The sequence below is a fragment of the Kitasatospora sp. NPDC092039 genome (assembly GCF_044756065.1).
GTDB lineage: Bacteria > Actinomycetota > Actinomycetes > Streptomycetales > Streptomycetaceae > Kitasatospora.
The window spans coordinates 1-53,867 of the sequence record NZ_JBIVSD010000019.1 but is presented as its reverse complement, the minus strand read 5'-3'; the positions used below and the strand labels follow the sequence as shown (position 1 = coordinate 53,867).

Sequence of the window (53,867 nt, the reverse complement as noted above, 5' to 3'; positions counted from 1 at the left end):
TTCCGATGACCATCACTACCTCCAGATCCCGTGCCCGACGTCTGTCGGAACGTTTATAAGAGGCACGGGCCGCCCCAAAGGATTCGGCCCCAGCGCGGAAAAAATCGTCCGCGTTCCCGGCGGGGCCCCGGAGGGTCGCCGACGGGGCGTCAGCGGTCAGTCGGCAGTCAGTCGGCGGTCCTCGGGCGGACCGGGATCCCCGTGCGCGGCCTGATCGCCGGCGGCACGGGACCGCGGTGGACGTGCTCGGCACCACCCGGGCGTACCCGCTGGACTCTCGATGGTGCCCGCGCCGTACCTCTCCTCGATCTTCGGCGAGGCGGTGCAACGGAGAGTGACGGGTGGGTTGACCAGGTCGGACTTGAATCTTTGCGAACGAATGTTCGATCCTGGGGGTGTGCCCGTTTTCGAATCTGTTTTCGAATCCACCGCCGAGCAGCCCGCCCGCCCCCTGCTCCGCCCGGTGGCGTCCCCGGCTGCCACGGCCGGGCAGCCGGGGGAGCGGGAGGGGCAGGCGGCGGAGCGCCGGGGGCTGCTGCCGGTGGTACCCGCGCTGCGGGAGGTGCTGCCCGACGCCGGGCTGCGCCGGGGGACGGCGGTGTCGGTGGCGGGCGGGGACACCGGACTGCTGCTGGCGCTCGCCGCCGGGGTGAAGGAGACCGAGGGCGGCTGGGCCGCGGCGGTCGGGCTGCCGGACCTGGGGCTGGCCGCCGCCGAGGGGTACGGGCTGGACCTGCGCCGGCTGCTGGTCGCGGACGATCCGGGGCCGCACTGGGCCGAGGTGGTCTCGGTGCTGGCCGGCGCGGTCGAGCTGATCATGCTGCGCCCGGACGGGCCGGTGCCGCCGAAGCTGGCCGCCCGGCTGGCGGCGGTGCTGCGGCGCAGCGGCTGCGTGCTGCTGGTCGCCGGGCCGTGGCCGGGCGTGGCCCTGCGGCTGGGCGTGCGCTCCGGGCGCTGGTTCGGGCTGGGCGACGGCCACGGGCAGCTCGTCAGCCGACAGGTGGAGGTGGTGGCCGAGGGCCGTGGCTCGGCGGGGCGCGGCCGGACGGCCCGGCTCTGGCTGCCGGACGAGCACGGCGCGGTGCGCCCGCTCCAGGAGCAGCCGCAGCAGGAGCAGCCGCAGCCGATGGCGGAACCGGCGGCACGGGCGATACGGGCGATACCGGTGGTACCGGCGGTGGAGCCGGTGGCGCCCCTCGTGGCGGCGGTGGTCTGAGATGGCGGACGGCAGAACCCCCCGGGTGCTGGTGGTCTGGTGCCCGGACTGGCCGGTGGCGGCGGTCACCGGCGACGACCCGGTCGCGGTGACCGAGGGCGGGCGGATCCTCGCCTGCTCGGCGGGTGCCCGGGCGGCCGGGGTGCGGCAGGGGCAGCGGCTTAAGCTGGCCCAGCGGCTCTGCCCGGAGCTGGAGCTGCGCGACCGCGATCCGGAGGCGGAGGCCCGCCGCTTCGAACCGGTGGTGGCGGCCGTGGAGGCGTTCACGCCCCGGGTGGAGGTGATCCGCCCGGGCCTGTGCGCCATCCCGGTGAAGGGCCCGGGCCGCTACTTCGGCGGCGAGGAGGCGCTGGCGGCCAAGGTCGGCAGGGCGGTGGCGGACGCCCTCGGGCAGCCGCTCGTCCCGGACGCCGTCCCGGGCGCGGTGGCCGTGGACGAAGGCCCGGTGGCCGTCGAGGAACGTGCGGTGGCCGGGGACGAAGGCCCGGTGACCGTGGACGGGCACGCGGGGACCGTGGCCGAACGGCCGGCGGCCGCCCCACAGGCCCAGGTCGGTGTCGCCGACGGCCTGTTCGCCGCCGTGCTCGCCGCCCGGGCCGGGGTGCTGGTCCCGGCCGGCCGGACGGCGGAGTTCCTCGCCCCGTACCCGGTGGGCGCGCTGGGCGACGAGGCGTTGGCCGGACTGCTCGGGCAGCTCGGCCTGCCCACCGTCGGGGCCTTCGCCGCGCTGCCGGCCGAGTCGGTCGCGGACCGCTTCGGCCCGGCCGGGACGGTCGCGCACCGGCTGGCCCGCGGCCTGCAGCCGCGCCCGCTGGTGCCGCGCGACGAGGAGCCGGACCTCGCCGTCGAGCAGCGCTTCGACCCGCCGGAGCCGCTGGCCGAGCCGCTGGTGTTCGTCGCCCGCACGTTGGCCGAGCAGCTGCACCGGCGGCTGGCCGAGGCCGGGCTGACCTGCCGCCGGGTGGCCGTCGAGGTGGCCTGCGCGGACGGCCGGACGGCCTCCCGGCTGTGGCGGCACGAGGGCCGGCTGTCCGCGACCGCGCTGGCCGAGCGGGTCCGCTGGCAGCTCCAGGCCTGGCAGGGCGCGGGCACCTTCGCGAGCCCCGACCCCAGCCGCGACCCGAGCCGCGACCCGAACGCCCACCCGAACGGAGACCCGGGCGGCCAGGAAGGCTTCACCCTGCTCCGGCTGGCCCCCGACGGCCTCTCCCCGGACCAGGGCCGCCAGCTCGCGCTGTGGGGCCAGGCCGTGGCGGACGACCGGGTGGAGCGGGCGGTCGCCCGGGTGCAGGCGGTGCTCGGGCACGCCGGGCTGCGCCGGATCGAGCCGGCCGGCGGGCGCGGCCCGGGCGAGCAGGTGGTCAAGGTGCCGTGGGGCGAGCCGTACGAGGCGGCGGTGCCCGCCGACGCGCCCTGGCCGGGGCGGCTGCCGGAGGTGTGGCCGACCGTGGTGCTGCGGGAGCCGGCGCCGGTGCGGGTGCTGGACGGGGCCGGGCGGCCGGTCACGGTGGACGGCCGGGCGGGGGTGTCGGCCCGGCCGGCCCTGGTCGTGGCCGGGGGCCGGGAGGAGCGGGTGGACGGCTGGACCGGGCCCTGGCCGGCGGTCGAGTACTGGTGGGACCAGTCGCTGGCCCGGCGCCGGGCGCGGTTCCAGGTCGTGGTGGGCGGCGGCCGGGCGCTGCTGCTCACCGTGGAGGGGGGTGCCTGGTACCTGGAGGCCGGCTACGACTAGCGGCGCCCCGGGTCCCGGAGGGGGGAGCAGAACGAGCACGAGAACGACGAAGGCAACCCCCGATGGGCTTCACCAGCCACCCCACCCTCCCCTGGAGCGAACTGCACCGCCGGCTGTCCGGCGCGGCGCCGGACCGTACGGTCGTCCCGCTGCGCCGCTCCACGCCGGCGCAACCGGACGCCGGGCCCACCCCCGAGGAAACCCCCGCCCCGAACACCGGGGCCGCCCCGAACGCCGGGGCCGCCCCGAACACCGGCCCCGCCCCCGGTCAGGCCCCCGGCCCCGTCCCCGGTCAGGCCCCCGGCCCCGTCCCCGGTCAGGCCCCCGAACCCTGGGCCGAACTGCACGTCCACTCCGCCTTCAGCTTCCTGGACGGCGCCAGCGACCCGGAGGACCTGGTCGCCGAGGCGGTCCGGCTGGGCGTGGAGACCCTCGCGGTCACCGACCACGACGGCCTGTACGGCGCCGTCCGGCTCGCCGAGGCGGCCCGGGGGACCGGCCTGGCCACCGTGTTCGGCGCCGAGCTGACCATCCGCGACGGCGACGCGGAGGAGCACCTGCTGGTCCTCGCCCGCGACCCGGCCGGCTACCGCCGCCTGTCCGCCGCGATCGCCGCCGCCCAGCTGGCCGGCGGCGCCAAGGGCAACCCGCGGTACGACCTCGCGGCGCTCGCCGGGGCGCACGACGGCCACTGGGCGGTGCTCACCGGCTGCCGTCTCGGCCGGGTCCCGGCCGCGCTGCCCGACCGGGGCGAGGCCGGGCGCCGACTGCGCACCCTCGCCGAGGCGTTCGGCCCCGAGAACGTCCACGTCGAGCTGATCGACCAGTGGCTGCCCGGCGACGACCGGCGCAACGACGCCCTCGCCGCCCTCGCCGCGGAGCTGGGCCTGCCCGTCGTCGCCTCCACCAACGCCCACCACGCCGGCCCCGCCCAGGGCCGCCTGGCGCAGAGCCTCGCCGCCCTGCACGGGCGCCGCACCCTCCAGGACGCGGTCGGCTGGACCAGGGCGGCGGGCACCGCGCACCTGCGCTCGGGCCGCGAGATGGCCGGCCGGCTGGCCCGCTTCCCCGGGGTGCAGCGGGCCACCGCCGAACTCGGCCGGGCCTGCGCCTTCGACTTCGCCAAGCTGGACCCGGAGCTGCCCGGCTTCCCCGTCCCCGAGGGCGAGACCGAGATCAGCCACCTGCGCGCCCTGGTCGCGGCCGGCGGCCCGGCCCGCTTCGGCCCCGGCAACGCCGCCGCCCGCCGCCAGCTCGCCAGGGAGCTGGACGTGATCGAGGACCTCGACCTGGCCGGCTACTTCCTGATCGTGCACGACATCGTGGACTTCTGCCGCCGCCAGGACATCTGGTGCCAGGGCCGCGGCTCGGCCGCCAACTCCGCGGTCTGCTACGCCCTCGGGATCACCGCCGTCGACCCGATCCACTACAAGCTGCTGTTCGAACGCTTCCTCTCCACCGCGCGGGACGGGCCGCCCGACATCGACCTGGACATCGAGAACCGCCGCCGCGAGGAGGTCATCCAGTACGTCTACGGCCGCTACGGACGCGAGCACGCCGCCCAGGTCGCCAACGTGATCACCTACCGGCCCCGGCTGGCGATCCGCGACGCCGCCCGGGTGCTCGGCTACCCGCAGGGGCAGGTGGACGCGTTCAGCCGGCAGACCGACTTCCGCTCCGCCCCCGGCGCGGACGCCGTCATCCCCGCCGACGTGCTCCAGCTCGCCACCCAGCTCCACGGCCTGCCCCGCCACCTGGGCATCCACTCGGGCGGCATGGTGCTGACCCGGGAGCCGATCGGCGAGATCTGCCCCACCGAGTGGGCCCGGATGCCCGGGCGCTCGGTGCTCCAGTGGGACAAGGAGTCCACCGCCGGCGCCGGGCTGGTGAAGATCGACCTGCTCGGCCTCGGCATGCTCGCCGCGCTGCACGACGCCTGCGACCTGGTCGCGGAGCACCACGGCCTGCGCTACGACCTGGCCACCATCCCGGACGACGACGAGGGCGTGTACGCGATGCTGCGCCGGGCCGACACCGTCGGCGTGTTCCAGGTCGAGTCCCGGGCGCAGATGGCGACCCTGCCCCGGCTCAAGCCGGACCACTTCTACGACCTGGTGGTCGAGGTCGCGCTGATCCGCCCCGGCCCGATCCAGGGCGGCTCCGTCCACCCGTACCTGCGCCGCCGCGCCGGGGTGGAGCCGGCCGGCTGCCCGCACCCGCTGATGGAGAACGCGCTCGGCAAGACCCTGGGGGTGCCGCTGTTCCAGGAGCAGATGATGCAACTCGCCATCGACTGCGCCGGGTTCACGCCCGCGGAGGCAGACCGGCTGCGCCAGGCGATGGGCGCCAAGCGCTCGCACGAGCGGGTCGCCCGGCTGCGCGAACGGCTGCTGGGAGGGATGGCCGAGCGCGGCATCCCGCCGGAGGTGGCCGAGGACGTCTACGTCAAGATCGAGGCCTTCTCCAACTACGGCTTCCCGGAGAGCCACGCGATCAGCTTCGCCTACCTGGTGTACGCCAGCGCCTGGCTGAAGCACCACTTCCCGGCGGCCTTCACCTGCGCCCTGCTGGCCAACCAGCCGATGGGCTTCTATTCGCCGCTCAGCCTGGTCGCGGACGTCCGGCGGCACGGCGTGCGGGTGCGCGGGGTGGACGTCAACGCCAGCGGGGCGCGGCCCACCCTGGAGCCGTACCGGGGGCCGACCCCGAAGCCGCCGCTGACCGCCGGACGCCCGCAGCCGGCGATCCGGCTGGGCCTGGAGACGGTGCGTGGCATCGGCACCCCGCAGGCCGAGGCGATCGTGGCCGGGCAGCCGTACGCCGACCTGGAGGACTTCGCCCGCCGCACCGGCCTGCCCGGGCCCGTCCTGGAGGCGCTGGCGACGGCGGGCGCCTTCGACTGCTTCGGGCTGACCAGACGTCAGGCCCTGTGGGCCGCAGGGGCGTTCGCCGGGATCTCGGCCGACCTGATCCCCGGCACCACTCCCGGCACCGAGGCGCCGGAGCTGCCCGGCATGAGCCCGGTCGAGGAGACCATCGCCGACCTGTGGGCCACCGGCACCTCCGCCACCAGCCACCCGCTCCAGCACCTGCGCACCCAGCTGGAGCGCGGCGGCGCCCTCTGCGCCGTCCAACTCCCGGACGTGCCACCGGGGACGGCGGTGGTGGTCGGCGGCCTGGTCACCCACCGGCAGCGGCCGCCGACGGCCGGCGGGGTGCTCTTCCTCAGCCTGGAGGACGAGACCGGGCTGATCAACGTGATCTGCAACCGCCCGGTCTGGGAGTCCCAGCGCCGCACCGCCCTGGACCGGGCCGGGCTGCTGGTCCACGGCCACATCGAGCGGGACCGGGGCGCCACCAACCTGATCGCCACCCGGCTCACCCCGCTCCGGATCGGCCTCTGAGGCCTCCGGAGGGGGTGCGCCGACGCCGGCCTGACCGGACGCCATCGCCGGTGGACCATCGCCGGTGGACGTCGGCACCGGTGGACGCCGGTCAGTCGGCGGGCGTCAGCCCGGGTACCCGATCTCCGCGAGGTCCTCGGCGAGCTCGTCGAGGCCGGTGTCCGGGTTGAGCGCCGCCACCACGGCCGGAGTGAGCGGGCGCAGCGCCAGGACGTGCTCGACCGCGGCGGGGTCCAGCGCGCGCTCCGGCTCGAAGTAGTCCTCGGCCCACGCCCGGTAGGCCTGGGCGGTGCCGTCCAGCAGCAGGTCGAAGAGGCGCTCCGCGCCGCGCTCGGCGGCCGCGCCGTGCCAGGCGTCGTCCCCGGGGGCGCGCCAGAAGCAGCGGGTGACCGTCGGCCCGTCCTCGTCCCCGAAGGCGGGCTCCTCGGCGAAGCGGCGGAACTCCTCCGGCACGGCCGCGAGCAGCTCCGGGGCGTTGGGCGCCTCGTGGTCGAAGCCGCGCCCGTAGGCGCCGGCGGCGGAGAAGACCACGACCCAGTCGTCGCCCTGGCCGTTGCGCATCGAGGCCATCTCCTCGCCTTCGTCCCAGGCGGCGTCGAAGGAGTGGTAGCGCGACTCCCAGTCGTCCGGGCTGAGGATCGCGTCGAGCGTGGCCAGCGCGCGGCAGCGGTCGCGCAGCTCGGGGGCGGCGGGCAGATGGCTGAGCAGGTCGTTCATGGCGGCCATTCAACCCCGGCGGCCCGACAGCGCCGCGCCCGGGGCCGCCGGGGTACCTCCCGGGGCCGCCGGGCGTCCCGGGCCCCGCCACCGCGAGCCTCCCGGCCCGCCTCCGGCCTCAACCTGGGGCCCGCCCCCGATCCGTCCTACGCCCCGGGCTGCCGCCCCTTGCCCGGTGCCCCGGCGAAGGCCTGGGCGATCGGGAGCCAGGCGGTGGCGACCGGCCCGGTGGCGGTGAGCGCGAGGTCGTCCCGGTGCCGGCGCTGGGTCACCAGCAGGCAGAAGTCCAGGGCCGGGCCGGCCACCACGTCCGGTGCCCAGGCCGGGCCGATGGACCAGGTCCCGCCGTCGGACGCGGTCAGTTCGAGCCGGACCGGGTGCTCCGGTGCGGGCAGTCCGTGCAGCGTGAAGGCGAAGCCCAGGGTGCGCAGCCCGAGGTGGGCGATGTGCCGCAGTCGGTCGGTGGGCTCGCGGGTGGCGCCGAGCGCGTCCGCGACGTCCTGGCCGTGCGCCCAGGTCTCCATCAGCCGGGCGGTCGCCATCGAGGCGGGCTTCATCGGCGGGCCGAACCAGGGCAGCCGGACGTCGGCCGGAGCGGCGGAGAGCGCGGCCAGCACCTGCGCCCGCCCGGCCCGCCAGCGGGCGAGCAGGGCCGCGGGTCCGTCGGCCGCACCCGCGCGGGCGCCCTCCTCGACCGGGTCGGCGCCGGCCGCCAGCAGCTCGGTGAAGCGCCCGCCGAGCGACGCGCCGAAGCCCTCCGGGTCGCGCGCGGCCAGGGCCGTCCAGTCGTCCGTCCAGGCCAGGTGGGCGATCTGGTGCGCCACCGTCCAGCCCTCGGCGGGCGTCGGGCGGGCCCAGTCCCCGGCCGGCAGCCCGGCGACCAGGTCGTCCAGCACCGCGCTCTCGGCCCGTAGGTCCGCCAGCAGCCCGCCCAGGACGTCACCCGGGGCGTTCGGGTCGGTCATCGCTCTCCCTTCCGGCATCTTCCCCTCCGACGTCTTCCCCTCCGGCATCGACTTCTCCCCGCCGGTCCGGGCGGTCGCCGTCCGGCAGTCGCTACCCGCCGGTAGTGTCCCGGCGCACCCTACGCCCGCCCGGCCGCCGCCGTCCGCGACTCCACGGAACACGCATGTCAGGACTCTCGCCACCGGCCCCACCGCGTGTGACAATTCCGCGATGACCAGGGCTGCGGACCCCCACCTTGCGCAACCCGTCGACGGCGCTGTGCGGCCCGACGACCCCGAACTCGCCGCGCGCGCCGCCGAGCTGGTGCGGGACGCCGTGCTCGGCGACCTCGCCCGCCGGGTGGTGGCCGAGTGCGGCGCCGACGTCGGACTGGTCGGCGTGCCCGAGCCGCTGCCCGGGAGCCGCCCCGGCAGCGAGGGCATGGTGCTGCGCCACTGGGCCGGCACCCGGGCCGACCTGCTGCACGACGTGCCCGTCCCGGCCGGACTCGGCCTCGGCGGCCGCGCGCTCGCCGAACGCGCGCCCACCTGGGTGCCCGACTACCGTGCGGCGACGAACATTTCGCACCACTACGACGCGGCCGTGGCCGCCGAGGACCTCTACGCGATGCTCACCGTCCCGCTGATGGACGGCGGCACCGTGCACGGCGTGGTGTACGCCTCGCTGCGCGCCGTCGTCCCGTTCGGGGACGTGCGGATCTCCGCGGTCGGCACGCTGGCGAAGGCGGCGGCCCGGGCGCTCGCCGGGGCCGCCGCGTGGAACCGCGAACCGCCCCGGAAGGCGGCCCCCGTACCGCCGTTGACCCCGCGCGAGCACGAGGTGCTGCGCTGGGCGGCGACCGGCCGGACCAACCCGGAGATCGCCGCCCGACTGGGCCTGACCTGCAACACGGTGACGGGCTACCTCAAGTCCGCGATGCACAAGCTCGGTGTCCGCAACCGGACCGAACTCGCCCTCGCGGCACGGGAGTCGGGGCTGGTCAGTTGACCTGGCGGTCCCGCCCGGCCCAGTACGGCTCGCGCAGCCGGAACTTCTGCAGCTTCCCGGTGGCGGTGCGCGGCAGGGCGTCCCGGAACTCCACCGTGGTGGGCGACTTGTAGCCGGCCAGCCGCTGCTTGCAGTGCGCGATCAACTCGGCCTCGGTGACCGCCTGGTGGCCCTCCCGGAGCACCACCAGCGCCTTCACCGTCTCGCCCCACTTCTCGTGCGGCACGCCGATCACCGCCGCCTCGGCGACCGCCGGGTGGTCGTACAGGCAGTCCTCCACCTCGATCGAGGAGACGTTCTCCCCGCCGCTGATGATGACGTCCTTCTTGCGGTCGGAGATGGTCAGCAGGCCGTCCGTGAGGGTGCCGCCGTCCCCGGTGTGGAACCAGTCGTCCCGCAGCGCCTCGGCGGTGGCCCCGGGCTGCTGCCAGTAGCCGTCCAGCACGGTGTTGGAGCGCACCAGCACCTCGCCCTGGGCGTCCACCCGCAGCCGGGTGCCGAGCGCCGGGGCGCCCGCCTGCACCAGCTTCTCGGCCCGCTCGGCGGCCGGCAGCGCGTCCCACTCGGCCCGCGAGCGGTTGACCGTGACCACCGGGGAGGTCTCGGTCAGGCCGTAGAGCTGCATGAACTCCCAGCCCAACTGCTCCTCGACCTGCTGCACCACCGAGGTCGGCGGCGGGGCGCCGGCCACGATCATCCGCACCCGGTCCCGGCCGGGCACCGGGCCGTCCCAGTCGGCGGCCGCGTCCAGCACCATCTGGACCACGGCGGGCGCGCCGGACAGGAAGGTCACCCCGTGCCGCTCGACCCGGCGCAGGATCTCCGCGCCGTCCACCTTGCGCAGCACGATGTGCCGGGCGCCCAGGCCGGTGAGCGAGTACGGCAGGCCCCAGCCGTTGGCGTGGAACATCGGCAGGGTGTGCAGGTAGACGTCCCGGTCACCGGCGCCGTAGTGCAGGGCCATCACCGTCGCGTTCAGCCAGATGTTGCGGTGGGTGAGCTGAACGCCCTTGGGGCGGGCGGTGGTTCCACTGGTGTAGTTGATGGTGGCGGTGTCGTTCTCGGCCACCGCGTACCGTCGGGGAGTGCCGTCGAAGTCGTACAGCACGGCGTCGCTGTCGGCGCCGAGCACGAACTTGTGCTTGGCCACCACCCCGCTCAGCGAGTCGGCGATCTCCGGGTCGACCAGCAGCACGGAGGCGCCGCTCTGCTCGACGATGTACGACACCTCCTCGGCCCGCAGCCGGAAGTTCACCGGCACCAGCACCCGGCCGTACCCGCTCACCCCGAAGAAGGAGGTCAGCAGTCGGGCCGAGTTGTGCGAGACGATCGCGACCCGTTCGCCCGGGCCGACGCCGAGCCGGTCCAGCCCGGCGGCCTGGGCCCGGGCCAGCTCGGCGACCCGGCGGTAGCTCAGCTCGCCCCAGGATTCGGCCGGCTGCACCGGCTCGTCGACGATGCCGACCCGGTCGCCGTAGACCAGCTCGGCCCGGTCGAGGAAGTCCATCACGGAGAGTGGAATCTGCATGGGGCCACTGTCCTCTCCCGGCCGCGCCCTGCACACCCCCGATCGGGGGTGTCACCCGTCCGCGTGAGGCCCGGCGGCGGGCGGCGCCACCGCGTGCGGCCCGGCCCGGTGCGGCTCGGCCCCGTGCGGCTTGGCCTCGTACGGCTTGGCCCCGGGCGACCCTTCCGCGGGCACCCCGGCCGCCGCCAGCGCCGCCACCAGCCGGTCCCGGGCCTCGGTCTGGGCGGCGATCCGGCGCTCCAGCACCGCCAGCCGCTCCCGGACGATCCCCAGCACCCGCTCGGACGGCCGGACCGCCAGCACGTCCCCGTCCAGGCAGCCCAGCAGCGGCCGGAGGTCCTCCAGGGTGAGCCCTGCGGCCACCAGCGCGCGGATGTTGCGCACCCGGACGACCACCGACTCGCCGTACTCGCGGTAGCCGTTCGGCGCGCGGCCGGAGTCGATCAACCCGGCCTGCTCGTAGTGCCGCAGGGCCCGGGCGGTACTGCCCGTCCGGGCCGCCAGCTCGCCGATCCGCACCGCCACCCGTCCCCTCCCGGTCAGCCCACCAGCGCGCCGCCGTCCACCGACAACACTACGCCGGTCACGAACGAGGCCTGCGGCGAGGCGAGTTGGGTGATCGCCCAGGCCACCTCCGCCGGCCGGCCGATCCGGCCCAGCGGGGTGTGCTCGATCTGCCACTTCCGGATCGCCGCCCGCTGCTCGGGGCCGTACCCGGAGTGGTCGCCGATCGGGGTGTCGATCGCCCCGGGCGCCACCGCCACCACCCGGATGCCGCGCGGCGCCAGTTCCACCGCCCAGCTGCGAGTGACCGTCTCCAGCGCCGCCTTGCTCGCCGCGTACACCGAGTTGCTCGGCCAGCCGCGCTGCCCGACGGCGGTGCTGACGTTGACCACCACGCCCCGGCTCCGCTCCAGCTCGGGCAGCGCGGCCTGCCCGAGCAGCACCGGGGCGACCAGGTTGGTGGTCAGCAGCGCCTCGACGCCCGTACGGTCGAAGCCGCCGATGCTCTGCCGGTCCCGCACGATCGCCGCGTTGTTGACCAGCACGTCCAGCCGTCCGAACCGCTCCAGCGCCACCCGGACGATCTCCTCCGGCGCCCCCGGCCCGGTCACGTCCGCGGCCAGCGGCTCGATCAGCGCGGGGAACGCGGCCGCCGCCTCCTCCAGCGGTTCGAACCGCCGCCCCACCGCCAGCACCCGCGCCCCCTCGGCGGCGAAGGCCCGCGCGGTCTCCCGCCCGATCCCCGTCCCGGCCCCCGTGACCACCACGACCCTGCCCCGCGTCCCGCTCTCATCGCTCATGGGCCCACCCTCCGACCCTGCCGCCAACGTCAGGGTCAAGCGGGAACCCCGCCCTTCCGCGACGGGGGCCCCCGGCCCCGCGCGACGGGAGCCCCGCCCCGTTTGTCGAACCCGCCGCTCCGCTTGCTGAGCCCGCCGCGAACAGGGGCCAGGGGCCCCGCCGCCCGCCACCTCCGACTGCTAGGAAGGGCCCCAACGCACGGTCCACCCACGGGGAGCACACCCATGAACGACCCACGGCCCGACACCACGCTCTACGAGGCCGTCGGCGGCATCGACGCCCTGCGCCGGCTCAGCCACACCTTCTACCGGGGCGTCCTCGCCGACCCCCTGCTCGCCCCGGTCTTCGCCGGATTCACCCCGACCCACATCGAGCGGGTCGCGGTCTGGTTGGCCGAGGTCTTCGGCGGCCCGACCGGCTACACCGACGAACTGGGCGGCCACCAGGCGCTGCTCCGCGTCCACCTGGGCCTGGCCATCACCGAGGAGCAGCGGCTGCGCTGGATGGAGCTGATGGCCGAGGCCGTCCGCGCGGAGCTGCCCGAGGACGAACTGCTCCGCCGCCGGGTGCTGGAGTACTTCGACTGGGGCACCCGGATCGCCGAGGACGTCTCCGCCTCCCCGGCCGGCACCGACCTCGGCGAGCCCGGCCCGACCCCGCGCTGGGGCTGGGAGGGCCTCAAGTGACCGCCGCCCCGGCCCCGGTGGCCGACGGCCTGCTGCTGCGCCCCTTCGAGGACGCCGACGCACCCGCGCTGGTCGAGGCCTACCGGGACGAGACCCTGCGCCGCTTCACCCTCACCCCGGTGGACGACGCCGAGCAGGCCGCGCACTGGCTGCGCCTCCAGGACGAGGGCCGGGCGGCCGGCACCCGGTACTCCTTCGCCGTCCTGGACGCCGGTGAGCTGGTCGGCAACGTGGTGCTCAAGCGCGGCACCCCGGGCGGGGAGACGGCCGAGGTGGGCTACTGGACGGCCGGCCCGGCCCGCGGCCGGGGCGTGGCCCCGCGCGCGGTGGAGGCCCTCACCGCCTGGGCCTTCGCCGCCTTCGCCGAGGACGGCCTGCGCCGGATCGACCTGCTGCACGAGGGCGACAACCACGCCTCCTGCCGGGTCGCGGAGAAGAGCGGCTACGCGTTCACGGAGATCGTCCCGGCCTTCCCGCCGTACCCGCGGGACGGCCACCGGCACTCCCGGAAAAGGCTGGACGGATCCGATCGGCGCAGGTGAGATAGGCACATGGCTTCTCTGGTACGACACGTGACGATCGACTGCGCCGATCCGTACGCCCTCGCCGGCTTCTGGGCCGAGGCCCTGGAGGGCACCCTGGGCGAGGACGACAACCCGGGTGACGACGAGGTCCTGGTGGAGTCCGCCGGCGCCGGGCTGCTCTTCATCCGGGTGCCCGAGGGCAAGTCGGCGAAGAACCGGGTGCACCTCGACCTCCAGCCGCAGGACCGCGGCCGGGACGAGGAGGTGGCCCGCCTGGTCGTCCTGGGCGCCACCGTGCTGGCGGACCGCCGCACCCCGGACGGCAGGGGCTGGGTCACCCTGGCGGACCCGGAGGGCAACGAGTTCTGCGTCGAGCGCAGCCAGGCCGAGCGGGCGGCCACCGGGGGCGCCTGACCGGCCGGGTCAGTCCGGCCACTCGCCCACGGCCGCCCGCCAGGTCCACGAGGACCTGCGCGGGCGGCCGTTCAGTTCCGCGCGCCCGGTGCACCAGAGCAGGACCTCCGCGGGGTGAGCGGCCGGCTCCCGCGGCGCGTCCGGGAAGAGCCGGTCGAGCGCGAAGCGGCACGGTCCGGCCGGCGGCCGCCAGGCCAGGCCGAGGCCGCTGGTGATGTCGTGGGTGTGCAACAGGGTCTCGGCGACGCCCATCGCGGCGAAGCCGAGCGGCTCGCAGGGGCCGTGGTGGTAGGCGCGCAGCTCGGGCGGGGCGGCGTCCAGGGCGGTGGCGAGCAGGTGCCCGGCGGCGGTGACGACGGTGAGCACCTGGGCCGGGTCGGCCTCGGGCCGCACGGTGAGGTCCAGCGGCAGGTAGCGGTCCCGGGGGCGGGCGGCGAGCTGGCCGGCGTAGGCCAGCAGGTCGTGGGCGATGTGGGCGGCGGTGTCGCGGCAGCTCCACTCCAGGAGTCCGGCGGGCAGGTCCCAGTCGCGGTCCCCGGTGTGCGGGGCGAGGACCGCCAGCGAGGCGTCCAGGGCGGTTCGTACGGGGTCGCCGTTGCGCATGATCACTCCTTCGACGGAACGTCACACGATAGGCCCAACGCCCGGGCCCGCGCCGGGAGTCCGTCCGATAATCGACCCTGTCCGACGCGTTCCGTCCGATCGCCGGCACCCCCACCGCGCGAGCCCCCAGGCAGGCAGGTACCCATGGCCAGAATCGCCGTGATCGGCGCCAACGGCACCATCGGCAGCGCCGTCGTCGCCGAGGCGGTGGCGCGCGGGCACGAGGTCACGGCCGTGGTCCGCGACCCGGGTAACTACCGGGGCGGGGCCGCCTCCGTGGAACGCGCGGACGTGCTGGACCCGGCGGACGTGACCCGGGTGGCGGGCGGCCAGGACGTGCTGGTGAGCGCCGTCGGCGGCGGCGACGGCCCGGGCCACCTGGCGCTGATCGAGCCCGCCGCCCGCTCCCTGGTAGAGGGCCTGCGCGCGCTGGGCGACGCGGCGCCCCGGCTGGTCGCGGTCGGCGGCGCGGGCAGCCTGGAGACCGCGCCGGGCGTCCGGGTCTGGGACACCCCGGGCCTGCCGGAGCCGGTCCGCCAGATCATGCACGCCCACGGCGAGGCGCTGGACTACTACCGGACGGTCTCCGACCTGCGCTGGACGGTGCTCAGCCCGGCCGCCGAGATCGGCCCGGGGGAGCGGACCGGCCGCTACCGCACCGGCCTGGAGCAGCTGCTCACCGACGCCGAAGGGCGCAGCCGGATCACGGTGCCGGACTACGCGGTCGCCCTGGTGGACGAGATCGAGCAGCCCGAGCACATCGGCGAGCGCTTCACCTGCTGTTCCGCGTGAGGACCGTGAGGACCGCGGGCGGGTCGCGGGAGGACCCCCGGGAGGTGTGAGCGCCGGGCCCCGCGGGGTCAGCCCAGCTGGATCGAGCGCTTGGCCAGGCCCATCCAGAACCCGTCGATGACGCTGCGCTGGCTGTCCAGGTCGGCCTCGCCGGCGCCGAGGGTGACGAACAGCGGGGCGAAGTGCTCGGTGCGCGGGTGGGCGAGGCGTCCGGCCGGGGCCTTGTGCTCGAAGTCGAGCAGCGCGTCCAGGTCGTGGGCCTCCAGGGCGCGCCGACCCCAGTCGTCGAACTCGGCCATCACCGAGGTGACCCGGCCGTCGTCGCTGAGCGCCCGCAGGTTGTGGGTGAAGAAGCCGCTGCCGACGATCAGCACGCCCTCGTCGCGCAGCGGGGCGAGCCTGCGGCCGATCTCCATCAGTCGCTGCGGGTCGAGGGTGGGCAGCGAGACCTGGAGCACCGGGACGTCGGCGTCCGGGTACATCTCTACCAGCGGGACGTACGCGCCGTGGTCGAGCCCCCGGTCGGGGATGTCCTGGACGGGCGTGCCGGGGGCGCGCAGCAGTTTGCGCACGCGCTCGGCGAGCTCCGGCGCGCCGGGGGCGGCGTACTGGACCCGGTAGTAGTGCTCGGGGAAGCCCCAGAAGTCGTACACCAGCGGGAGGGTGGTGACGGCGCCGAGGGCGAGCGGGGCCTCCTCCCAGTGGGCGGAGACCATGAGGACGGCCTTGGGCCGGGGCAGGTCGGCGGACCAGGCGGCCAGCTCGCCCGGCCAGATCGGGTCGTCGGCCAGCGGCGGAGCGCCGTGCGACAGGTACAGGGCGGGCATGCGCTCGGGTGCCGCGGTGCTCATGGCGTCCTCCTCGGGACCGTTCGACCGGATAGGCGGTGGGCGGTGGGCAGATAGTTCAAATTTGAACGTCTACTGCGGTCGACGGTACACCTTCGTTCGAATTTGAACAACAGGAGTAGGCTTCACCCATGTCCTCTCTGAACGAACCCCGCTGGCTGGACCCGGACGAGGCGGCCGCCTGGCGGGGCTTCGTGGTCGCGAGCAACCTGCTGAACCGGCGGCTGGAACGCCAGCTCAAGGAGGACTCCGGGCTCTCCCACCAGCAGTACGAGATCCTGGTGCACCTGTCCGCCGCCCCCGGCGACTCGCTGCGGATGACCGAACTCGCCGACAAGCTGGTCACCTCCAAGAGCGGCCTGACCTACCAGGTCACCCAGCTGGAACGGGCCGGCCTGGTCGCCCGCCGCTCCTGCCCCAGCGACGTGCGCGGCGTCATCGCCGAACTCACCGACCAGGGGCGGGAGACGCTGCGCCAGGCCGCGCCCGGACACGTCGCCCTGGTGCGCGAGCTGCTGATCGACGTGCTCACCCGCGAGCAGCTCGCGGTCCTCGCCGAGGGCCTCGGCGCGGTCAGTGCCCGGCTGCGCCCGGAGGACGTCTGACGACCGCCCCGCCCTCGTCGGGCGATGGCGCCCGCTCCGCCGACAGCTCACGCCCCGCGCTCGCCAGCCCCGCAATTGCAAGCCGAGGACTATATTCACCATCGCATCTGCGAATGCTCGGCCCATCGCTCGGGTAGTCCTCTCGCGGGCCGCGGCGCCGTGGCCCGCGAGGAGGGAGCACCATGACCCCGGCGAGGCCCACCGTCCGACTCCACGGCCACCTCGACCGCCCCGCCGAGCTGACGGTGGCGCAGCTGCGCACCCTCCCCGCCCACCGGGTCGAAGTCGGCTTCGACTGCCGGACGGCGGGCGAACGGCACCACGCCTACGAGGGCCCGGCCCTGCTGGACGTGCTGCGCGCTGCCCGGCCCCGGATCGACTTCTCCGGCCGCAAGCAGCGGCTGCGTTTCCTGCTCTCGGTGGCCGGCGCCGACGGCCACCGGGCGGTGGTCTCCTGGGCCGAGATCGACCCGGACTTCGGCGGCCGGCGGATCCTGCTCGCCACCAGCGTGGACGGCGCCCCGCTGGACGCCGTCGGCCCGCAGCTCGTCGTCCCCGACGACCACTGCGGCGGCCGCTACGTCAGTGCCGTCACCGCGGTCTGGCTCGGCCCCCTCGGACACCCGGCGCGCCCCACCGCCTGACGGCCCGCCGCCGCCCCGCGGGTCTGCCGCCCGAACCCCGCCGCCGCACGCCGGAATGGGCCGGACGGTGGTCCGAAAACACTCGCCGGAGCCGGGTTTCCATGCCAACATGCCCGATATGGGGACGATTCTGCACGGCACCTTGGTCACGCTCCGCCCGGCCACCGGCGAGGACATCCCGGCACTGGCGGCCATCCGCGGCACGCCCGAGGTGTTCGCCCGCTGGCGCGGCGGCGACGACCTGGCCGGCGAGGTCGCCAACGACCTGGAATCGCCCGGTACCGAGACCTTCGCGATCGACCTCGGCGGCCAGGTGGTCGGCGCCATCCAGTGGTACGCCAACAACGACGACGAGTACCGGCACGCCGGGATGGACCTCTACCTCGACCCGACGGTGCATGGCCTGGGCCTGGGCACCGACGCCGTGCGCACGATGGCCCGGCACCTGGTGCACGACCACCACTACCACCGGCTGGTGATCGACCCGGCCGCGGACAACCTCGCCGCGATCCGCTGCTACACCAAGGTCGGCTTCCGCACCGTCGGCACCATGCGCCAGTACGAGCGCGGGCCGGACGGCACCTGGCATGACAACGTGCTGATGGACCTGCTCGCGGACGAACTGCTCGAAGGCTGACGCTCCGGCCGCGCCGGTCCCGGCCCCGCGCCGGCCCGACATCAGTTCCGGCGGCCCCGGCGTCAGTCCCGCGCCGCGGCCGGCGGGCAGCCGCAGGAGCGCCGGACCACCAGCCGGGCCGGGAAGGTGCGGGCGCCCCGGGCGCGGCGCTCCGGCCCGCCGAGGACGAGTTCCAGCGCGGCGCGCGCCATCTCGTCCTGCGCCGTGGTGACGGTGGTCAGCGCGGGCCCGGCGATCACCGCCTCGGCGATGTCGTCGAAGCCGGCCACCGCGAGGTCCTCCGGCACCCGGATGCCGAGGTCGTCGGCGGCCCGCAGCAGGCCGATCGCCTGGTCGTCCGTCGCGCAGAACACGGCGGACGGCCGGTCGGGCCGGGCGAGCAGGGCGAGCGCCTCGGCGTGCGCCCGGACCCGGTCGAACGGTGCCGGGGTGAGCCGTCCCTCGGTGGGCAGCCCGGCCTCCTCCAGCGCGGCGACCCAGCCGGCCGTCCGCCCGGTGACCGGGTCGTGCGGGCTGAGCGCGCGGGTGCCGCCGAAGCAGTGCACCTCGGCGTGCCCGTGCCCGAGCAGGTGGCGGACCACCTCGCGGGCGCCGCCCTCGTCGTCCGCGACCACGGCGACGCCGTCGGTGCTCTCCGCCCGGTGGTGCAGCAGCACCACCGGGGTACCGTCGGCCACGTCGAAGCCGGTCAGCCCGGGGGTCGCCGGGTCCTGGGTGACCAGGATCAGACCGTCCACCTGCATCCCGAGGAAGGCGCGGATGTAGTGCGCCTCGCGCTCGTCGGCGTAGTCGGAGTTGCCGATCAGCAGCAGCCGGCCGTGCTCGGCGGCGGCCTGCTCGACGGCGTGGGCGAGCCCGGCGAAGAACGGCTGGCGGGCGTCCGGCACGACCATCCCGAGCAGGTCGGTCCGCCGCCGGGCCATCGCCTGGGCGACCCGGTTCGGCCGGTAGCCGAGCTCCTCGACCGCCGCGAGCACCCGCGCCCGGGTCGCCGGCGCCACCGGCCGCGGCCCGTCGTTGATCACATAACTCACGACCGCCGTGGACGTCCCCGCCGCCCGCGCTACATCGTCCCGCGTCACCCTCGCCATGACCGTTGAGCCTACACAGCCCCTCCGACCAGCCTGTTTGCCGAGGCCCCGGGCGCCCCGACCGGCCCTCCGCGGTCGCGTCCCGGCCCCGGCCCCGGCCGCCCGGAGGGTGACGGGACAGGCACGCGCCCGCCCGGCGCCCCGCCCGTGGCTCCGCACCCCGCCCGCACGGCCCCGGGGGCGGAGCCGTCCGCTGGTTCGCACATCCCGCCGGGGCCCACGGTCCGCTAGTACGCGTAGTCCGCGGTGACGTCCGCCGACAGGCCGAGGGCGCGTTCGGCGCGGGGGCCGCGCAGGGCCAGCAGGGTCTGGGCGAGGGCGTCCACGGCGGCCAGGTGGGCGAGCCGGCTGGCGGTGGTCTCCAGGCCGAAGACCAGGTCCTGCCCGCCCGCGACCAGGGCCAGGGTGGCCGTCTCGGTCAGCGGCGAGCGGGCGTAGCTGGTGAGCGCCAGCACCCCGGCCCCGGCCTCGCGGGCCCGCCGGGCGGCGTCCACCACGCTGCGGGTGGCGCCGGTGTGGCTGACGGCCAGGCAGGCCGTGCCCGGGCCGAGCCCGGCGGCGGCCAGCTGGGCGGTGATCGGGTCGGCCGGGGCGTCCACCAGCAGGCCGAGCGCGCGCAGCCGGTACGCGAGGTCGAGCACCACCGCGCCGGACAGCCCGGCGCCCAGCAGCACCACCCGGCCCGCGCCGTCCAGCAGTTCGGCGGCCGCCCGCAGCTCGGCGGCGGAGAGGGTGGCGGTCAGGCCGTCCAGGGCGGCCCGGGCGGCGCGCAGGGTCTCGGTGAGCGCCCGAGCCGCCGGATCGCCCCCGTCGTCGGGCGCGGGCGCGGCGGCGGGGGCCTGCCGGGCGGCGGCGATCTTCAGCTCCTGGTAGCCGCGGAAACCCAGCCGCTGGCAGGCCCGGACCACCGAGGAGGGCGCGGTGCCGGCCAGCGTCGCGACGTCGCTGACGCTCAGGTGCACCAGGTCGGCGCCCCGGTCCAGCACCACCTGGGCGACCCGGGCCTCGGTGCCGCGCAGTTCGCCGAGCCGGGCCCGGATCTGGGCCGCCAGCCGGGATTCCAGGGGCGTGAAAAATTCGGAACGCTCTTCCATGGATCCAGGGTACCGTGGAATCTCGTTCCGGGTCCGTCGGTTTCCGGCGGTCGTTCGAGGGGAGGTCCGTGATGTCCGGAGGTGTTCCGGCGGTGCCGGTGGCCGTGCTCACGGCGGCGGTGCTGCACGCCGTCTGGAACGGCCTGGCGCACCGGATCCCGGACAAGCTGGTCGGCTTCACGCTGATCAACCTGACGTACGCGGCTTGCGGGCTCGTCCTGGTGGCGCTCAACCCGCTGCCGGCGGCCCGCGCCTGGCCGTACCTGCTGGCCTCGGTCGCGGTCCAGGTGGCGTCCACGGCGCTGCTGCTGCGGGCCTACCAGTTGGGCGACTTCGGCCAGATGTACCCGGTCGCCCGGGGCAGCGCGCCGCTGCTGGTGGCGCTGATATCGGCCACCGTGCTCGGCCGGCACCTGGGCACCGGAGAGCTGCTGGGGGTGCTGGTGATCTCCTCCGGGCTGTTCGGCCTGGCCTTCGCCCGGGGGATACCCGGGCGGGCGCAGCTGCCCGCGTTGGGGGCCGCCGTCGGAACGGGCGTGATGATCGCGGTGTACACGGTGCTGGACGGCAGCGGCGTACGGGAGTCCGGGACGGTCGGCGGCTACGTGGCCTGGCTGTTCCTGCTCCAGGGGCCGGTGCTGGCGCTGGTCGTCCGGGTCCGGCGCGGCCCCGGGCTGCTCGCCGGGGCGGGGCGGGCGGTGCCGCTGGGCGTCGTCGGCGGGGTGCTCTCGCTGACGGCCTACGGGCTGGTGGTGTGGGCACAGGCCAGGGGGGACTTGGCGACGATCGCGGCGCTGCGCGAGACCAGCATCGTCATCGCCGCGCTGATCGCCGCCGTGGTGTTCCGCGAGAGCCTCGGCCGGCTGCGGCTGACGGCGGCGTTCACCGTGCTGGGCGGGATCGCCGTCCTGGAACTCGCCCGGCCCTGAGGCGCCGGGGCGCGGGCGAGCTCCGGCGGTTCCGATTAGCCCGCGTCGGGGACGACGACCGTCAGCGAGGTCTCCTGGAGCACGAAGTCCAGCGCCTCGTACACCCGGCGGGCCGGGTTGCCCTCGGAGACCACCAGGGTCACGTCGGCGAGCCCGCGCTCGGCGGCGTCCCCGAGCGTCCGGCGCAGCAGGTCGGCGCCGAGGCCGCGGTAGCCGCGCTCCGGGTGGCGGAAGACGTCGGCGACCCAGGGCCGGCCGTCGCGGTCGGTGAGGACCAGCCCGGCGACCACGCGGTCCTCCGCGTCCACGGCGAGCACGCTGGACGGCAGCACCGGGCCGATGACCTTGCCCGCGAGCAGGGGGGCGAGCCGCTCGGCCACTACCCGGGCGTCCTCGCCCGGGTAGTGGTCGACATGGCCGGCGGGGAAGGCGGCCCGCCAGGACTCGTACAGCTCCTCGGGCGCGCGGTCGCAGGGCACCGCCCGCAGGCCCTCGCGCAGCGGCGCCCCGGCCCAGTCGGCGGGCGGGGGATCGGCGCGCAGGTCGCGGCGGAAGGTGTGGGCGTGCCGCAGCACCCGCGCGCCCTGCGCCACCAGCTCCCGGCCGAGCCCGGGAGTGCCGGAGACCACCCAGCCGGGCAGCTCGGCCCGGATGAACGCGGCGGCGTCCACCGACTCGTCCAGGACTTCCAGCAGGTCGGCCCACGGCCGGCCCTCCCGCTCGTCCAGCACGTAGCGCAGCACCGGCTCGCCGTCGGCACCCCGCCTGACCACCCAGTCCTCGGCCATGGCCCACCCCACAATCTCGCGGTCGGATCCCGCGGTCGTCCGTCGGCGGCCATGCTCACCGAGGGCCTGCCGTCCGGCAACCGGTTATTCCAGGCCGCCGGCGCGGAGTTCCCGGGCGGAGCTCCCGGCGTGGGGCCCGGCGTGGGCCCCCGTCGTGGGGTACCGGCGCGGCGTCACCGTCGTGGGACCGCCGACGCCGGTCTGCCGGTGCCGGTCGCCACACCCGGGCGGGCGCCCTCCGGGTCAGGCCACCACCGCGGCCCGGACGCAGAGCACGTCCGGCAGGTGGGAGACCAGCAGCGACCAGCTCTCGCCCTCGTCCCGGCTGCCGTACACGTCGCCGGTCCGGTTGCCGAAGTAGATCCCGGCCGGGTCGGCGTCGTCGGTGCGCAGGGCGTCGCGCAGCACGATGCCGTAGTGGTCCTCGCCGGGCAGGCCCTGGGCGAGCTGCTGCCAGCTGGTGCCGCCGTCGGTGGTGCGGAAGACCCGGCAGCGGCGGCCGGGCGGGATGCGGTCGTCCGAGCCGCCGAGCGGGAAGAGGTAGGCGGTGTCCGCCCGGCGCGGGTGGGCGGCCACGGCGAAGCCGAACTCCGCGGGCAGCCCGTCCACGATCGAGTGCCAGCTGCCGCCCCAGTCGTCGCTGCGGTAGACGCCGCCGTGGTTCTGGAGGTAGAGCCGGTCCGGGTGGACCGGGTCCGCGGCGATCTTGTGCACGCACTGGCCGAACTCGGGGTACTGGCTCTCCTCCGGGAAGAACTCGGCGCGCAGGCCGGTGTTGGAGGGCTGCCAGCTGTCGCCGCCGTCCTTGCTGCGGTAGACGCCGCCGCTGGAGACGGCGATCAGCAGCCGCTGCGGGTCCCGCGGGTCGGTCAGGATGGTGTGCAGGCCCTGGCCGCCGTAACCGGCTCCCCACTGCGGCCGCTGGGGGTGGTTCCAGAGCGGCTCGACCAGCGCGAAGGTCTCGCCGCCGTCGGTGGAGCGGAACAGCGCGGCCGGCTCGGTGCCCGCGTAGACGACGCCGGGGGCCTCCGCGCCGGCGGGCTGGAGCTGCCAGACCCGGGTGAGCGAGGCGCCCGTGGACTCCGGGAAGCGGATGGCCGGCTGCGGCGGCTCGAACCAGCTCTCACCCAGGTCGTCGGAGCGCCAGATCGAGGGCCCCCAGTGGCTGCTGTCGGCGCCGACCAGCACTCTGGTCCGGCCGTCGCGGCGGTCGATCGAGACGGAGTAGATCGCGTTCATCGGGAAGTGCGGCCCGCTGAACTCCCACGTCAGCCGGTCGCGGCTGCGGCCGAGGAAGAGGCCCTTCTCGGTTCCGACCGCCAACAGCACCTCGGACATGCCACACACCACCTGGTCACGAGTACGGCCCCCCGGGACGCCCCCGACTGCCAGTGTCCCGCCGTCCACCGGTGGTCACATCTCGCCGCGCCGGTCACCCGGGAGGCCGACATCCGTTCGAGGGGCCGCCCGTTCGTGGCCGGGGGCCGCCCGTGCTGGTCGCGGGGCCGCCCCCGTTCGGGGTCAGCCCCGGCAGTCCTCCAGCAGCCGCAGCCAGACCTCGCTGATCGTCGGGTACGCGGGCACCGCGTGCCAGAGCCGGTCGATCGGGACCTCGCCGACCACCGCGACGGTGGCCGAGTGCAGCAGCTCGGCCACCCCGGGGCCGACCAGGCAGGCGCCGACGATCAACTGCCGGTCCAGGTCGAAGACCACCCTGGCCCGGCCGCGGTAGTCGTCACCGTAGAGCGAGGCACCGGCGACGGAGCCGATCTCGTGGTCGACGGTCTTCACCCGTAGCCCGGCCTCCTCGGCGGCGGCCCGGGTCAGACCGACGGCGGCGACCTCGGGCTGGGTGAACACCACCTGGGGCGCGCCCGCGAGGTCGGCGGACGCGGCGTGCGCGCCCCAGCGCGAGGTGTCCAGCGGGCGTCCCTGGGCGCGGGCGGCGATCGCGGCACCGGTGATCCGGGCCTGGTACTTGCCCTGGTGGGTGAGCAGCGCCCGGTGGTTGACGTCCCCGGCGGCGTAGAGCCACTCGCCGCCCTCGCCGTCCGCCCCGTCCACGTTGAGCACCGTGCAGCTGTCGTCCACCTCCAGCCAGTCGCCAGGCTTCAGGCCGACCTGCTCCAGCCCGATGTCGGCGGTGCGCGGTGCCCGGCCGGTCGCGTACAGCACCTCGTCGACGGTCAGCGTCCCGCCGTCGTCGAGGGTGAGGGTCACCGGCCCGGAGCCGTCCGCCCGCTCCAGCGCGGTGACCTCGGTGCCGAAGCGGAGGTCCACTCCGGCAGCCCGCAGGCCCTCCGCGACCAGCTCGCCCGCGAACGGCTCCATCCGCGGCAGCAGCCCGTCGCCGCGCACCAGCAGCACCACCTCGGAGCCGAGCGCCCGCCAGGCGGCGGCCATCTCCACCCCGACCACCCCGCCGCCGACCACCGCCAGCCGCCCGGGGACGGACTGCGAGCCGGTCGCCTCCCGGTTGGTCCACGGGTGGGCCTCGGCGAGCCCCGGCACGTGCGCGGGCAGGACCGGGCGGCTGCCGGTGCACACCGCGACGGCGTGCCGGGCGGTGAGCACCCGCTCGCTGCCGTCCTCGGCCTCCACCGTCACCGTCCGCACCCCGGCCAGCCGGCCGTGGCCGCGGACCAGCTCGATGCCGGTGTCCCGCAGCCACTGCACCTGGCCGTCGTCCTGCCAGTCGGAGGCGAAGGAGTTCCGCCGGGCGAGCACCGCGGCCGGGTCCAGCCGCCGGTCGCCGACCGCCTCCCGGGAACCGGCCACCGCACGGGCGTCGGCCAGCGCGGCCACCGGCCGCAGCAGCGCCTTGCTGGGCATGCAGGCCCAGTAGGAGCACTCGCCGCCGACCAGCTCGGCCTCCACGATCACGGTGCGCAGCCCGGCGGCGACCGTCCGGTCGGCCACGTTCTCGCCGGTCGGGCCGGCCCCCAGGACGATGACGTCGTACTCCTCGGCGGTGCTGGTCATGCCCGGTCCTCCGTCGTCTCGATGGCCGCCCCGGTCCGCGGGGCGGCGGTGGCGGGTGTGCGCTCGCGGTTGTCGTGCGGTCGGACGCGCCGGTCCGTGGCCGGCCCGCCGGTCGGTCCGCCCGCCGGGGCGGCCCTCCGGGAGCTCGGGCCGCGGCCGCCGTCGTACCCGTACCCGTACCCGAGCCCGAACCGGGCCGCCTGCCGCGGCCACTTCTCCCGCTCGGGGCGCAGCCGCGGGGTGACCACGGTGCGGGAGCCGGGCGGGGTGCCCGGCCGGGCGGGCCGCCCCGCACCGCCGTCCGGCCGGAACTCCGGTCCGGAGTCCGGCGGTTCGGTACGGCTGGGCTGCTCGCGCACGGGTGCTCGCTCTTCGCTCGGGTACGGCGTGGGCCCCATCCTGCCGGTCCGGGCGTGCTCGCGCGACGGACGGACACGCCGAGGGCGCCGTCGGAACACCGCCGGACGCGGACGGGACAGTCCCGGGGCCCGGCGGCGGCCGGGAGCGGCGGCCGGCGACGGCGGCCCGAGCGGCGGCGGCCCGAGCGGCGGACGCGCCACCGGACGGACCGCCGGGCTCAGAGCGCGGCGAGCTCCGCCAGCACCGCCGCCGTATCGGCCGGGCGGGAGAACATCGGCCAGTGCCCGGTGGGCAGTTCGCGCAGCTCCCAGTTCGGCCCGGACATCCCGGCGAAGTACGGGTGCCCGGCGGCGATCAGCTCGCGCACCTGGGACAGCGGGAAGGAGCAGGAGACCAGCGCCTGCGGCAGCGCGGCCCCGGCACCGGTCAGCCGCAGCCGGTCCCGGTACACCCCGGCCGGGTGCGGGGTGGCGCGGGAGCGGACGCGTGCGAGGGTCGCCTCGTCCAGCCCCGCCACGCTCGCGCCGTGCTCCGCCAGGAACTCCCAGGACGGCATCGGCAGACGGCCGTCGACCACCGAGGCCTCGGCCGCCCGCTGGTAGTCGGGCTGCCAGACGTCGAAGAGCGCGGAGCCGTCGATCAGCGGGCCGCTGTCCAGGTAGACCACCCGGCGGATCCGCTCCGGCAGCCGGTCCGCGAGCCCGCCGACCGGGGCGCAGGCGCCGCTGTGCGCGACCACGACGACGTCCGACAGGTCCTCCCGGACCAGCAGCCCGGCGAGGTCGGCGATGTGGTCCTCCAGCCCGAACTCACCTTTCTCGACCGCCCGTTCGGCCACTCCGGGCAGGCTGACGGCGTACACCCGGTGGCCGTCCGCGCGCAGCGCTTCGGCGACCTCGTCCCAGGCCCAGGCCCCGATCCAGAAACCGGGGACCAGTACGAACGTGCTCATGGCGGATCACTCCATTCGTCGGTGGGGATGTCGCGGAGGCCTCGGCGCGCCGGGGCGGGCCGAGCCGGCGGGCCCGGTCGAGCCCCGGCAGGCGTCGACGGCCTCGACGGGCCCGCGGAGGGCATCGCCCCGGTGGGGCCTCCTTCACCGCCGACTCTAGGATCGGATCCGGACAGAAGTCGCCCGGATTTCTCCCGCGTCGCCGCCGGGCGCCCGGAAGGACGTCAGGAAACGGCACGGACGCGGCACGGAGAGCGGCACGGACGCGGCACGGAGAGCGGGCGCGGGCCGGTACGGAAAGCGGCGCGGAGACGGAAAGGAGCGCACGGTGGAGCACCCGGTCAGCCGCGTCCTCGCCCTGCTGGAACTGCTCCAGGACCGCCCCGGCCTGACCGGCGCCGAACTGGCCGCCCGGCTGGACGTGGACGAGCGCACCGTCCGCCGCTACGCCGCCCGGCTGGCCGAACTCGGCATCCCCGTCCAGGCCGACCGCGGCCGCTACGGGGGCTACCGCCTGCGGCCCGGCTACCGGCTGCCGCCGCTGATGCTCAACCCGGACGAGGCCGCCTCCGTGGTGCTCGGCCTGCTGGCCGGCCGCAGCTCCGGCCTGTCGGTGGGGGAGGGCGCCACCGAAACCGCCCTCGCCAAGATCCAGCGGGTCCTGCCGCCGCCGCTGCGCGAACGCGTCTCCGCCGTCGAACAGACCCTCGGCCTCACCGCCCTCCCCGCCACCGGACCCGGCCCGGCCGCCGCCGCGCTGTTCACCCTGGCCGAGGCGGCCCGCCGGCGGCGCCGGGTGCGGCTCTCCTACCGGGACCGTGAGGACCGGCCCAGCGAGCGCGAGTTCGACCCGTACGGGCTGGTCTTCCACTCCGGGCGCTGGTACACCACCGGGCTCGACCACCGCAGCGGCGCGCCGCGCACCTTCCGGCTGGACCGGATCACCCGGGTCGAGCGGGGCGAGACCGGCTTCGAACCGCCCGAGGACTTCGACCCGGTCCAGCGGGTGGTGGAGTCACTGGCCGAGGTGCCCTGGCGGCACCGGGTCGAGGTGGAGCTGGAGACCACCCTCGCCGAGGCCCGCCGCCGGCTGCCGCCCGCCGTCGGCACGCTGACCGGACTCGCCGAGGACCGGGTGCTGCTGCGGGCCCGGGCGCAGAACCTGGACGGCGTCGCGGTGCTGCTGGCCGGGCTGGGATGGCCGTTCACCGTCCGGGAGCCCGCCGCGCTGCGCGCCGAGGTACGGGCGCTCGCGGCCCGGCTCGCCGCCTGGGGCGCCGACCCCGGCTGACAGCCGAGGAGCCCGGGCGCGGCGGCCACGCGCGGGGGCCGACAGGAGGGCCGGGAACGGCGAGGGCCCGGGGAGACCATGCTCCCCGGGCCCTCGGACGTCCGGATCAGGCCTGGCCGCCGGCCGCCTGCTCCTCGGCGACCTTGCGCTTCACCTCGGCCATGTCCAGGCCGCGGGCCTGGCCGATCAGGTCCTCGAACACCGCCTCCGGCAGCGCTCCGGGCTGCGAGAAGACGAGCACGCCCTCACGGATGATCGCCAGTGTCGGGATCGACTGGATGTCGAACGCGGCGGCCAGCTCCTGCTGCGCCTCGGTGTCCACCTTGGCGAAGACCAGGTCCGAGTGGCGCTCGGCCGCCTTCTCGTACACCGGGGCGAACTGGCGGCACGGCCCGCACCACCCGGCCCAGAAGTCGATGAAGACGAAGTCCTTGCCCTCCGGGCCCGGGACGATCTCGTCGAAGTTCTCCTTGGTCAGCTCGACCGTGCTGCTCATCTCGCGCTTCCTTCCCTTCCGGAGGTGGCGGTCCGGGCCGGTTCGGGCCTGGTGCCCGCCACAACGGCCCCGGTCGGCGGGGTATTCCGGCCGGGGCGCCGGTAACCCCGGCGTCCGGGACTGAGCAGCCGGCGGCCGCCGCCCGTACAGGAGGGTGTCCGGTCCGTCCCGATCCATTCCCCCGTGCGGGAGGCACCCCATGCGCAGCACACTCCGCACCCGTCGGACCGCCGTGCTGGCCGCGTCCGGCATCGCGGCGGCCGCCCTGATCGCCGGCTGCGGATCGTCCGGCGGCTCCTCGGGTCCGTCGAGCAGGCCGAGCGCCCCGGCGGGCGTCACCCTGCAGACCGCCCAGGACCCGAAGCTGGGCACGATCGTCACCGACGGCGCCGGCTTCACGCTCTACCGCTTCGACCAGGACCGCAACAGCCCGCCGGAGTCCTCCTGCAACGGGAGCTGCGCCGTGGTCTGGCCGCCCGAGCACGCCGACGGCGACGTCACGGTGAAGGGCATCGACAGCAAGCTGGTCGGCACCGTCACCCGTGCCGACGGCACCGAACAGGTCACCCTCGACGGCTGGCCGGCGTACCGCTACTCGCCGGACACCAAGCCCGGCGACACCAAGGGCCAGGGCGTCGGCGGCACCTGGTTCGCGCTGACCCCGGGCGGCGACAGGGCGGGCACCCCGGGCGGCTCCACACCGAGCCCGGCGGGCCCCGGCAACCCGATGCCCGGTGCCCCCGCGCCCGGCAGCCCGATGCCCGGCACCCCGGGCTACTGACCGGTTCCGACCGCCCTCGACCAGGAGGCCCGGGTGCGCAACGATGATGTGGTGACCGAGGAGCACCCCGTCGGCCGCTCCGACCGCTCCGGCGGCCACGGCGCGGGGGCGCCGGACGAGGACCTGATGCGCGCCCTCTACCGGGAGCACGCCGGTCCGCTGTTCGGCTTCGTGCTCCACCTGGTCGCCGGGGACCGGCAGCGGGCCGAGGACGTCGTGCAGGAGACGCTGGTCCGCGCCTGGCGCAACATCCACCGCCTCGACCCGGAGGGCGGCTCGCTGCGGCCCTGGCTGGTCACGGTCGCTCGGCGGATCGTGATCGACGGCCACCGCAGCGCCCTGGCCCGGCCGCGCGAGGTGGACGCCTCGGCGCTGGAGCAGCTGCCCGCCGAGGACGAGACCGACCGGGCGCTGCGGATGATGTCCGTCGCGGACGCGCTCGGCGACCTCTCGCCCGCCCACCGGGAGATCATCGTCGAGACCTACCTGAAGGGCCGCACGGCCAACGAGGCGGCCGCCGAACTCGGCATCCCGGCCGGGACGGTGCGCTCGCGGGTGTTCTACGCGCTGCGCTCGCTCAGGCTCGCGCTGGAGGAACGGGGAGTGACATCGTGACCAAACACCCCGACCCCGATCCGGCCCCCGACCGGCTGCCCGACGGCCTGCCCGGCGCCGACGCCGTGCCGCCCGGCGACGCCGTCCCGGCCGGCGCCGCCCCCGGCGCACCTCGCCACGCCCCCGGCCCGGAACACGTCGACGCCGGCGCATACGTCCTCGGCCTGCTGGAGCCCGCCGAGCGCGCCGCCTTCGAACGGCACCTCGCCGACTGCCCGCAGTGCGCCGGTCAGGTGGCCCGACTCGGCCCGGTGGAGCCGCTGTTGGCCGAGTACGCGGCCACCGCGCGGGCGGCCGGAACGGACCCGGCCGGCCCCGACCCGCAACCGGATCCGCGACTGCTGGACCGGCTGGTCGCCGAGGTCGGCGCCACCCGGCGGCGGGGCCGGGTGCGGCGGCTGGTGCTCGCCCTGGCCGCGACCGTGATGGTGGCGGTCGGCCCCGCCGTCACCGCCGCCGTGCTCACCGCCGAGCAGACACCCGCCGTCGTCGCGGCCGCCCAGCAGTTCAGCGCCACCGACCCGGGCACCGGCGCGCACGCCACCGTCGGCGTGGACGGCGCCACCTGGGGAAGCCGGATCAGCCTGCAACTCGGCGGCGTCCAGGGCCCGTTGACCTGCCGGCTGGTCGCCGTCTCGCGCACCGGCGAGCAGCAGACCGTCACCACCTGGTCCGTCCCGGCAGGCGGCTACGGGAACGGGAACGGGAACGGAGGCGGGGACGGCACTGTGCGCACCACCGGCGGCACGGCGCTCCAGCCCGGGGACATCGATCACTTCGAGGTCCGGGTCCAGGACGGCGGCGCGCTACTGGTCGCGATCCCGACCCACCACGCCTGACAGTGAGGATGTTCATGAGCGGTTCCCGGGCAGGTCTGACCCGACGCCTGACTGATCTCGGGCCCTCAACGGGAGCTGTCGGCCTCGTGGCGCAGTAGCAGCACAGCTCGGCGTGGCCGCTGCCGGTTGGGAGCCGCACCGACGGGCCCTGCTCCCCGCAGACCGGGCAGCCCGGCAGCTCGACGCCGTCCCCCAGGGCGTTTCTGCCGCCGGACGTAGCAGGGCAGCCGCAGCCGCGGGTGCGGGTGCGGGAACGGGTCGTGCTGCCCGGCCGCGTCCGGCGAGCCCCAGCTGCGCCGGTGCCACCAGGCCGTCGCCGACAGCTGCCGCCGCCCTTCCCGCTTCTCCGCCCGGCGCCGCGTCCGGTACTCCTCGGCCCGGGCCCGCCACAGCTCGCGCGCCTCGTGCGGTTCGTCCACCGCCCGGACCAGCGCTGGCGGGGAGCCACCCGCCTCGCCGTCCGCCACCCGCTCGCCCGGGCGGCTCCCGGCGCTCACCCCGCGTCGGCGGCGATCCGGGCCAGTACGCGCCCGCAGCGGCGGGCGAAGGCGCGTTGGGCGAGGGGGAGCAGCGGGCCGGCCAGCCGGGCGTACCAGGCGATGGGTCGGCTGAAGGCGGTGACGGAGAACCGGACGCCGCCGTCCGGTGCCAGCTCGACCAGGAAGGTCTCCTCGCCCTGGGCGAGGTGCCCGGCCCGGGTGCCGTAGGTGAAGCCGTACCGGTCCGGGCCGTCGACCACGGCCAGCACCCGGTTGGGGGCGCCGGCCCGCAGCGGGCCGAGGCCGATGGCGCAGTGGACGGCGACGTCCGGGGCGGCGCGGTCGGCCGCCGCGTCGATCCGGACGCCCGCGAGCCGGTGCATCCGCCATTCGAGCAGGGCGGCTCCGGCGGCCGCCAGGGCGGGCCGGCCGCGACCGATGAGCGCGCTGTGCCGCAGGTGGTTGTAGCCGACGGGCAGTTCGCCGGTGCGGCTGGCGCCCTGTTCGGGGTAGCTGTAGTCGTTCATCGGGCGGCCTCCCGGGCCTCGGTCGGGGTGGTGGTGACCCGCTCGGCGCCGGCACGGCCGGCGGTTGCCCGGTCGGCGCCGGTACGGCCGGCGGCGATCCGGCGCCAGGCGAGCAGGGCGCAGAGCGCGAAGCCGAGCGCGTTGCCGACGCCGTGGGTGGCGGCCATCCAGGTCAGGGTGGGGTGGGGGAGTCCGGCGGCCCGGCCGAGGGCCCACCACAGGGCGAGCACCATGGTGAGCGCGAGGACGGCCGAGGAGACGGCGAGCAGTCGGGCGGTGGCCCGGTCGCCGCCGCGGGGGCGCAGTTCGCGCCAGGTGACCAGGCCGACCAGCCACATCCCGGCGCTCAGTACGGCGGCCCCGGCGAACTGCCACCAGTTGCCGAGGAAGTACCCGGCCAGCACCAGCAGGGTGCCCGCGGGGACGCTGAGCGCCGCGCAGCGGGCCGCGCCGGAACCGGGGCGGACGGTGCGGCAGACGAGTCCGGCGACCAGGGCGGCGGTGAACCCGGCGTAGTGGAAGTGCGGGACGGTGAGCGCCAGGATGTGCGGCTCGAAGCCGAACAGCGGGTAGCCGGAGCGCTCGGCGACCAGGGCGACCCCGGCCACCGAGGGTGCGGCGAGCGCGGTGAGCACCGCGACCTCGGCGGGCGCGAGCGAACGGCTGCGGGCCAGCCGCAGCGGCGCGTGCAGGGCGATCGCCAGGGTGCCGAGCGCGTAGAGCACGGCGCTGCCGGTGGCCAGGCCGCCGCGGGGCAGCCAGAGCGAGAGCGCGCCGGGTACCGCGGCGATCGGCCAGAACCGGTGGACCCGGGCGAGCCCGGGCTCGTCGATCAGGGCGAGGCCGAGTGGGACGACGGCACCCATGCCGAGCAGGATCAGCAGGTCGACCAGTTCCGTGGTGCCCTTGCCCATGGTGGGCGCACTCCCTTGAACGCGTTCAAATGACTTGCGCCGCCGACTCTACGCGGCTGAGTTGAACGCGTTCAACCCGCCCCCCGGGTACCGGCCCCGGAGCCGTCCGGGTCGGCTGGCCTGGTGTTCACGGTGGGTGCGGCGCACCCTGGAGGAGTAACCGATGGAGGTGATCCGCCATGCAGACTCTGGTCGGTTGGCACATCGAGATGGAGTTCCGCGAAGACGGCCCGCGGACCAGCGCCGCCGCACTGCTGCGGCTCGGCGACGGGACCGAACTGCGCGCCCACGGCTACAGCAGCCGCCACCCCTCCGACCCGGAGCAGCTGAGGGTCGGCGAGGAGATCGCGGGGGCCCGCGCGCTCAACGAGCTCGCCTCGCAGCTGCTCACCAAGGCCCACGGCGAGATCCAGGAGGTCAGTCCGGTCCCGACCCACCCGCTGTCCTGACTTCCCCACGGTCGGTCGGCGGTCGGTCGGCGGTCGGTCGGCGGTCGCTCGGCAGCCGGTCGGCGACGGGTCAGTGCTCGCTCGCCGGTCGGACGGTGACCCGGGAGACGGAAGCGGTCCTGAGGACGGCCCCGGAGGCGCCGAGCGCCGGGGTCGCCACTCCCGGAGGCCCGGCGCGCGAAGTGAAGTGACGGTGCGTCAGTTCGTGTAGTAGCCGGTCGGCGGCTGCCATTCCGGCCCGACCAGCCGCTGTTCCAGTTCGCTCAGCGTGATCCGGATCCCGACCGTCCCCGCCAGCCCCACCCGGAACCGGCTGCGGGCCAGCGCGATCAGCGCCGTCAGGCCGTACTTGTTGATCAGCGAGGTGCGGTAGCGGGCGGTGTCGTCGGCGTCGCAGAGCCGTGCCCGGGCCGGGACCCGGCGGCCGGTGGGGCGCCCGCGGGCGTCGCAGGGGCCGATCAGTACCCGGGGGTGGCGGCGGATCCGTTCGGCCTCGCCGGAGTGGGCCGGGGCCCAGACCCCGAGGGCCGTGCCGTCGGGCACCACCCAGAGCTGCGAGTCCATGCGGCCGCCGTTTTCGTCGAAGGTGGTGAGCAGGAGGTACCTGCTGTCGGCGAGCCCGTCGGTTCGGTGGTGCACCTGTCCTCCCTGTGCCGTCGGGGGGTGCGGGTGAGCCCGCCCGCGGGGCGGGCCACTCCATTCTCGTCGACCGCGGCGGCCGGTTCGAGGGGGCGGGGCTGTTCGTGCGCCGGAGCCGGGCGCAGGCCCGGACGCCACTCGGGTCCGGAGACCACGCGGGCCCGGAGACCACGCAGGCCCGAAAACCACGCAGGCCCGGAGACCACGCAGGCCCGGAAACGGCGAGCGGCCCGCCCGGTGTCGTGGAGGACACCGGACGGGCCGCGTACGCACCCGAGCAACCCCTGGGCGTCAGTGCACCAGCACCGGCACCTCGTTCTCCTTCGCCGCGCCCGTGTCCGAGCCCGCCGCGGCACCCGGCCGGCCGGCGTTGACGAAGGTGAAGGCGACCGCGGCGGCCGCCACCAGGATCCCGAAGGACACCCAGATCGCGGTGGAGAAGCCGTGCACCATGCCCTGGAACTGGAGCGCCTTGGCGGCCTCCGGCGAGGTGGCCGCCGCGGTGGCGTGCGAGGCCAGCCAGCCGGTGGTCGCGCTGGCCGCGATGGTGTTCAGCAGCGCGGTGCCGATGGCGCCGCCGACCTGCTGCGAGGTGTTGACCATCGCCGAGGCCACCCCCGCGTCGCGCGGCTGGACGCCGTGCGTGGCGAGGCTCATGGCCGGCATGAACGCGGTGCCCATGCCGAGGCCCATCAGGACCAGGCCGGGCAGGATCAGCGCCGGGTAGGAGGTGTCCACGCCGATGTGGGCCAGCAGGAACATGCCGACCGAGGCGGTCAGGAAGCCGGGCGCCATCAGGTAGCGGGCCGGGACCCGGGTCATCAGCCGGGCGCCGATCTGGGTCGAGCCGGTGATCATGCCCGCCACCATCGGCAGGAAGGCGACGCCGGTCAGCACCGGGCTGTAGCCGAGCACGATCTGCAGGTAGTAGGTCAGGAAGAGGAACAGACCGAACATGCCGATCACGGCCATGCCCAGCGACAGGTACACCCCGCCGCGGTTGCGGTCGAGCACCACGCGCAGCGGCAGCAGCGGGGCCTTGACCCGGCGCTCCACCAGCACGAAGGCGGTCAGCAGCACGGCGGCCGCGACGAACAGCCCCACGGTGCTGGCGGACGACCAGCCGTCGGACTCGGCGCGGGTGAAGGCGTAGACCAGCGAGACCAGGCCGGCGGTCACCAGCAGCACGCCGGGGACGTCCAGCTTGTTGCGGTTGCGGCCCTCGGCGGGCTCGCGGATCACCATGACGGCGCCGACGGCGGCCACGATCGCGAACGGGATGTTGACGAAGAAGGTCCAGCGCCAGTTCATGTACTCGGTGAGCAGGCCGCCGAGGATCAGACCGATGGCGCCGCCGCCACCGGCGATCGCACCGTAGATGCCGAAGGCCTTGGCGCGCTCCCTGGCCTCGGTGAAGGTCACCGCGAGCAGCGACAGCGCGGCCGGCGCGAGCAGCGCACCGAACACGCCCTGCAGGGCACGGGCGCCGAGCAGCATCGCGGTGTTGGCCGCGGCGCCGCCGAGCGCGGAGGCGAGGGCGAAGCCGGTCAGGCCGACGATGAAGGTCCGCTTGCGGCCCCACAGGTCCGCGATCCGGCCGCCGAACAGCAGCAGTCCGCCGAAGGCCAGCGCGTAGGCGGTGATCACCCACTGGCGGTTGCCGTCGGAGATGCCCAGGTCCTGCTGCGCGGACGGCAGGGCGATGTTCACGATGGTCGCGTCGAGGACGACCATCAGCTGGGCGAGGCCGATGAATATCAGCGCCTTCCAGCGCCGGGGATCGGGCAGCGTCGCCGGTCGGGCGTCGGTTTGAGGCATGGGGGTACTCACTTCACGGTGCGTGTGGTGTGCGTGAACGGTCGAGCGCCGTACGGGGACACGGCTGGTCGCCGTACGGGAAGGTGCGGTGTCAGGGCGCGCCGGGGCGCGGCAGGGCGCCGCCGGGCGGTCGGTACTGGTGGTCGGTGCTGGTGCTGGTGCTGGTGCTGGGTGCCGGGTTCGGCACGGGCGGTCGGTGCTGGTGGTCGGTCAGTTCTGGGGCTGGAAGTCCTCGAAGGTCGCGGACCGGCCGGGCAGGGCAGAAGGCGCCGGCGCGCGCAGGCCGTCCAGGAAGATCTGCAGGTGCCGGTGGACGAAGTCGTCGAGCCGGCAGGAGGTGTTCGGCAGCGGCCGGGTCAGCTGGCTCATCGCGATGAACAGGTCGCCGTGCTCGACGTCGGCCCGCAGCTCGCCCGTGGCCCGGGCGCGCTCCATCAGCCCGCCCACGGCGGCCTGCAGACGCTCCCGGATCTCGGTCAACTCCGGGCCGAACGGGTCGACATGGGTGCTGAACAGGGTGCAGAGCCCGCCGATCTTCTCCCCGACGGACGCGTGCACGAACCGCTGGAGGGCGTCGAACGGGCCGCTGCCGTCAGGAGCGTCCGCCTCCGCCGTCGCCGCCTCGGCAAGGGCCAGGATGCGGTTCTTGACGAGCAACGCCACCTCGTGGATCAGCGCCACCCGGTCCGGGAAGTTCCGGTACAGCGTGGCGTTGCCGACCCCCGCCCGCTTCGCGATCTCGTCCAGCGGCGCGTCCGCACCGTACTCGACGAACGCGTCCCGGGCCGCCAGCACGATCCGCTCCCGGTTCCGGCTCGCGTCCGCACGCAACTTCGGCGTACGCGCGCTCCCGGCGGGACGGCCCGACTCGGCGGTGGTGGTCACGACGACTGCTCCTCAGGATACCGGGGAAATTCTCCCCGCTTCTGCCAACGTACTCGAAAACGGGGAATCCGTCCCCGGAATTTCCGCCGGTGATGTGTCCTGCGCCACATCGATGACCGGGTCGATCAGCTCGGCTATGGTCGGAAGCGGACGGCCGTAACCGCCCCGCCGGTGAACTCGTTCACCCGGAGGGTGTCCAGGCGAAGGAGGAAGGCCCGTGACTGTGATCTCCGAGCGCCCGCAGATGCTGCCCGAGCAGTTCGAGGAGTTCGCCCGTCACCTGGGTCGAACCGTCGAAGGCATCCGGCTGGAGTTCATCAACGGGAAGTTGGGGATCAAGCCCGTGCCAGACGGCGACCACGGCCGCATCGTCCAGTGGCTCCTGCGGATCTGCATCCAGGCCCGGCCGGAGCTCTACCTGCATGATCAAGGCCTGAGGCTCGAGGGCTACCGGGACGGGCGCGCCCGCCCGGACGGCACGCTCGCGGATGCGGACGCCTTCGTCGGGTGCGGCGACTGGGCGCCGACCGGCGGGGCCCTGATGGTTGCGGAGGTCACCTCCTACGACTCCGACACCGACCGTCGTGATCGTGTCGAGAAGCCCCGTGCCTACGCCGAGGCCGGCATCCCGGTCTACCTCCTGATCGACCGGGACTCCGCGGAGGTCGTCGTCCACAGCCAGCCCGACGGCGTCCGCTACGAGACCGTCCGGACCGTTCCGTTCGGCAGGACCGTCCACCTGCCCGACCCGGTGGGGATCTCCCTGGACACCGAGCCCCTCAAGAACTGGGTGCGCTGATCCCGGGCATGGCTTCCCCGGGGCGGTGCGGGTGGCGGCCTAGGGTGTGGGTGTCCCGGGCGGCCGGTGGGCCGTGGGAGTCGGGAGGGGCCCGGCGGCCGGGTGGGCGAGGAGGTTCGCGATGGGCAGCGGTGAGACGGCCGCGAGGGTGCGCTGTGTGGCGGCCGTACCGTGCTGGGTGAGCCTGATGGCCCGGGACCTGGAGGACGCCGAGGAGTTCTACGGTCCGCTGCTCGGCTGGGAGTTCGAGCCCGTGGCGGACCGCTTCGGTCCGTACGTGCACGCGGTGACCGGCGGGGAGGCGGTGGCCGGGCTGGGCGTCGCCGGCGGCGGGGCGATCCCGCTCGCGTGGACCAGCTACTTCGGGACGGAGAGCGCCGACGCCGCCGCCGACGCGGTGCGCGAGCGCGGCGCGACCCTGGCGGTCGGCCCGCTGGCCTTCGACGCCGGGCGGGTGGCCTTCGCGGCGGACCCGGCGGGCGCGGCGTTCGGCATCTGGGAGGGCCCGCTGGGCCGGGCCCGGCGGCTGGACCTGCCCGGGGCGCCGGTCTGGATCGAGCTGCGCACCCCGGACCCGTTCGCGGCGGCGCTGTTCTACGGCGAGGTGTTCCGCTGGGACGGCCGCGACCCGGAGCGCTTCGACGTCCGCTGGGAGCACGACCGGGTGGTGCTGCGGGCCGAGGGGCACAGCGTGGCCGCGCTGGCCAAGGAGCAGGCGGGCGGACCGGCCGGGACGCCGCCGCACTGGGAGGTGTCCTTCGCCGTCCCGGACACCGACCGGGCGCTGGCCCGGACCGTGGAGCTGGGCGGCGGGGTGATCGGCCCGGCCTTCGACTCCCCGTACGGCCGGGTGGCCCGGCTGCGGGACCGCGACGGCGCCCGGTTCGCGGTGATCGGGCCGAAGGGCTGAGCAGCGGCTGACCAACTACTGATCGGCCACTGATCAGCCGGAAGGGATCGATCGACCGAATGGGATCGATCGGCAGGGAGGATCGATCGGCAGGAGGATCGATCAGCCGGAAGTCCCGGCTGGCCCCCCGGGCGCCTCCAGCTCCGCGCGTTCCGCCCGCAGCCGGTCGCCCAGCGCGGTGCGGGCGGCCGCGGGCAGGGCCTTGCGCGCGGCCGGGAAGAGCCGCTCCTCCTCGCCGCGCAGGTGCCGCCGGAGGGTTTCGGCTAGGCCGCGCAGCAGGGTGTCGAAGACCGGGTCGGCCGGTCCGAGCCCCTGGAGGTCGGCGAGGTACTGCCCGATCGCCAGGTGGTCGTGGATGCTGCGGAACACCAGGGCCCCGCCGTCGGGCACGTCGTGCTGCACCACCGGGAAGAGGTGCTCCTCCTCGGCGGCGCAGTGGGCGAAGAGCAGGTCGGTCAGCCGGGCGACCAGCTCGCCGCGCCCGGGGTCGTCGGCCGGCGCGGTCTCGATCCGGTCGAGCAGCTCGGTGGCCGCCCGGTGGTCGGCGGTGAACTCGCCGAGGATGTCAGGCCTGCGGCTCATGGCCCGCCCGCCTCTCGCACGGAAGACTTCCCCCGCCGCCTTCCAGTATCCGGCGCCGGGCCGCTCACCCGGAGTCGCGCCCGGGCTCACCCGGAGTCGCGCCCCGCTTCACCCGGAGTCGCGCCGAGGGCCACCCGGAGTCGCGCCGAGGAGCACCCGGAGTCGCGCCCCGCTTCACCCCGGGGCCGCCCCCGCTCACCCGCCGTCCCGCCGCCCGGTGAGGGCGAGCAGCCGGGTCTGCGGGGCGGCGTCCTCGGCCACCGGCACCGGCGGGTCGAAGAGCCCGCTGCCGGAGAGGTCCCCGTACCCGCTGAACTCGTCGAGCGCGAACTCGACGAGCCCGGCGGGGAGCCGGGTGCGCCGGCCGATGCCCTCGGCGAGGTCCCAGGTGTGGATCACCAGGTCGGTGGTGAGCTGGTCCAGGTAGTACTGGCCGGAGACGTCCCCGTAGGAGAGGTGGACGGTCAGCTCGGTGGCGCCGGGGACGGCCCAGGCCTCCCGGGCGGCCTCGGCGGCCTCGGACCAGGCGGTGACCGGGTCGTCGCCGAGCACGTCGCCGTCGAAGCGCCCGCCGACCTCGCCGATGGTGGCGCCCATCAGCAGTTCGGGCACCCAGAGCTGCTCGCCGGTGAGGTGGTTGACCAGGTCGCGGACGGACCAGTCGCTGCACGGGGTGGGGGAGTCCCACTGGCCGGGGCCGATCAGTCGGACGCGCTCGCCGAAGGCGTCCAGCGCCTCGGCGTACGGGGTGCCCGTCCGTGCCTCCCGTCGGTGCTGCCTGTGATGAGCCATGCCTCCACCCTCCCCGGCCCGGCCGGGGGCCGCGAGTTGCCGACGCCCCGTCAGTTGTTCAAATTCGAACTTCGGGGTACGGTCGGAAGCGCGGCCGTTCAAATTTGAACAATGGCGTGGGGCGACCCCGCCCCCCCCGCCGCACACCACGACCTGTGACCACGTCCGGCCGCGCCGGACGACGACCGAACCCCGATCGATGGAGACGCGCATGCCGAGCAGCAGCCCGAGCACGACCGCCGCCACCACCACCGTCAGCCCGGCCCGGGACGCCGCCGGGTCCGCGACGACCTCCCCGCACGCCTACGACGCCGGACTCCTGCTCCTGCGCCTCGTCCTCGGCCTGACCATGGCCGCGCACGGCAGCCAGAAGCTGTTCGGCTGGTTCGGCGGCGGCGGGATCGACGGCACCGGTCAGTTCTTCACCATGAGCGGCTACCCGGCCGGCGACGCCATGGCCGTGGTGGCCGGCCTCACCGAGACGCTGGGCGGACTCGCCCTCGCCGTCGGCCTGCTGACCCCGCTGGCGGGCGCCGCGATCGTCGGCACGATGGTCAACGCGATCGCCGTCACCTGGGGCGGCGGCTTCTTCGCCCCGAAGGGCAGCGAGTACGAGCTGCTGCTGACCGCCGGTGCCGCCGCGCTCGCCCTGACCGGCCCCGGCCGCTACGCCGTGGACCGCTTCCTGCCGGTGCTGCGGGCGCACCGCCTGGCGTACGGCGCGGCCGCCGTCGTGGTCGGCCTGGCGACGGCGGGCGTGATCCTGCTGCTCCGCAAGTAGTCCGCCGCGAGCGGCCGCACCGCAAGCGGCCGCGAGCAACCGCGAGCGACCGGTGGCGGCCGCTCCGCAAGCAGCTGTTCCGCAAACGGGAAGGGCATGGCGACGACACGTCGCCATGCCCTTCCCGTCGTTGCGGGACGAGCGGCCCCCGGACAGGGCGGAGCGCCCCGCCCCGAGCCGGTCGCCTGACGGCCCGGCATCACGGATCCCGCCTCCGTTCCCCGCGAACCGTACACAACGCGGCGGGTTCCCAGGGGCATGTGATGTGTGCCATGGTACATGTCACACCCCCCGCCGTGCCCGACGGAACCGCCCCCACGCGGCGCCGTCACCAACGGTCCTCGCCACCCCCACCGGCCGCGCCCCCAAGTCGCGGCCGACGACGGCCCGGAGGCCCCCACGTGAGTCCTTCACGTCTGCTGCGACTCCCGCAGCTGGCACGATTGCTGACGCTCGTCCTGTCCCTGTTCCTGGCGGTCGGCCTGTTCGCCCCCCAGTCCCAGGCCGCCCCCGCCGGCCCCGCCGCCGGCGGCGCACCTGCCCCGACCCCCGCCGGCCCGGCTCCGCAGCCGGGCCTCGACGCGCCCGAACGAGCCGACAGCGGGCAGCAGTTGGCCTCGGTCGACGAGCGCGCCCCGCTCCCGGTCGACACCCGGCCGGCCGAGGTCCGCTCGACCGCCAAGGTCTTCGGCCTCGGCGCGGCGGCCGAAAAGCCCTGCAACACCGGCGACTTCACCGGCCGGACCGGCGGCGACCTGGTCCAGCACATCAAGGACGCCGACATCCAGTGCGTCAACTCGCTGTTCAAGCTCACCGGCGGCGACGCGCGGGGCGCGTTCCGCGAGGAGCAGATGAGCACGGTGGCCTACGCGCTGCGCGACGCGGCGGCCGGCTACCCCGGTGACAACTCCACCTCCGTCGAGCAGCTGGTGCTCTTCCTGCGCGCCGGCTACTTCGTGCAGTGGTACCACAAGGAGGACGTCGGCGAGTACGGCGCCGGCCTGAAGACCGCGATCCGGTCCGGCCTGGACGCCTTCTTCAACAGCGCGCACTCGCGCGACGTCGCGGCGGGCAACGCGCCGATCCTGGGCGAGGCCGTCACCCTGATCGACAGCGCGCAGGAGAACGTCCGCTACCTGCCGGTGGTCAAGCGGCTGCTGGGCGACTACAAGGCCGACACCTGGAACCCGGCCGGCATGGCGTGGGCGGTCAACCCGGTGTTCACCGTGCTGTTCCGCGGCCACCAGGTGCCCGGTTTCGACGCGGCCGTCGAGGCCGACCCGAGCGTGCTGGACGCGCTGTCCGACTTCGCGACCCGCAACAACGCCCTGCTCGGCGACACCTACGGCGTGCTGGTCTACAACGCCACCAAGGAACTGGCCCGCTTCCTGAAGGACACGGCGCTCCAGGCAAAGGTCCGTCCGCTGGCCAAGGCGCTGGTCCAGAAGTCGGAGCCGAAGGGCCGTACCGTCTACCAGTGGGCCGCCGTCGCCGAGGCGGTCGACTACTACGACGTCGGCAACTGCTCGTACTACGGCACCTGCAACAAGTCGGACCAGCTCAAGGCCGGCGTGCTGACCGTCAAGCACACCTGCAGCCCGAGCATCACCCTGCTCGCCCAGGCGCTGGACAGCACCCAGCTGGGCACCGCCTGCACCAGCCTGAACGGCCAGGACGCGTACTTCCACTCGGTCGCCAAGGACAACGGCGCGGTCAAGGACGACCGGAACACCACGATCGAGGTCGTGGCCTTCCACTCCTCGCTCGACTACCAGGTGCTGGCCGCCGCGATCTACGGCATCGACACCAACAACGGCGGCATGTACCTGGAGGGCGACCCGGCCAAGGCCGGCAACCAGCCGCGCTTCCTCTGCTACGAGGCCGAGTGGGCCCGCCCGTCCTTCGAGATCTGGAACCTCAACCACGAGTACACCCACTACCTCGACGGCCGGTTCGACATGTACGGCGACTTCGAGGCCGGCATGAAGACCCCGACCGTCTGGTGGGTCGAGGGCTTCGCCGAGTACGTGTCCTACTCGTACCGCAAGGTGACCAACGACGCCGCCGTCGCGGCGGCCGGCCGTCACACCTACCGGCTGAGCGATCTCTTCGACACCGGCTACGGCGACCAGGACCGGGTCTACCGCTGGGGCTACCTGGCCGTCCGCTACATGATGGAGCAGCACCGCTCCGATGTGGACGCGGTCCTCGCCAAGTACCGCGCCGGTGACTGGGACGGCGCCCGCGCCATCCTGAAGACCACCATCGGCACCCGCTACGACGCCGACTTCGACAGCTGGCTGACCAAGTGCGCGAGCGGCGCCTGCGGCACCACCCCGACCATCCCGCAGGTGCCCGAGTGCAGCGCCGCCGACACCCGGCAGCTGGACGCCAACTGTGCCCGCAGCAACGTCGCGGCGAGCACCGGCAACTACGCGCACTTCTACCTGCTGGTGCCGGCCGGCACCAAGCAGGTGAAGATCACCACCAGCGGCGGCACCGGCAACGGCGACCTCTACTACAACGCGGCGGGCTGGGCCTACACGAACGCCAACACCGCGCGGTCGACCAACCCGGACAACTCCGAGACGCTGACCGTCACGAACCCGCCGGCGGGCTACGTCTACTTCAGCCTCCACGCCCAGCAGGGCTTCAGCGGGGTGAGCGTCACGAGCGAGATCTGAGCCGAGTACGGCGAACGGACAGGTGACCGCCCCGGGCGGAGCGCTACGGCGCCCCGCCCGGGGCGGGTCCGCGCCGTCGGGGAGCCCTACGCGCCGACCCGCACCAGCGCCAGGGTGATGTTGTCCGGCCCGCCGGCCTCGATCGCCGCCTTCCACAGCTCGAACGAAGCCCTGCCGTCCGAACGGTCCGCCCCCTCGGACGACCGCTCCAGCAGCCCGGCCAGCTCCTCCTCGGGCACCGGGTCGGTGAGCCCGTCGCTGCACACCAGGTAGCGGTCCCCGGCGGCCAGCGGCGCCGCCCGGACGTGCGGTTCGACGAAGGTGAGCCCGAGCGAGCCGCCCAGGGTCTGGGTGACCACCGAGGTGGTGCGCTGCCCGGGCGGCAGCGGCGGGCTGTCGTCCACGCTCACCCGGCGCAGCCCGTCCCCGGTGATCCGGTAGACCCGGCTGTCGCCCACGTTGAAGACCAGGGCCCGTTCGGGCAGCAGCACCAGCCCGGCGACCGTGGTGCCCATCGCGGCGAGCTCGGGCTCCTCGGCGGCGGCCGCGTAGACGGCCCGGTTGCAGGTCTGGAGCTCCTCGCGGACGGAGTCCTCGTCGACCAGCGCGCCCCCGTCGGCGGCGAGCCGGCGGGCGACCAGGGCGCTGGCCACCTCGCCGCCGGGGTGGCCGCCCAGGCCGTCGGCGACCGCGACCACGCAGGGCGGGCCGAGCGGGAAGAGCAGGGTCTGCGGGTTGGTGGTCACGGTGGCGCAGAGCGTCCACGGCCCGACCGTCAGGCTGTCCTCGTTGTGCGCGCGCACCAGGCCCTCGTGGCTCAGCGCGCTCACCGCGATGTACGGACCCATCGTCCGCCGCCCTTCCGGAGCCGTCCCTTGCCTCTCCGCGCCTTCCATTGTCGTCGCACCGCACGGCGGGCGCCCGGAGGGAATACCGGTCGGCGGCCGGATGCTAGGGTGGTTGAAAGTTGGACTACCTGGGACGTGGTGATCAGCATGCAGTTCGGAATCTTCTCCGTCGGCGACGTGACGACCGACCCCACCACCGGCCGCACCCCGAGCGAGCACGAGCGGATCAAGGCGATGGTGGCGATCGCCCGCAAGGCCGAGGAGGTCGGCCTGGACGTCTTCGCGACCGGCGAGCACCACAACCCGCCGTTCGTCCCGTCCTCGCCGACGACCATGCTCGGCTACATAGCCGCGCAGACCGACCGCATCATCCTCTCCACCTCGACCACGCTGATCACCACCAACGACCCGGTGAAGATCGCCGAGGACTTCGCGATGCTCCAGCACCTGGCCGAGGGGCGGGTGGACGTCATGATGGGCCGCGGCAACACCGGCCCGGTCTACCCGTGGTTCGGCCAGGACATCCGCCAGGGCATCCCGCTCGCGATCGAGAACTACGCGCTGCTGCACCAGCTGTGGCGCGAGGAGGTCGTGGACTGGCAGGGCCGCTTCCGCACCCCGCTCCAGGGCTTCACCTCCACCCCGCGCCCGCTGGACGACGTCCCGCCGTTCGTCTGGCACGGCTCGATCCGCAGCCCCGAGATCGCCGAGCAGGCCGCCTACTACGGCGACGGCTTCTTCGCGAACAACATCTTCTGGCCCAAGGAGCACTTCCAGAAGCTGATCGACCTCTACCGCGAGCGCTACGCCCACTACGGCCACGGCACGCCCGAGCAGGCCGTCGTCGGCCTCGGCGGGCAGGTGTTCATGCGGAAGAACTCCCAGGACGCGGTGCGCGAGTTCCGCCCGTACTTCGACAACGCGCCGGTGTACGGCCACGGGCCCTCCCTGGAGGAGTTCACCGAGCAGACCCCGCTGACCGTGGGCAGCCCGCAGGAGGTCATCGAGAAGACCCTGACCTTCCGCGAGACCTTCGGGGACTACCAGCGCCAGCTGTTCCTGATGGACCACGCCGGCCTGCCGCTCAAGACGGTGCTGGAGCAGCTGGACCTGCTCGGCGAGGAGGTCGTGCCGGTGCTGCGCGAGGAGTTCGCCAAGGGCCGCCCGGCCGAGGTGCCGGACGGACCGACCCACACCGCGCTGGTCGCGGCCCGCGACGCGCGCGAGAACGAGACGACGGAGGTGGCCAAGTGACCGCGTTCAAGCTGGTGGTGGTGAGTGCCGGGCTGAGCAAGCCGTCCTCGACGCGGCTGCTGGCGGACCGGCTCACCGACTCGACCGTGCGCCGACTCGCCCAGGAGGGGCGGGAGGTGGACGTCACCGTGGTCGAACTGCGGGACCTGGCGGTGGAGATCGCCAACAACTTCGTCACCGGCTTCCCCGGCGCCGGGCTGCGCGCGGCGATCGAGGCGGTGACGGAGGCGGACGCCCTGATCGCGGTGACGCCGATCTTCACGGCCTCGTACAGCGGTCTGTTCAAGTCCTTCTTCGACGTGGTCGACAACGACGCGCTCACCGGCAAGCCGGTGCTGATCGCCGCCACCGGCGGCACGCCCCGGCACTCGCTCGCCCTGGAGCACGCCGTCCGGCCGCTGTTCAGCTACCTGCGCGCGGTGGTGCTGCCGACCGCCGTCTACGCGGCCACCGACGACTGGGGTGCGGCGGGGGACGGGCTCACCGACGGCCTGCCGCGCCGGATCGACCGGGCGGCCGGCGAGCTGGCGGCCCTGCTGGCCGGGCGAGGCCCGGCGGCGCCGGCGCTGCCCGAGCGGGTGGTGCCGTTCGCCGAGCAGCTGGCGGCGCTGCGGGGCTGAGCCGGGCCGGAGGCCGCGAGGGGCGGCCGCGGGGCGGGAGGCGGACGTGGGGCGGCCGCCGGCCGGGAGGCGGACGTGGGGCGCGCGCGGGGCGGGTGTGCGACGAGGCGCGCCCGCCCCGCGTCGACGTCTCAGGACACCTCGCACGTCCGCGTCTCAGGACGCGTTCTCCCGGGAGTCGTACGCGGCCCGCGCCGCCGCGATCTCGCGCTGGTGCGCCTCGGTCCAGGTGACCAGCGACTGGATGGTGGCGTGCAGCGTCCGCCCGAGCGGGGTCAGTGCGTAGTCGACCCGGGGCGGCACCACCGGGTGCACCGTCCGCTCGACCAGGCCGTCCCGCTCCAGCTGGCGCAGCGTGACGGTGAGCATCCGCTGGCTGACCCCGTCGATCGCCCGGCGCAGCTCGGTGAAGCGCAGCGACCGCCGGTCCAGCAGGGAGATCACCAGCAGCGACCACTTGTCGGCGATCCGGTCCAGGATCTGCCGCACCTCGCAGTCCTCCCGGACGTCCCACTGGAGGACGTCGTAGCCGTCCTCGGTACCCGCGCAGTGCGTCGGTTCCTTCGAAGTGCCTTCTTCCATGCCTCCCGATGCTGCCCGAGGATGACGAGTGGTTACAAGAGGGAACCGACCGGACGGGGAAGAACCGTCCGGGGCCCTCGCCACCCCCGTTCCCCCCGAGGAGCCCCAGGTGTCCGTGTCATCAGCCCTGCCCGAAAACAGCCGGGAGGCCCTGCCCGGGCCCGGGGAGCGCCCGGCGCCGCCGGAGCCCCCGGCCCGGCTCGGCGGCCGCTCCGCCGCCGTGCTGGCCGTGCTCTGCGGCGCGATCTTCCTGGAGGGCATCGACGTCGCCATGCTGAACGTGGCGCTGCCCTCGATCCGCGCCGACCTGGGGATGTCCACCGGCGCGCTGTCCTGGGTGATGAGCGCGTACGTGCTGGGCTACGGCGGCTTCATGCTGCTCGGCGGCCGGACGGCCGACCTGCTGGGCCGGCGCCGGATGTTCCTGGGCTGGCTGACCGTCTTCGTGCTCTTCTCCGGCCTCGGCGGGCTGGCCACCGAGGGCTGGGTGCTGATCCTGGCCCGCTTCGTCACCGGTCTGTCGGCGGCCTTCATGACCCCGGCCGGGCTGTCGATCATCACCACCGCCTTCCCCGAGGGCCCGCGGCGCAACCGGGCGCTGCTGGTGTACGCGGGGACGGCCGCGGCGGGCTTCTCGCTCGGCCTGGTGGCCGGCGGCCTGCTGACGGCGGTCGGCTGGCGCTGGGTGTTCTTCGCCCCGGTACTGCTGGCCGGGGCGCTGCTGGCGGCCGCCGTCCCGCTGATCCCGCGCGACGCCGCGCCGCAGCGGGCCGGCGGGCGCTTCGACCTGGCCGGAGCGGCGGCCGCGACCGGGGCGATGCTGCTGCTGGTGTTCGGCGTGGTCCGGATCGGCGAGCCGGGTGCGCGGGTCGGCACCACCGCCGCGGTGCTGGCCGGCGGGCTCGCCCTGCTGGCGGTGTTCACGGTGGTCGAGCGGCGCTCGCCCGCGCCGCTGGTGCGGCTGGGCGTGCTGCGCTCCGGGCCGCTGCTGCGGGCCAACCTCGGCGCGGTGCTGTTCGCCGGCTCGTTCTTCGGCTTCCAGTTCACCGCCACCCTCTACCTCCAGGACCTGCGCGGCTGGTCCCCGCTCCAGACCGGCCTGGCGCTGCTCGCCATCGGCGTGGACTCGGTGCTGGCGCCGACCCTCACCCCGAAGCTGGTGGAGCGCTTCGGCAACGCCCGGGTGATCCTCGGCGGCTTCCTGCTGGCCGCGCTCTCGTACGGGCTGTTCCTGCCGGTGGGCGTCGACTGGACGTACCCGATGATGTTCCCGACCATGCTGCTGACCGGGCTGGCCTTCGCCCTCGCGTACGGGCCGCTGACCATCGCGGCCACCGAGGGGATCGCGGAGGAGGAGCAGGGGCTGGCCGGCGGGCTGCTCAACACCTCGTTCCAGTTCGGGGCGGCGCTCGGCCTCTCGGTGGTGACCACGGTGGACCTGGCCGCGCTGGGATCGGGGGCCACCGCGCTGGAGGGCTTCCGGGCGGCCCTGGTGGTGCCGGTCGTCTCGGCGGTGCTGGGGGCCGTGGTGGCCGCCACCGGCGCCGGACGGCGACGCGCCTGACGTTCACTCGGAAGGACCGGTCGCGTCAGCCGGACGGCCCCGTCGGAACGCACTCCGGCGGGGCCGTCCGGCCTGCCCGGTGGGGCCGTTCGGCTGTGCGCCGGCCGCGCCGGATCGTCCGTTCTGCGGTGTAATCGTTCCCATGATCACGACCGTGCGGGCCGAACCGCAAGCCGTACTCTCCCCGCTGACCAGCGCGGCCGTCTTCCTCGTCCTCACCGTCGAACCCGGCCGGGAGGCGGTCGTCCGCGACCTGCTGCCCGAACTCGCGGGGCTGCGCCGCGCGGTCGGCTTCCGGGCCCCCGACGGCGCCCTCACCTGTGTCACCGGCATCGGGTCCGAACTCTGGGACCGCCTCTTCGCCGGCCCCCGGCCCGCCTCCCTGCACCCCCTCCAGGAGGTGGTCGGCCCCCGCCACCGGGCCCCCGCCACCCCCGGCGACCTGCTGCTGCACCTGCGGGCGGAGCGGATGGACCTCTGCTTCGAACTGGCCGCCCAGCTCACCGAGCGGCTGGCCGGGGCGGCCACCGTCGTCGACTCCGTCCAGGGCTTCAAGTACTTCGAGGACCGGGACCTGCTCGGCTTCGTCGACGGCACCGAGAACCCGGAGGGCCGGGCCGCCGAGCGGGCCGCCCTGATCGGCGCCGAGGACCCGGCCTTCGCCGGCGGGAGCTACGTCCTCGTGCAGCGGTACGTGCACGACATGGACGGGTGGAACGCGCTGAGCGTCGAGCAGCAGGAGCGCGCGGTCGGCCGCACCAAGCTCACCGACATCGAACTGGACGACGACGTCAAGCCCGCCGACTCGCACGTGGCGCTCACCGTGATCACCGGACCGGACGGCGAGGAGCGGAAGATCGTCCGCTTCAACATGCCCTATGGCACGTTCGGTTCCGCCGGGAGCGGCGGCGAGGCCGGCACCTACTTCATCGGCTACGCGGCCGACCCCGGGGTGACCGAGGAGATGCTGCGCAACATGTTCGTCGGCGACCCGCCGGGCACCACCGACCGGCTGCTCGACTTCTCCACCGCCGTGACCGGCGGGCTGTTCTTCGTCCCGACCGCCGACTTCCTCGACGCCCCGCCGCCGGCGCCCTCCGGCGCCCCCGCCCCCGCCATGGCCGGCGCCCCCGCCCCCGCCATGGCCGCCGCCTCCGCGCCCGCCGTGCCCGCCGCCGCCCCGGAGCCCGCCGCCGGGGACGGCTCGCTCGGCATCGGCAGCCTCAAGCAGAGCCCCTGACCGCCCCGCCGAACAGGACCCCGCACATGAACAACCTCCACCGGGACCTCGCCCCGATCTCCGCCGCCGCGTGGGAGGAGATCGAGGAGGAGGCCCGCCAGACCTTCAAGCTGCACATCGCCGGCCGCCGGGTGGTCGACCTCACCGGTCCCGAGGGCGCCACCCTCGCGGCCGTCGGCACCGGCCACCTGACCGCCGTCGACCCCCCGGCGGCCGGCGTCCAGGCCCGCGCCCGCGCCGTCCAGCCGGTGGTCGAGCTGCGCGTCCCCTTCACCGTCCGCCGGGACGCCGTGGACGACGTCGAACGCGGCTCCAGGGACAGCGACTGGCAGCCCGTCAAGGACGCGGCCCGCACCCTCGCCCTGGCCGAGGACCGCGCCGTGTTCGAGGGCTACCGCGCCGCCGCGATCGACGGCATCCGGGCCGCCTCCACCAATCCGCAGGTCCAACTCCCCGACGACGTCCGCGAGTACCCGGAGGCCGTCAGCCGGGCCCTGACCGCCCTTCGCCTCGCCGGGGTCGGCGGCCCCTACTCGCTCCTGCTCGGCGCGGCCGCCTTCACCGCCGTCAACGAGACCAGCGACCACGGCTACCCCGTCCACAACCACCTCGCCCGCCTCCTCGACGGCGACATCATCTGGGCGCCGGCCATCGAGGGCGCCTACCTGCTGTCCGCCCGCGGCGGGGACTTCGAACTGTTCCTCGGCCAGGACGCCTCGGTGGGCTACCTCTCCCACGACGCAGAAACGATTCGCCTGTACCTGCAGGAGACGCTCACGTTCCGGGTGTACACGGGAGAGGCGGCCGTCGTCCTACGGGGTTAGCACCGCAGCGGGACCGACGTGAGGATCCGGGTGAGCACGGCAGGCGCCCGGGCATTCGCCCATACCGTCGCAGGGGTTCCGCGGCCGCGCCTTTGGCCATAATCTCGACATGGCGATGCGTCATATGCTAGCGGCACAGCGATCGTTAGTCCGAGGCCGGGGGAGCCAGTGACAGGATCGACCGTGGCCGGCGGGTGCCGGTGAACGACGCCAAGCTGCCGTACGGAGCGGTGCGGAACTCGCTGGCCGGCGCCACGACGGTCTCCGGCCCGGTGGTGCAGGCCGGCGCGATCCACGGCGGACTGCACCTGCACGGGCCGTCCGTCCTGCCGACGCCCAGACAACTCCCGCCCTGTCCGCGGCGGTTGATCGGGCGGGAGGCCGAACTGGCCTCGCTGGACTCCTCGTTGGCCCCGGACGCCGGGGCGGCGGACGTCACGGTCGTGGTGACCGGCCCCGCCGGGGTCGGCAAGACGGCCCTGGCCGCGCAGTGGCTGCGCGGGCAGTCCGACCGCTTCCCGGACGGCCAGCTGTACGCGGACCTGCGCGGCTACGCGCCCGACGGCCCCGCCGACCCGGCCGAGGCCCTCGGCGGCTTCCTGCGGGCCTTCGGGATCTCCCCGGTGCCCGGGAGCCTGGAGGAGGGCGCCGCCCTCTGGCGCTCGCTGGCGGCGGAGCGGCGGATCTCCGTGCTGCTGGACAACGCCTCGACGGCCGCCCAGGTGCGGCCGCTGCTGCCCGGCTCGGACCACACCGTGGTCGTGGTGACCAGCCGCCGCCGGCTCACCGGGCTGGGCATCGACGGCGCGGTGTTCCGGCCGCTGGCCCCGCTCGCCCCGGAGGCCTCCACCGAGATCCTCGCCGCGCGGGTCGGCAGGAGCCGGGTGGTCGACGAGCGCGACGCCGCGGCCGAGGTGGTGGACGCCTGCGCCGGGCTGCCGCTGGCGATCTGCCTGGCGGCGGCCCGCATCGCGGCGCGCCCGGCCCAGTCGCTCGCGGCGACCGCCGAGATGCTCGGGCGCGGCACCGACCGGCTGGCGGCGCTGGACGTGGAGGGGGAGACGGTGCGGGACCTGCTGGACGCCTCCTACGGCGTGCTGGAGCCGGACACCGCCCGGCTCTACGGGCTGCTCGGCCTGCTGCCCTTCGCCGAGTTCACCCTGGAGAACGCCGCGGTGCTGGCGGACCTGGACCCGGCCGGGGCCGATCGGCTGCTGGACGGCCTGATCGACGTGCACCTGCTGGAGGAGACCGGCCCGCAGCGGTTCCGCTTCCACGACCTGGTGCGGCTGCACGCCCGGGCGCGGGGGGCGCTGGTCCGCGGCACCCCGCCCGCCGCGGCCGCGCTCGACCGGGTCGTCGACTGGTACCTGGCCTCGGCCACGGCCGCCGAGGCGGTCGTCTCGCCGAGCCACCGCACCCTCGCCCGCGACTACCGCACCCGCGCCGTCCACCCGGCCCGGGAGTTCACGGGCGACGTGCCGGCCGTGGAGTGGCTCGACGCGGAACGCGACCGGCTCGCCGACGTCCTGCGCTGGTGCGAGGAGCTGGGCCGCCCCGCCGCGGCCTGGCAACTCGCCGACGCCATGTGGCCGTTGTTCCTGCGGCTGCGCCCGGGCCGGCTGTGGGTCGAGGCCCACCGGATCGGCCTGCGGGCCGCCCGTGCGGACGGCTCCCGCAGCGGCGAGCTGCGGATGCTCACCAGCGGCGGGAACGGCCTGCGGAACGCGGGCGAGGGCGAGGAGGCGGCGGACTGGTTCACCGCCGCCCTCACCCTCGCCCGGGAGACCGACCGTCCGCTGGCCCAGGCGGACGCGCTGTACGGGCTCAGCCAGACCCACCGGATGGCCGGTCGGCTGGACGCGGCCGCCGAGTGCCTGGACCAGGTGGTCCGGCTCCGCGAGGCCGAGGACTACCTGCGCGGCTCGGCGCTGGCCCGGCTGGCGTACGGCGAGGTGCTGCTGCTCGCCGGCCGGGCGGCCGAGGCGGTGGAGCCGATCGAGCGGGCGGGCCGCGAGCTGGCCTCGATCGAGGACGACTACGAGGCGGCCCGTGCGACGGCCTTCCTGGGTCTGGCGCACGGCCGGCTGGGCGCGTACGAGCTGGCCGAGGCCCGCATCGAGGAGGCCCTCGCGGGCTTCCGGGCCCGGTTGTCCGCCCACTGGGAGGCGCGGACGCTGGAGTTCGCCGGCCAGGTCGAGGAGCTGCGCGGCCGTCCGGACGCGGCGCGCGCCCGGTTCGAGCAGTCCATGGCCCGGTACCGGGAGGTGGGTGCCGCGGCCGAGGCGGCCAGACTGGCCGACCGCCTCGCCGCGTACGGCGCGGACTCCGCCGTCACGCTGCGCCCGGACGACCCGGAGGCGTGAGCCGGCGCCACCCGGAGCCCGGGGCCTGCTTCCCGCAGCCCGGGACGCGCCACCCGGACCTCTGGGCGTGCCAGCCGGAGCCCGGGCCGTACCGCCCGGCGGCGCTGATCCGGACGAGTTCGCCCAGCGCCCGCCCGGCCGCCAGCCAGGCGTGCGCCAGCGAGCCGAGGGCCGACGGCGGGAGCGGCCCACCGGCCGGGCCCCGGGCCCGCAGGACGAGCCGTGCCCCGGTCCGGGCGAGCATGAGCACCGCCCCCGGACGGTGCTCCGCCGTGGCCACCGCGCACCCGGGGTGGGCGGACAGCAGCTCGGTGAGCCGCGCGTGGGCGTCCGCCGCCGGGATCGGCCCGAGGTGCAGCACATCGGCGTGCCGGCGCCAGCGCAGGCCCCCGGGTCCGGTGAGGTCGAGCGCCAGGTGCTCGTCCACGAACCCGGGCTCCGGCCGTCCGCCCGGAACCGGGGACGCCGGGGACGCCGGGGACACCGGGGACACCGAGGACGCGGGCCACGCCGGGTCCGCGGCCAGCAGCCCGCGATGGATCCCGGTCGTGGACATCACCCGGGCCTCGAACAGCGCGGCCGCCGAGCCGCCGCGAGCCGCCGAGCCGCTGCGGCCCGGGGAGCCGCCGCGGCCCGGGGAACCGCCGCAGGCCGGGGAGCCGAGGCCCGCCGAAGCGCCGACCGGCACCAGCCGCACCGTGTGCAGCGCGGCCGTCATCCGGCCCGCCGTTCCCCGGCCGCCGCGATCGCGTCCAGCGGCTCGAGCAGCGGGAGCGGCTCCGGATCCGGGGTGTGCGCCGGCTGGCCCAGCCCGAGGACGCGGTACAGCAGCCGCCGGGCGTTCCGGTCGAAGCGGCCCGGCTCCGAGCTGATCCGGGCGGCGATCGCCGCGTAGTCCTCCGGCCGGTACTGCTCGGCGGCGTACTCGAGCTGGCCGGTGAGCGGGTGCCCGGGCGCGAGCGCGGGCGCGGTGCGGGCGAGCTGCGCGGCCGGCGAGCGCGGGTTGACGTGCCGGTGCGGGTACTCGGCGAGCAGGACGGGGGCGCCGGTCATCGCGCCGTACAGGGTGACCGAGCCGTGGTCCCCGATGACGAAGTCGGCGGCGACCAGCAGCGGCCGCCAGTCCGTCTCGGGCGGGATCACCGTGACGGCTCCCCGGGCGGTGGCCTTCGCCCAGGAGCGCACCGCGTAGGCCGAGTGCTGGGCCGCGATGTTGGGGTGGGTCAGCAGGACCGCCCGGTAGCCGTGCCGGGGCAGTTCCGAGGTCAGTCTCGGCAGCACGGCGTCGAGCCGGGTGAAGAGCGAGCCGTCGCCCCAGGTGGAGCAGACCACGACCAGCTTCTCCTCCGGCCGCAGGCCGAGGGCGGCCCGGTGGCGCTCCCGGTGCGGCAGCGCGGCGGCGATGCGGTCGTAGCACGGGTCGCCGACCACCTCGGCGATCGGCAGGGCCTCCGGGCAGCCGCGCCCGAGTTCGAGCAGTTCCTCCTCGTGGGCCAGCGCGAACGAGGCGGGGACGAGCCGCCCCTCCCAGTAGAGGTAGTCCGGACCGAGCCCGATGGCCGTCCGCTCGCCGCCCGGGGCGCCGCGCCGCGAGAGCTTGATGTTGCCGGCCCCGTGCGGCAGCCGGACGACCGGGCCGCGCAACTGCTCGATCCCCTGGGAGCCGGCGGCCAGGACCAGGTCGAACTCGCGCCGGACCGCCTGCTCCCACGGCAGCACGGTGCCGCCCAGCGCCCGGAGGATCTCCGCCGCGCCCCCGTTGAACGCGTGCGGCGCCACCGTGAACTGCACGTGGACCCGCAGGTCGGCGGCGAGCAGCGAGTAGAAGTCGTGCAGGCGCTTCGCGTACACCATCGTCTGCGCGACGACGAGCACCTCCTTGCGGTCCCGCAGGGTCTCCCACGGCCCGTTGTTGCTCCAGGCCGCCGTCGTCCCGCGCCCGCCGTCCGTCGTCGTGACGTCCTGTTCCCCGTGCACCAAGGTCATCGCTCTCCCCCTCCTTGATCCCAGGCCGGAGCCGTCGGCCGGCCCCGGGGTCGATGGTCCCCGGGCCGTCTGGCGGATTCCATGACGCGACCTGGTCGGCGCTTGCGGAAACCTTGTGTCCGCTTTCCGGGGCCCGCCCGTCCGGCCGCGAGGGCCGCAAGGGTACTGAGTTCCTTTACGAGGGGTACTGAGTGCCGTATTCTCTCCGTGGAGCCTCTGACGCCAGTCGAAGAGAGCCGACACGGTATGCCGGTCCAGGTGGCGCTTGCGGTGCGCCGGTCGCGCCCGGGCCGGACTTGGCACTCAGTACCCTCGGCATGCCTGAGGCCATGGATCCAGTGCATCCGTGCACCCGTGACAGGAGAACCGCTCATGAGCTTGAGGATCGTCGTCTGTGTGAAGCACGTGCCGGACGCGACGGGTGACCGTCGTTTCGCGGACGACCACACCACCGACCGGGAGGGTGTGGACGGCCTCCTGTCGGAGCTCGACGAGTAC

The 53,867-nt window shown here is 75.2% G+C and carries 53 protein-coding genes and 1 pseudogene; 28 read left to right on the top strand and 26 right to left on the bottom strand.

The features are described from left to right. Nucleotides 1-397 precede the first annotated feature (397 nt). The 3 genes from ACIQI7_RS30560 (at nucleotide 398) to ACIQI7_RS30550 (ending at nucleotide 6,352) form a co-directional block, all read left to right on the top strand. On the top strand, nucleotides 398-1,216 hold the full coding sequence (locus ACIQI7_RS30560; protein WP_401116259.1) for a hypothetical protein: 819 nt from the start codon (nucleotides 398-400) through the stop codon (nucleotides 1,214-1,216). A 1-nt stretch (nucleotide 1,217) separates the two neighbouring features. Next, on the top strand, nucleotides 1,218-2,948 hold the full coding sequence (locus ACIQI7_RS30555) for a DNA polymerase Y family protein (protein WP_401116256.1): 1,731 nt from the start codon (nucleotides 1,218-1,220) through the stop codon (nucleotides 2,946-2,948). A 62-nt stretch (nucleotides 2,949-3,010) separates the two neighbouring features. Continuing rightward, a complete protein-coding gene (locus ACIQI7_RS30550; RefSeq protein WP_401116253.1) occupies nucleotides 3,011-6,352 on the top strand; it encodes an error-prone DNA polymerase in 3,342 nt (1,113 codons plus the stop codon). Nucleotides 6,353-6,457: 105 nt separating this feature from the next. On the opposite strand, the gene ACIQI7_RS30545 is transcribed toward ACIQI7_RS30550, so the two are convergent. Together ACIQI7_RS30545 and ACIQI7_RS30540 are read right to left on the bottom strand one after the other, a co-directional pair. Next, nucleotides 6,458-7,069 carry a hypothetical protein gene (locus ACIQI7_RS30545; RefSeq protein ID WP_401116250.1) on the bottom strand — a complete coding sequence of 204 codons (612 nt, stop codon included), beginning with the start codon at nucleotides 7,067-7,069 and terminating at the stop codon, nucleotides 6,458-6,460. A gap of 146 nt (nucleotides 7,070-7,215) precedes the next feature. Further along, nucleotides 7,216-8,034: a TIGR03084 family metal-binding protein gene (locus tag ACIQI7_RS30540; protein ID WP_401116248.1), complete on the bottom strand. Its 819-nt coding sequence runs from the start codon at nucleotides 8,032-8,034 to the stop codon at nucleotides 7,216-7,218. A 211-nt stretch (nucleotides 8,035-8,245) separates the two neighbouring features. Between ACIQI7_RS30540 and ACIQI7_RS30535 the strand changes: the two genes are divergently transcribed. Continuing rightward, on the top strand, nucleotides 8,246-9,022 hold the full coding sequence (locus ACIQI7_RS30535) for a LuxR C-terminal-related transcriptional regulator (protein WP_401116245.1): 777 nt from the start codon (nucleotides 8,246-8,248) through the stop codon (nucleotides 9,020-9,022). Here ACIQI7_RS30535 and ACIQI7_RS30530 read toward each other — a convergent pair. Genes ACIQI7_RS30530 through ACIQI7_RS30520 form a run of 3 tightly spaced genes read right to left on the bottom strand, consistent with a single transcriptional unit; the run spans nucleotide 9,015 to nucleotide 11,854 of the window. Next, a complete protein-coding gene (locus ACIQI7_RS30530) occupies nucleotides 9,015-10,550 on the bottom strand; it encodes an AMP-binding protein (RefSeq protein ID WP_401116242.1) in 1,536 nt (511 codons plus the stop codon). The genes ACIQI7_RS30535 and ACIQI7_RS30530 overlap by 8 nt on opposite strands. Nucleotides 10,551-10,601: 51 nt before the next feature. Next, a complete protein-coding gene (locus tag ACIQI7_RS30525) occupies nucleotides 10,602-11,075 on the bottom strand; it encodes a MerR family transcriptional regulator (RefSeq protein WP_401116239.1) in 474 nt (157 codons plus the stop codon). A 14-nt stretch (nucleotides 11,076-11,089) separates the two neighbouring features. Further along, nucleotides 11,090-11,854, bottom strand: coding sequence for an SDR family NAD(P)-dependent oxidoreductase (locus tag ACIQI7_RS30520; RefSeq protein ID WP_401116236.1), 765 nt, complete (start codon nucleotides 11,852-11,854; stop codon nucleotides 11,090-11,092). 225 nt (nucleotides 11,855-12,079) lie between these two features. On the opposite strand from ACIQI7_RS30520, the gene ACIQI7_RS30515 reads away from it, so the two are divergent. From ACIQI7_RS30515 to ACIQI7_RS30505, 3 genes are read left to right on the top strand one after another with little or no spacing between them, the layout of a single operon-like run. Next, nucleotides 12,080-12,541, top strand: a complete 462-nt coding sequence (locus tag ACIQI7_RS30515) for a group II truncated hemoglobin (protein ID WP_401116233.1) — start codon at nucleotides 12,080-12,082, stop codon at nucleotides 12,539-12,541. Next, nucleotides 12,538-13,083 carry a GNAT family N-acetyltransferase gene (locus ACIQI7_RS30510; protein ID WP_401116230.1) on the top strand — a complete coding sequence of 182 codons (546 nt, stop codon included), beginning with the start codon at nucleotides 12,538-12,540 and terminating at the stop codon, nucleotides 13,081-13,083. The genes ACIQI7_RS30515 and ACIQI7_RS30510 overlap by 4 nt, the downstream gene beginning before the upstream one ends. Nucleotides 13,084-13,092: 9 nt before the next feature. Next, on the top strand, nucleotides 13,093-13,479 hold the full coding sequence (locus tag ACIQI7_RS30505; protein ID WP_401116227.1) for a VOC family protein: 387 nt from the start codon (nucleotides 13,093-13,095) through the stop codon (nucleotides 13,477-13,479). Nucleotides 13,480-13,488: 9 nt separating this feature from the next. Here the strand turns inward: ACIQI7_RS30505 and ACIQI7_RS30500 are convergent, their stop codons facing one another. Further along, nucleotides 13,489-14,082 carry a maleylpyruvate isomerase N-terminal domain-containing protein gene (locus ACIQI7_RS30500; RefSeq protein WP_401116224.1) on the bottom strand — a complete coding sequence of 198 codons (594 nt, stop codon included), beginning with the start codon at nucleotides 14,080-14,082 and terminating at the stop codon, nucleotides 13,489-13,491. A gap of 144 nt (nucleotides 14,083-14,226) precedes the next feature. Between ACIQI7_RS30500 and ACIQI7_RS30495 the strand changes: the two genes are divergently transcribed. Beyond that, on the top strand, nucleotides 14,227-14,874 hold the full coding sequence (locus tag ACIQI7_RS30495; RefSeq protein ID WP_401116221.1) for an NAD(P)-dependent oxidoreductase: 648 nt from the start codon (nucleotides 14,227-14,229) through the stop codon (nucleotides 14,872-14,874). A gap of 68 nt (nucleotides 14,875-14,942) precedes the next feature. Here the strand turns inward: ACIQI7_RS30495 and ACIQI7_RS30490 are convergent, their stop codons facing one another. Next, complete coding sequence (locus ACIQI7_RS30490) at nucleotides 14,943-15,725, bottom strand: dioxygenase (protein ID WP_401116218.1); 783 nt, start codon at nucleotides 15,723-15,725, stop codon at nucleotides 14,943-14,945. A 137-nt stretch (nucleotides 15,726-15,862) separates the two neighbouring features. On the opposite strand from ACIQI7_RS30490, the gene ACIQI7_RS30485 reads away from it, so the two are divergent. The 3 genes from ACIQI7_RS30485 (at nucleotide 15,863) to ACIQI7_RS30475 (ending at nucleotide 17,608) form a co-directional block, all read left to right on the top strand. Next, on the top strand, nucleotides 15,863-16,327 hold the full coding sequence (locus ACIQI7_RS30485) for a MarR family winged helix-turn-helix transcriptional regulator (protein WP_401116548.1): 465 nt from the start codon (nucleotides 15,863-15,865) through the stop codon (nucleotides 16,325-16,327). A 182-nt stretch (nucleotides 16,328-16,509) separates the two neighbouring features. Continuing rightward, on the top strand, nucleotides 16,510-16,971 hold the full coding sequence (locus tag ACIQI7_RS30480) for a molybdopterin-dependent oxidoreductase (protein ID WP_401116215.1): 462 nt from the start codon (nucleotides 16,510-16,512) through the stop codon (nucleotides 16,969-16,971). A gap of 118 nt (nucleotides 16,972-17,089) precedes the next feature. Next, nucleotides 17,090-17,608, top strand: a complete 519-nt coding sequence (locus ACIQI7_RS30475) for a GNAT family N-acetyltransferase (RefSeq protein WP_387758255.1) — start codon at nucleotides 17,090-17,092, stop codon at nucleotides 17,606-17,608. A 62-nt stretch (nucleotides 17,609-17,670) separates the two neighbouring features. On the opposite strand, the gene ACIQI7_RS30470 is transcribed toward ACIQI7_RS30475, so the two are convergent. Both ACIQI7_RS30470 and ACIQI7_RS30465 read right to left on the bottom strand, forming a co-directional pair. Then, nucleotides 17,671-18,699: a LacI family DNA-binding transcriptional regulator gene (locus ACIQI7_RS30470; protein ID WP_387758257.1), complete on the bottom strand. Its 1,029-nt coding sequence runs from the start codon at nucleotides 18,697-18,699 to the stop codon at nucleotides 17,671-17,673. Nucleotides 18,700-18,926: 227 nt separating this feature from the next. Further along, nucleotides 18,927-19,793, bottom strand: a complete 867-nt coding sequence (locus ACIQI7_RS30465; RefSeq protein ID WP_401116211.1) for a MurR/RpiR family transcriptional regulator — start codon at nucleotides 19,791-19,793, stop codon at nucleotides 18,927-18,929. Between the two features lie 71 nt (nucleotides 19,794-19,864). On the opposite strand from ACIQI7_RS30465, the gene ACIQI7_RS30460 reads away from it, so the two are divergent. Further along, entirely contained in the window at nucleotides 19,865-20,722 is an 858-nt protein-coding gene (locus ACIQI7_RS30460; RefSeq protein ID WP_401116208.1) for an EamA family transporter, read from the top strand. Between the two features lie 35 nt (nucleotides 20,723-20,757). Here ACIQI7_RS30460 and ACIQI7_RS30455 read toward each other — a convergent pair whose 3' ends face one another. From ACIQI7_RS30455 to ACIQI7_RS30435, 5 genes are all read right to left on the bottom strand, one after another. Further along, nucleotides 20,758-21,510 carry a GNAT family N-acetyltransferase gene (locus ACIQI7_RS30455; protein WP_401116205.1) on the bottom strand — a complete coding sequence of 251 codons (753 nt, stop codon included), beginning with the start codon at nucleotides 21,508-21,510 and terminating at the stop codon, nucleotides 20,758-20,760. Between the two features lie 243 nt (nucleotides 21,511-21,753). Further along, nucleotides 21,754-22,848: a WD40/YVTN/BNR-like repeat-containing protein gene (locus ACIQI7_RS30450; RefSeq protein WP_401116202.1), complete on the bottom strand. Its 1,095-nt coding sequence runs from the start codon at nucleotides 22,846-22,848 to the stop codon at nucleotides 21,754-21,756. Between the two features lie 183 nt (nucleotides 22,849-23,031). Then, nucleotides 23,032-24,492: a dihydrolipoyl dehydrogenase family protein gene (locus ACIQI7_RS30445; protein WP_401116199.1), complete on the bottom strand. Its 1,461-nt coding sequence runs from the start codon at nucleotides 24,490-24,492 to the stop codon at nucleotides 23,032-23,034. Continuing rightward, nucleotides 24,489-24,851 carry a hypothetical protein gene (locus tag ACIQI7_RS30440; RefSeq protein ID WP_401116196.1) on the bottom strand — a complete coding sequence of 121 codons (363 nt, stop codon included), beginning with the start codon at nucleotides 24,849-24,851 and terminating at the stop codon, nucleotides 24,489-24,491. The genes ACIQI7_RS30445 and ACIQI7_RS30440 overlap by 4 nt, the downstream gene beginning before the upstream one ends. A gap of 218 nt (nucleotides 24,852-25,069) precedes the next feature. Beyond that, nucleotides 25,070-25,804 carry an alpha/beta fold hydrolase gene (locus ACIQI7_RS30435; protein WP_401116193.1) on the bottom strand — a complete coding sequence of 245 codons (735 nt, stop codon included), beginning with the start codon at nucleotides 25,802-25,804 and terminating at the stop codon, nucleotides 25,070-25,072. A 328-nt stretch (nucleotides 25,805-26,132) separates the two neighbouring features. On the opposite strand from ACIQI7_RS30435, the gene ACIQI7_RS30430 reads away from it, so the two are divergent. Continuing rightward, nucleotides 26,133-27,095 carry a helix-turn-helix transcriptional regulator gene (locus tag ACIQI7_RS30430; RefSeq protein ID WP_401116190.1) on the top strand — a complete coding sequence of 321 codons (963 nt, stop codon included), beginning with the start codon at nucleotides 26,133-26,135 and terminating at the stop codon, nucleotides 27,093-27,095. Nucleotides 27,096-27,201: 106 nt separating this feature from the next. On the opposite strand, the gene ACIQI7_RS30425 is transcribed toward ACIQI7_RS30430, so the two are convergent. After that, nucleotides 27,202-27,591, bottom strand: a complete 390-nt coding sequence (locus tag ACIQI7_RS30425) for a thioredoxin family protein (RefSeq protein ID WP_387758269.1) — start codon at nucleotides 27,589-27,591, stop codon at nucleotides 27,202-27,204. A gap of 199 nt (nucleotides 27,592-27,790) precedes the next feature. Here ACIQI7_RS30425 and ACIQI7_RS30420 point away from each other — a divergent pair, with 199 nt between their 5' ends. Genes ACIQI7_RS30420 through ACIQI7_RS30410 form a run of 3 tightly spaced genes read left to right on the top strand, consistent with a single transcriptional unit; the run spans nucleotide 27,791 to nucleotide 29,826 of the window. After that, nucleotides 27,791-28,372 carry a hypothetical protein gene (locus ACIQI7_RS30420; protein WP_401116185.1) on the top strand — a complete coding sequence of 194 codons (582 nt, stop codon included), beginning with the start codon at nucleotides 27,791-27,793 and terminating at the stop codon, nucleotides 28,370-28,372. A gap of 33 nt (nucleotides 28,373-28,405) precedes the next feature. Continuing rightward, nucleotides 28,406-28,987 carry a sigma-70 family RNA polymerase sigma factor gene (locus tag ACIQI7_RS30415; RefSeq protein ID WP_401116181.1) on the top strand — a complete coding sequence of 194 codons (582 nt, stop codon included), beginning with the start codon at nucleotides 28,406-28,408 and terminating at the stop codon, nucleotides 28,985-28,987. Then, entirely contained in the window at nucleotides 28,984-29,826 is an 843-nt protein-coding gene (locus ACIQI7_RS30410; protein WP_401116178.1) for a zf-HC2 domain-containing protein, read from the top strand. The genes ACIQI7_RS30415 and ACIQI7_RS30410 overlap by 4 nt, the downstream gene beginning before the upstream one ends. A 493-nt stretch (nucleotides 29,827-30,319) precedes the next feature. Here the strand turns inward: ACIQI7_RS30410 and ACIQI7_RS30405 are convergent, their stop codons facing one another. Continuing rightward, nucleotides 30,320-30,832 carry a DUF1990 family protein gene (locus ACIQI7_RS30405; protein ID WP_401116175.1) on the bottom strand — a complete coding sequence of 171 codons (513 nt, stop codon included), beginning with the start codon at nucleotides 30,830-30,832 and terminating at the stop codon, nucleotides 30,320-30,322. After that, nucleotides 30,829-31,746, bottom strand: a complete 918-nt coding sequence (locus ACIQI7_RS30400; RefSeq protein ID WP_401116172.1) for a YndJ family protein — start codon at nucleotides 31,744-31,746, stop codon at nucleotides 30,829-30,831. The genes ACIQI7_RS30405 and ACIQI7_RS30400 overlap by 4 nt, the downstream gene beginning before the upstream one ends. 179 nt (nucleotides 31,747-31,925) lie before the next feature. On the opposite strand from ACIQI7_RS30400, the gene ACIQI7_RS30395 reads away from it, so the two are divergent. Next, a complete protein-coding gene (locus ACIQI7_RS30395; RefSeq protein WP_387758283.1) occupies nucleotides 31,926-32,195 on the top strand; it encodes a DUF1876 domain-containing protein in 270 nt (89 codons plus the stop codon). 198 nt (nucleotides 32,196-32,393) lie between these two features. Here ACIQI7_RS30395 and ACIQI7_RS30390 read toward each other — a convergent pair whose 3' ends face one another. The 3 genes from ACIQI7_RS30390 to ACIQI7_RS30380 form a co-directional block, all read right to left on the bottom strand. Continuing rightward, nucleotides 32,394-32,834: a PPOX class F420-dependent oxidoreductase gene (locus ACIQI7_RS30390; RefSeq protein WP_401116169.1), complete on the bottom strand. Its 441-nt coding sequence runs from the start codon at nucleotides 32,832-32,834 to the stop codon at nucleotides 32,394-32,396. Nucleotides 32,835-33,125: 291 nt separating this feature from the next. Further along, on the bottom strand, nucleotides 33,126-34,652 hold the full coding sequence (locus ACIQI7_RS30385) for an MFS transporter (protein WP_401116166.1): 1,527 nt from the start codon (nucleotides 34,650-34,652) through the stop codon (nucleotides 33,126-33,128). A gap of 210 nt (nucleotides 34,653-34,862) precedes the next feature. Then, entirely contained in the window at nucleotides 34,863-35,537 is a 675-nt protein-coding gene (locus tag ACIQI7_RS30380) for a TetR/AcrR family transcriptional regulator (protein ID WP_387758289.1), read from the bottom strand. Between the two features lie 217 nt (nucleotides 35,538-35,754). Between ACIQI7_RS30380 and ACIQI7_RS30375 the strand changes: the two genes are divergently transcribed. Together ACIQI7_RS30375 and ACIQI7_RS30370 are read left to right on the top strand one after the other, a co-directional pair. Then, nucleotides 35,755-36,336, top strand: a complete 582-nt coding sequence (locus ACIQI7_RS30375) for a Uma2 family endonuclease (RefSeq protein WP_387758291.1) — start codon at nucleotides 35,755-35,757, stop codon at nucleotides 36,334-36,336. A gap of 121 nt (nucleotides 36,337-36,457) precedes the next feature. After that, nucleotides 36,458-37,246, top strand: coding sequence for a VOC family protein (locus tag ACIQI7_RS30370; RefSeq protein ID WP_401116161.1), 789 nt, complete (start codon nucleotides 36,458-36,460; stop codon nucleotides 37,244-37,246). Nucleotides 37,247-37,348: 102 nt separating this feature from the next. Here the strand turns inward: ACIQI7_RS30370 and ACIQI7_RS30365 are convergent, their stop codons facing one another. Further along, entirely contained in the window at nucleotides 37,349-37,828 is a 480-nt protein-coding gene (locus ACIQI7_RS30365) for a hemerythrin domain-containing protein (protein ID WP_401116158.1), read from the bottom strand. Between the two features lie 195 nt (nucleotides 37,829-38,023). Beyond that, nucleotides 38,024-38,620 (bottom strand): TIGR03086 family metal-binding protein, encoded by a 597-nt coding sequence (locus ACIQI7_RS30360; protein ID WP_401116155.1) that lies wholly within the window; start codon nucleotides 38,618-38,620, stop codon nucleotides 38,024-38,026. A gap of 211 nt (nucleotides 38,621-38,831) precedes the next feature. Here ACIQI7_RS30360 and ACIQI7_RS30355 point away from each other — a divergent pair, with 211 nt between their 5' ends. Together ACIQI7_RS30355 and ACIQI7_RS30350 are read left to right on the top strand one after the other, a co-directional pair. Next, nucleotides 38,832-39,401 (top strand): DoxX family protein, encoded by a 570-nt coding sequence (locus ACIQI7_RS30355; protein ID WP_401116152.1) that lies wholly within the window; start codon nucleotides 38,832-38,834, stop codon nucleotides 39,399-39,401. 401 nt (nucleotides 39,402-39,802) lie between these two features. Further along, entirely contained in the window at nucleotides 39,803-42,085 is a 2,283-nt protein-coding gene (locus ACIQI7_RS30350) for a M9 family metallopeptidase (protein ID WP_401116149.1), read from the top strand. 86 nt (nucleotides 42,086-42,171) lie between these two features. Here the strand turns inward: ACIQI7_RS30350 and ACIQI7_RS30345 are convergent, their stop codons facing one another. After that, the gene (locus ACIQI7_RS30345) at nucleotides 42,172-42,933 is read right to left on the bottom strand and encodes a PP2C family protein-serine/threonine phosphatase (protein ID WP_401116146.1); all 762 of its coding nucleotides are present in this window, start codon (nucleotides 42,931-42,933) and stop codon (nucleotides 42,172-42,174) included. 147 nt (nucleotides 42,934-43,080) lie between these two features. Between ACIQI7_RS30345 and ACIQI7_RS30340 the strand changes: the two genes are divergently transcribed. Together ACIQI7_RS30340 and ACIQI7_RS30335 are read left to right on the top strand one after the other, a co-directional pair. Further along, on the top strand, nucleotides 43,081-44,187 hold the full coding sequence (locus tag ACIQI7_RS30340; protein WP_387758303.1) for an LLM class flavin-dependent oxidoreductase: 1,107 nt from the start codon (nucleotides 43,081-43,083) through the stop codon (nucleotides 44,185-44,187). Next, nucleotides 44,184-44,807 (top strand): FMN reductase, encoded by a 624-nt coding sequence (locus ACIQI7_RS30335; protein ID WP_401116143.1) that lies wholly within the window; start codon nucleotides 44,184-44,186, stop codon nucleotides 44,805-44,807. The genes ACIQI7_RS30340 and ACIQI7_RS30335 overlap by 4 nt, the downstream gene beginning before the upstream one ends. Nucleotides 44,808-44,963: 156 nt before the next feature. Here the strand turns inward: ACIQI7_RS30335 and ACIQI7_RS30330 are convergent, their stop codons facing one another. Then, nucleotides 44,964-45,389, bottom strand: coding sequence for a winged helix-turn-helix transcriptional regulator (locus tag ACIQI7_RS30330; protein WP_387758306.1), 426 nt, complete (start codon nucleotides 45,387-45,389; stop codon nucleotides 44,964-44,966). Between the two features lie 109 nt (nucleotides 45,390-45,498). Here ACIQI7_RS30330 and ACIQI7_RS30325 point away from each other — a divergent pair, with 109 nt between their 5' ends. The 4 genes from ACIQI7_RS30325 (at nucleotide 45,499) to ACIQI7_RS30310 (ending at nucleotide 51,383) form a co-directional block, all read left to right on the top strand. Then, nucleotides 45,499-46,953: an MFS transporter gene (locus ACIQI7_RS30325; protein ID WP_401116138.1), complete on the top strand. Its 1,455-nt coding sequence runs from the start codon at nucleotides 45,499-45,501 to the stop codon at nucleotides 46,951-46,953. 142 nt (nucleotides 46,954-47,095) lie between these two features. Further along, on the top strand, nucleotides 47,096-48,193 hold the full coding sequence (locus tag ACIQI7_RS30320) for a Dyp-type peroxidase (protein WP_401116136.1): 1,098 nt from the start codon (nucleotides 47,096-47,098) through the stop codon (nucleotides 48,191-48,193). Nucleotides 48,194-48,219: 26 nt separating this feature from the next. Further along, nucleotides 48,220-49,017 carry a family 1 encapsulin nanocompartment shell protein gene (locus ACIQI7_RS30315; RefSeq protein WP_401116133.1) on the top strand — a complete coding sequence of 266 codons (798 nt, stop codon included), beginning with the start codon at nucleotides 48,220-48,222 and terminating at the stop codon, nucleotides 49,015-49,017. Between the two features lie 200 nt (nucleotides 49,018-49,217). Beyond that, on the top strand, nucleotides 49,218-51,383 hold the full coding sequence (locus ACIQI7_RS30310; protein ID WP_401116132.1) for an ATP-binding protein: 2,166 nt from the start codon (nucleotides 49,218-49,220) through the stop codon (nucleotides 51,381-51,383). Here ACIQI7_RS30310 and ACIQI7_RS30305 read toward each other — a convergent pair. Next, nucleotides 51,352-52,101: a hypothetical protein gene (locus tag ACIQI7_RS30305; protein WP_401116129.1), complete on the bottom strand. Its 750-nt coding sequence runs from the start codon at nucleotides 52,099-52,101 to the stop codon at nucleotides 51,352-51,354. The genes ACIQI7_RS30310 and ACIQI7_RS30305 overlap by 32 nt on opposite strands. Next, nucleotides 52,098-53,369: a hypothetical protein gene (locus ACIQI7_RS30300; protein WP_401116126.1), complete on the bottom strand. Its 1,272-nt coding sequence runs from the start codon at nucleotides 53,367-53,369 to the stop codon at nucleotides 52,098-52,100. Before ACIQI7_RS30300 ends, ACIQI7_RS30305 begins: the two co-directional genes overlap by 4 nt. Nucleotides 53,370-53,741: 372 nt before the next feature. Between ACIQI7_RS30300 and ACIQI7_RS30295 the strand changes: the two are divergent. Beyond that, nucleotides 53,742-53,867, top strand: a pseudogene (locus tag ACIQI7_RS30295) (electron transfer flavoprotein subunit beta); the annotation flags it as partial.

Excerpts from the sequence above, each read along its gene's own strand:
- ACIQI7_RS30555 (WP_401116256.1), top strand. The coding sequence starts at position 1,218 with ATGGCGGACGGCAGAACCCCCCGGGTGCTGGTGGTCTGGTGCCCGGAC.
- ACIQI7_RS30550 (WP_401116253.1), top strand. The coding sequence starts at position 3,011 with ATGGGCTTCACCAGCCACCCCACCCTCCCCTGGAGCGAACTGCACCGC.
- ACIQI7_RS30545 (WP_401116250.1), bottom strand. The coding sequence starts at position 7,069 with ATGAACGACCTGCTCAGCCATCTGCCCGCCGCCCCCGAGCTGCGCGAC.
- ACIQI7_RS30540 (WP_401116248.1), bottom strand. The coding sequence starts at position 8,034 with ATGACCGACCCGAACGCCCCGGGTGACGTCCTGGGCGGGCTGCTGGCG.
- ACIQI7_RS30535 (WP_401116245.1), top strand. The coding sequence starts at position 8,246 with ATGACCAGGGCTGCGGACCCCCACCTTGCGCAACCCGTCGACGGCGCT.
- ACIQI7_RS30530 (WP_401116242.1), bottom strand. The coding sequence starts at position 10,550 with ATGCAGATTCCACTCTCCGTGATGGACTTCCTCGACCGGGCCGAGCTG.
- ACIQI7_RS30520 (WP_401116236.1), bottom strand. The coding sequence starts at position 11,854 with ATGAGCGATGAGAGCGGGACGCGGGGCAGGGTCGTGGTGGTCACGGGG.
- ACIQI7_RS30515 (WP_401116233.1), top strand. The coding sequence starts at position 12,080 with ATGAACGACCCACGGCCCGACACCACGCTCTACGAGGCCGTCGGCGGC.
- ACIQI7_RS30505 (WP_401116227.1), top strand. The coding sequence starts at position 13,093 with ATGGCTTCTCTGGTACGACACGTGACGATCGACTGCGCCGATCCGTAC.
- ACIQI7_RS30500 (WP_401116224.1), bottom strand. The coding sequence starts at position 14,082 with ATGCGCAACGGCGACCCCGTACGAACCGCCCTGGACGCCTCGCTGGCG.
- ACIQI7_RS30495 (WP_401116221.1), top strand. The coding sequence starts at position 14,227 with ATGGCCAGAATCGCCGTGATCGGCGCCAACGGCACCATCGGCAGCGCC.
- ACIQI7_RS30490 (WP_401116218.1), bottom strand. The coding sequence starts at position 15,725 with ATGAGCACCGCGGCACCCGAGCGCATGCCCGCCCTGTACCTGTCGCAC.
- ACIQI7_RS30480 (WP_401116215.1), top strand. The coding sequence starts at position 16,510 with ATGACCCCGGCGAGGCCCACCGTCCGACTCCACGGCCACCTCGACCGC.
- ACIQI7_RS30475 (WP_387758255.1), top strand. The coding sequence starts at position 17,090 with ATGGGGACGATTCTGCACGGCACCTTGGTCACGCTCCGCCCGGCCACC.
- ACIQI7_RS30470 (WP_387758257.1), bottom strand. The coding sequence starts at position 18,699 with ATGGCGAGGGTGACGCGGGACGATGTAGCGCGGGCGGCGGGGACGTCC.
- ACIQI7_RS30465 (WP_401116211.1), bottom strand. The coding sequence starts at position 19,793 with ATGGAAGAGCGTTCCGAATTTTTCACGCCCCTGGAATCCCGGCTGGCG.
- ACIQI7_RS30460 (WP_401116208.1), top strand. The coding sequence starts at position 19,865 with ATGTCCGGAGGTGTTCCGGCGGTGCCGGTGGCCGTGCTCACGGCGGCG.
- ACIQI7_RS30455 (WP_401116205.1), bottom strand. The coding sequence starts at position 21,510 with ATGGCCGAGGACTGGGTGGTCAGGCGGGGTGCCGACGGCGAGCCGGTG.
- ACIQI7_RS30450 (WP_401116202.1), bottom strand. The coding sequence starts at position 22,848 with ATGTCCGAGGTGCTGTTGGCGGTCGGAACCGAGAAGGGCCTCTTCCTC.
- ACIQI7_RS30445 (WP_401116199.1), bottom strand. The coding sequence starts at position 24,492 with ATGACCAGCACCGCCGAGGAGTACGACGTCATCGTCCTGGGGGCCGGC.
- ACIQI7_RS30435 (WP_401116193.1), bottom strand. The coding sequence starts at position 25,804 with ATGAGCACGTTCGTACTGGTCCCCGGTTTCTGGATCGGGGCCTGGGCC.
- ACIQI7_RS30425 (WP_387758269.1), bottom strand. The coding sequence starts at position 27,591 with ATGAGCAGCACGGTCGAGCTGACCAAGGAGAACTTCGACGAGATCGTC.
- ACIQI7_RS30420 (WP_401116185.1), top strand. The coding sequence starts at position 27,791 with ATGCGCAGCACACTCCGCACCCGTCGGACCGCCGTGCTGGCCGCGTCC.
- ACIQI7_RS30405 (WP_401116175.1), bottom strand. The coding sequence starts at position 30,832 with ATGAACGACTACAGCTACCCCGAACAGGGCGCCAGCCGCACCGGCGAA.
- ACIQI7_RS30400 (WP_401116172.1), bottom strand. The coding sequence starts at position 31,746 with ATGGGCAAGGGCACCACGGAACTGGTCGACCTGCTGATCCTGCTCGGC.
- ACIQI7_RS30395 (WP_387758283.1), top strand. The coding sequence starts at position 31,926 with ATGCAGACTCTGGTCGGTTGGCACATCGAGATGGAGTTCCGCGAAGAC.
- ACIQI7_RS30385 (WP_401116166.1), bottom strand. The coding sequence starts at position 34,652 with ATGCCTCAAACCGACGCCCGACCGGCGACGCTGCCCGATCCCCGGCGC.
- ACIQI7_RS30370 (WP_401116161.1), top strand. The coding sequence starts at position 36,458 with ATGGGCAGCGGTGAGACGGCCGCGAGGGTGCGCTGTGTGGCGGCCGTA.
- ACIQI7_RS30365 (WP_401116158.1), bottom strand. The coding sequence starts at position 37,828 with ATGAGCCGCAGGCCTGACATCCTCGGCGAGTTCACCGCCGACCACCGG.
- ACIQI7_RS30360 (WP_401116155.1), bottom strand. The coding sequence starts at position 38,620 with ATGGCTCATCACAGGCAGCACCGACGGGAGGCACGGACGGGCACCCCG.
- ACIQI7_RS30355 (WP_401116152.1), top strand. The coding sequence starts at position 38,832 with ATGCCGAGCAGCAGCCCGAGCACGACCGCCGCCACCACCACCGTCAGC.
- ACIQI7_RS30345 (WP_401116146.1), bottom strand. The coding sequence starts at position 42,933 with ATGGGTCCGTACATCGCGGTGAGCGCGCTGAGCCACGAGGGCCTGGTG.
- ACIQI7_RS30340 (WP_387758303.1), top strand. The coding sequence starts at position 43,081 with ATGCAGTTCGGAATCTTCTCCGTCGGCGACGTGACGACCGACCCCACC.
- ACIQI7_RS30330 (WP_387758306.1), bottom strand. The coding sequence starts at position 45,389 with ATGGAAGAAGGCACTTCGAAGGAACCGACGCACTGCGCGGGTACCGAG.
- ACIQI7_RS30320 (WP_401116136.1), top strand. The coding sequence starts at position 47,096 with ATGATCACGACCGTGCGGGCCGAACCGCAAGCCGTACTCTCCCCGCTG.
- ACIQI7_RS30315 (WP_401116133.1), top strand. The coding sequence starts at position 48,220 with ATGAACAACCTCCACCGGGACCTCGCCCCGATCTCCGCCGCCGCGTGG.
- ACIQI7_RS30305 (WP_401116129.1), bottom strand. The coding sequence starts at position 52,101 with ATGACGGCCGCGCTGCACACGGTGCGGCTGGTGCCGGTCGGCGCTTCG.
- ACIQI7_RS30300 (WP_401116126.1), bottom strand. The coding sequence starts at position 53,369 with ATGACCTTGGTGCACGGGGAACAGGACGTCACGACGACGGACGGCGGG.